Annotated in this window: 47 protein-coding genes, 15 tRNA genes, 3 pseudogenes, 1 riboswitch and 1 other annotated feature (1 of these 67 running past the window's edge); of the genes and pseudogenes, 19 read left to right on the top strand and 46 right to left on the bottom strand. The window is 38.0% G+C overall.

What is annotated here, in order from left to right; translation table 11 throughout:
- From leuS to ABH968_RS14740, 5 genes are all read right to left on the bottom strand, one after another.
- A protein-coding gene (gene leuS, locus ABH968_RS14760; RefSeq protein ID WP_370045052.1) for a leucine--tRNA ligase crosses the window boundary here: on the bottom strand, positions 1–1,087 show its 5' portion. The gene continues 1,328 nt to the left of window position 1, outside the view; only the first 1,087 of its 2,415 coding nucleotides appear in the window; it begins with the start codon at positions 1,085–1,087; its stop codon lies beyond the left edge, outside the window.
- Positions 1,088–1,177: 90 nt separating this feature from the next.
- Positions 1,178–1,390, bottom strand: a binding site (T-box leader).
- 101 nt (positions 1,391–1,491) lie between these two features.
- Positions 1,492–3,243: a dihydroxyacetone kinase subunit DhaK gene (dhaK, locus tag ABH968_RS14755; RefSeq protein WP_370045050.1), complete on the bottom strand. Its 1,752-nt coding sequence runs from the start codon at positions 3,241–3,243 to the stop codon at positions 1,492–1,494.
- Between the two features lie 610 nt (positions 3,244–3,853).
- Entirely contained in the window at positions 3,854–5,578 is a 1,725-nt protein-coding gene (locus tag ABH968_RS14750; protein WP_370045048.1) for a SulP family inorganic anion transporter, read from the bottom strand.
- Positions 5,579–5,643: 65 nt separating this feature from the next.
- Entirely contained in the window at positions 5,644–5,991 is a 348-nt protein-coding gene (locus tag ABH968_RS14745; protein WP_370045046.1) for an ArsR/SmtB family transcription factor, read from the bottom strand.
- Between the two features lie 169 nt (positions 5,992–6,160).
- Positions 6,161–7,339 (bottom strand): MDR family MFS transporter, encoded by a 1,179-nt coding sequence (locus ABH968_RS14740; RefSeq protein WP_370045045.1) that lies wholly within the window; start codon positions 7,337–7,339, stop codon positions 6,161–6,163.
- Positions 7,340–8,241: 902 nt separating this feature from the next.
- On the opposite strand from ABH968_RS14740, the pseudogene ABH968_RS14735 reads away from it, so the two are divergent.
- The 4 genes and pseudogenes from ABH968_RS14735 to mnmM all read left to right on the top strand — a co-directional run.
- Positions 8,242–8,316: pseudogene (locus ABH968_RS14735) on the top strand (IS607 family transposase); the annotation flags it as partial.
- Positions 8,315–8,671: pseudogene (locus ABH968_RS14730) on the top strand (RNA-guided endonuclease InsQ/TnpB family protein); the annotation flags it as partial. The pseudogenes ABH968_RS14735 and ABH968_RS14730, both read left to right, overlap by 2 nt.
- A 164-nt stretch (positions 8,672–8,835) precedes the next feature.
- The gene (gene mnmL, locus ABH968_RS14725) at positions 8,836–9,798 is read left to right on the top strand and encodes a tRNA modification radical SAM protein MnmL/YtqA (RefSeq protein ID WP_370045163.1); all 963 of its coding nucleotides are present in this window, start codon (positions 8,836–8,838) and stop codon (positions 9,796–9,798) included.
- Entirely contained in the window at positions 9,795–10,373 is a 579-nt protein-coding gene (gene mnmM / locus ABH968_RS14720; RefSeq protein ID WP_370045043.1) for a tRNA 5-(aminomethyl)-2-thiouridylate-methyltransferase MnmM, read from the top strand. Before mnmL ends, mnmM begins: the two co-directional genes overlap by 4 nt.
- Positions 10,374–10,804: 431 nt before the next feature.
- Here mnmM and ABH968_RS14715 read toward each other — a convergent pair whose 3' ends face one another.
- Positions 10,805–12,313, bottom strand: coding sequence for an alanine/glycine:cation symporter family protein (locus ABH968_RS14715; RefSeq protein ID WP_370045041.1), 1,509 nt, complete (start codon positions 12,311–12,313; stop codon positions 10,805–10,807).
- 127 nt (positions 12,314–12,440) lie between these two features.
- Entirely contained in the window at positions 12,441–13,247 is an 807-nt protein-coding gene (locus tag ABH968_RS14710) for an alpha/beta hydrolase (protein ID WP_370045040.1), read from the bottom strand.
- A gap of 135 nt (positions 13,248–13,382) precedes the next feature.
- Here ABH968_RS14710 and ABH968_RS14705 point away from each other — a divergent pair, with 135 nt between their 5' ends.
- Positions 13,383–13,904: a gamma carbonic anhydrase gene (locus ABH968_RS14705; protein WP_370045039.1), complete on the top strand. Its 522-nt coding sequence runs from the start codon at positions 13,383–13,385 to the stop codon at positions 13,902–13,904.
- Positions 13,905–14,075: 171 nt separating this feature from the next.
- Here ABH968_RS14705 and metK read toward each other — a convergent pair whose 3' ends face one another.
- On the bottom strand, positions 14,076–15,272 hold the full coding sequence (metK, locus tag ABH968_RS14700) for a methionine adenosyltransferase (protein ID WP_370045038.1): 1,197 nt from the start codon (positions 15,270–15,272) through the stop codon (positions 14,076–14,078).
- Positions 15,273–15,572: 300 nt separating this feature from the next.
- A riboswitch (SAM riboswitch) is annotated at positions 15,573–15,691 on the bottom strand.
- A gap of 547 nt (positions 15,692–16,238) precedes the next feature.
- Between metK and pckA the strand changes: the two genes are divergently transcribed.
- Together pckA and ABH968_RS14690 are read left to right on the top strand one after the other, a co-directional pair.
- Positions 16,239–17,825 carry a phosphoenolpyruvate carboxykinase (ATP) gene (pckA, locus tag ABH968_RS14695; RefSeq protein WP_370045036.1) on the top strand — a complete coding sequence of 529 codons (1,587 nt, stop codon included), beginning with the start codon at positions 16,239–16,241 and terminating at the stop codon, positions 17,823–17,825.
- 720 nt (positions 17,826–18,545) lie between these two features.
- Complete coding sequence (locus tag ABH968_RS14690) at positions 18,546–19,502, top strand: alpha/beta hydrolase (protein ID WP_370045034.1); 957 nt, start codon at positions 18,546–18,548, stop codon at positions 19,500–19,502.
- Positions 19,503–19,727: 225 nt separating this feature from the next.
- Here the strand turns inward: ABH968_RS14690 and ABH968_RS14685 are convergent, their stop codons facing one another.
- From ABH968_RS14685 to ABH968_RS14635, 11 genes are all read right to left on the bottom strand, one after another.
- Positions 19,728–20,681: an MBL fold metallo-hydrolase gene (locus ABH968_RS14685; RefSeq protein ID WP_370045161.1), complete on the bottom strand. Its 954-nt coding sequence runs from the start codon at positions 20,679–20,681 to the stop codon at positions 19,728–19,730.
- 82 nt (positions 20,682–20,763) lie between these two features.
- A complete protein-coding gene (locus ABH968_RS14680) occupies positions 20,764–21,540 on the bottom strand; it encodes an alpha/beta hydrolase family protein (protein WP_370045159.1) in 777 nt (258 codons plus the stop codon).
- Positions 21,524–21,988, bottom strand: coding sequence for an NUDIX domain-containing protein (locus ABH968_RS14675; protein ID WP_370045032.1), 465 nt, complete (start codon positions 21,986–21,988; stop codon positions 21,524–21,526). Before ABH968_RS14675 ends, ABH968_RS14680 begins: the two co-directional genes overlap by 17 nt.
- Positions 21,989–22,465: 477 nt before the next feature.
- Positions 22,466–23,389, bottom strand: a complete 924-nt coding sequence (locus ABH968_RS14670; protein ID WP_370045030.1) for an aminopeptidase — start codon at positions 23,387–23,389, stop codon at positions 22,466–22,468.
- Between the two features lie 11 nt (positions 23,390–23,400).
- A complete protein-coding gene (locus ABH968_RS14665; RefSeq protein ID WP_370045028.1) occupies positions 23,401–24,162 on the bottom strand; it encodes an IclR family transcriptional regulator in 762 nt (253 codons plus the stop codon).
- A 415-nt stretch (positions 24,163–24,577) separates the two neighbouring features.
- Positions 24,578–25,846: a M20 family metallopeptidase gene (locus ABH968_RS14660; RefSeq protein WP_370045026.1), complete on the bottom strand. Its 1,269-nt coding sequence runs from the start codon at positions 25,844–25,846 to the stop codon at positions 24,578–24,580.
- Entirely contained in the window at positions 25,839–26,792 is a 954-nt protein-coding gene (locus ABH968_RS14655) for a DUF1177 domain-containing protein (protein ID WP_370045025.1), read from the bottom strand. Before ABH968_RS14655 ends, ABH968_RS14660 begins: the two co-directional genes overlap by 8 nt.
- Before the next feature lie 223 nt (positions 26,793–27,015).
- The gene (locus ABH968_RS14650) at positions 27,016–28,023 is read right to left on the bottom strand and encodes an ABC transporter ATP-binding protein (RefSeq protein WP_370045023.1); all 1,008 of its coding nucleotides are present in this window, start codon (positions 28,021–28,023) and stop codon (positions 27,016–27,018) included.
- Positions 28,010–29,029: an ABC transporter ATP-binding protein gene (locus tag ABH968_RS14645; RefSeq protein WP_370045021.1), complete on the bottom strand. Its 1,020-nt coding sequence runs from the start codon at positions 29,027–29,029 to the stop codon at positions 28,010–28,012. The genes ABH968_RS14650 and ABH968_RS14645 overlap by 14 nt, the downstream gene beginning before the upstream one ends.
- A 19-nt stretch (positions 29,030–29,048) precedes the next feature.
- Positions 29,049–29,915: an ABC transporter permease gene (locus ABH968_RS14640; RefSeq protein WP_370045019.1), complete on the bottom strand. Its 867-nt coding sequence runs from the start codon at positions 29,913–29,915 to the stop codon at positions 29,049–29,051.
- Positions 29,916–29,917: 2 nt separating this feature from the next.
- Positions 29,918–30,880 carry an ABC transporter permease gene (locus ABH968_RS14635; protein WP_370045017.1) on the bottom strand — a complete coding sequence of 321 codons (963 nt, stop codon included), beginning with the start codon at positions 30,878–30,880 and terminating at the stop codon, positions 29,918–29,920.
- Between the two features lie 214 nt (positions 30,881–31,094).
- Between ABH968_RS14635 and ABH968_RS14630 the strand changes: the two genes are divergently transcribed.
- The 4 genes from ABH968_RS14630 to ABH968_RS14615 all read left to right on the top strand — a co-directional run bounded on the left by ABH968_RS14630 (position 31,095) and on the right by ABH968_RS14615 (position 35,639).
- Positions 31,095–32,699 carry an ABC transporter substrate-binding protein gene (locus ABH968_RS14630; protein ID WP_370045016.1) on the top strand — a complete coding sequence of 535 codons (1,605 nt, stop codon included), beginning with the start codon at positions 31,095–31,097 and terminating at the stop codon, positions 32,697–32,699.
- A gap of 61 nt (positions 32,700–32,760) precedes the next feature.
- Entirely contained in the window at positions 32,761–33,822 is a 1,062-nt protein-coding gene (locus ABH968_RS14625) for an amidohydrolase family protein (RefSeq protein ID WP_370045014.1), read from the top strand.
- The gene (locus tag ABH968_RS14620) at positions 33,819–34,961 is read left to right on the top strand and encodes an amidohydrolase (RefSeq protein WP_370045012.1); all 1,143 of its coding nucleotides are present in this window, start codon (positions 33,819–33,821) and stop codon (positions 34,959–34,961) included. The genes ABH968_RS14625 and ABH968_RS14620 overlap by 4 nt, the downstream gene beginning before the upstream one ends.
- A gap of 9 nt (positions 34,962–34,970) precedes the next feature.
- Positions 34,971–35,639, top strand: a complete 669-nt coding sequence (locus tag ABH968_RS14615; protein ID WP_370045157.1) for an AroM family protein — start codon at positions 34,971–34,973, stop codon at positions 35,637–35,639.
- 42 nt (positions 35,640–35,681) lie between these two features.
- On the opposite strand, the gene ABH968_RS14610 is transcribed toward ABH968_RS14615, so the two are convergent.
- Positions 35,682–35,999 (bottom strand): transposase, encoded by a 318-nt coding sequence (locus ABH968_RS14610; RefSeq protein WP_132364602.1) that lies wholly within the window; start codon positions 35,997–35,999, stop codon positions 35,682–35,684.
- Between the two features lie 138 nt (positions 36,000–36,137).
- Here ABH968_RS14610 and ytzI point away from each other — a divergent pair, with 138 nt between their 5' ends.
- The 4 genes from ytzI to ABH968_RS14590 all read left to right on the top strand — a co-directional run bounded on the left by ytzI (position 36,138) and on the right by ABH968_RS14590 (position 37,844).
- On the top strand, positions 36,138–36,284 hold the full coding sequence (ytzI, locus tag ABH968_RS14605; protein ID WP_370045010.1) for a YtzI protein: 147 nt from the start codon (positions 36,138–36,140) through the stop codon (positions 36,282–36,284).
- Between the two features lie 70 nt (positions 36,285–36,354).
- Positions 36,355–36,516: a hypothetical protein gene (locus ABH968_RS14600; RefSeq protein WP_370045009.1), complete on the top strand. Its 162-nt coding sequence runs from the start codon at positions 36,355–36,357 to the stop codon at positions 36,514–36,516.
- Positions 36,513–36,746, top strand: a complete 234-nt coding sequence (yidD, locus tag ABH968_RS14595) for a membrane protein insertion efficiency factor YidD (protein WP_370045008.1) — start codon at positions 36,513–36,515, stop codon at positions 36,744–36,746. Before ABH968_RS14600 ends, yidD begins: the two co-directional genes overlap by 4 nt.
- Before the next feature lie 108 nt (positions 36,747–36,854).
- Complete coding sequence (locus ABH968_RS14590) at positions 36,855–37,844, top strand: metal ABC transporter solute-binding protein, Zn/Mn family (RefSeq protein WP_370045006.1); 990 nt, start codon at positions 36,855–36,857, stop codon at positions 37,842–37,844.
- On the opposite strand, the gene ABH968_RS14585 is transcribed toward ABH968_RS14590, so the two are convergent.
- On the bottom strand, positions 37,807–39,009 hold the full coding sequence (locus tag ABH968_RS14585) for a transglutaminase domain-containing protein (protein WP_370045005.1): 1,203 nt from the start codon (positions 39,007–39,009) through the stop codon (positions 37,807–37,809). The two genes, ABH968_RS14590 and ABH968_RS14585, sit on opposite strands and share 38 nt — an antisense overlap.
- A gap of 799 nt (positions 39,010–39,808) precedes the next feature.
- On the opposite strand from ABH968_RS14585, the gene ABH968_RS14580 reads away from it, so the two are divergent.
- On the top strand, positions 39,809–40,111 hold the full coding sequence (locus ABH968_RS14580) for a 3-isopropylmalate dehydrogenase (protein WP_370045003.1): 303 nt from the start codon (positions 39,809–39,811) through the stop codon (positions 40,109–40,111).
- Between the two features lie 306 nt (positions 40,112–40,417).
- Here ABH968_RS14580 and ABH968_RS14575 read toward each other — a convergent pair whose 3' ends face one another.
- From ABH968_RS14575 to ABH968_RS14555, 5 genes are all read right to left on the bottom strand, one after another.
- On the bottom strand, positions 40,418–41,842 hold the full coding sequence (locus ABH968_RS14575; RefSeq protein ID WP_370045001.1) for an o-succinylbenzoate--CoA ligase: 1,425 nt from the start codon (positions 41,840–41,842) through the stop codon (positions 40,418–40,420).
- Between the two features lie 414 nt (positions 41,843–42,256).
- Positions 42,257–43,075 (bottom strand): 1,4-dihydroxy-2-naphthoyl-CoA synthase, encoded by an 819-nt coding sequence (gene menB, locus ABH968_RS14570; protein WP_049667407.1) that lies wholly within the window; start codon positions 43,073–43,075, stop codon positions 42,257–42,259.
- 64 nt (positions 43,076–43,139) lie between these two features.
- Complete coding sequence (menH, locus tag ABH968_RS14565; protein WP_370044999.1) at positions 43,140–43,949, bottom strand: 2-succinyl-6-hydroxy-2,4-cyclohexadiene-1-carboxylate synthase; 810 nt, start codon at positions 43,947–43,949, stop codon at positions 43,140–43,142.
- On the bottom strand, positions 43,937–45,661 hold the full coding sequence (menD, locus tag ABH968_RS14560) for a 2-succinyl-5-enolpyruvyl-6-hydroxy-3-cyclohexene-1-carboxylic-acid synthase (RefSeq protein WP_370044997.1): 1,725 nt from the start codon (positions 45,659–45,661) through the stop codon (positions 43,937–43,939). Before menD ends, menH begins: the two co-directional genes overlap by 13 nt.
- A complete protein-coding gene (locus ABH968_RS14555) occupies positions 45,654–47,039 on the bottom strand; it encodes an isochorismate synthase (protein WP_370044996.1) in 1,386 nt (461 codons plus the stop codon). Before ABH968_RS14555 ends, menD begins: the two co-directional genes overlap by 8 nt.
- A 425-nt stretch (positions 47,040–47,464) precedes the next feature.
- On the opposite strand from ABH968_RS14555, the gene ABH968_RS14550 reads away from it, so the two are divergent.
- Positions 47,465–48,385: a 1,4-dihydroxy-2-naphthoate polyprenyltransferase gene (locus ABH968_RS14550; RefSeq protein ID WP_370044994.1), complete on the top strand. Its 921-nt coding sequence runs from the start codon at positions 47,465–47,467 to the stop codon at positions 48,383–48,385.
- Between the two features lie 17 nt (positions 48,386–48,402).
- Here the strand turns inward: ABH968_RS14550 and ABH968_RS14545 are convergent, their stop codons facing one another.
- The 4 genes from ABH968_RS14545 to dpaL all read right to left on the bottom strand — a co-directional run bounded on the left by ABH968_RS14545 (position 48,403) and on the right by dpaL (position 52,004).
- The gene (locus ABH968_RS14545; RefSeq protein WP_370044993.1) at positions 48,403–49,329 is read right to left on the bottom strand and encodes a dipeptidase; all 927 of its coding nucleotides are present in this window, start codon (positions 49,327–49,329) and stop codon (positions 48,403–48,405) included.
- A gap of 48 nt (positions 49,330–49,377) precedes the next feature.
- Complete coding sequence (locus tag ABH968_RS14540) at positions 49,378–49,827, bottom strand: TraR/DksA C4-type zinc finger protein (RefSeq protein ID WP_370044991.1); 450 nt, start codon at positions 49,825–49,827, stop codon at positions 49,378–49,380.
- Positions 49,828–49,902: 75 nt separating this feature from the next.
- Entirely contained in the window at positions 49,903–50,661 is a 759-nt protein-coding gene (locus tag ABH968_RS14535) for a MerR family transcriptional regulator (RefSeq protein ID WP_370044989.1), read from the bottom strand.
- Between the two features lie 131 nt (positions 50,662–50,792).
- Positions 50,793–52,004, bottom strand: coding sequence for a diaminopropionate ammonia-lyase (gene dpaL / locus ABH968_RS14530; RefSeq protein ID WP_370044987.1), 1,212 nt, complete (start codon positions 52,002–52,004; stop codon positions 50,793–50,795).
- A 152-nt stretch (positions 52,005–52,156) separates the two neighbouring features.
- On the opposite strand from dpaL, the gene ABH968_RS14525 reads away from it, so the two are divergent.
- On the top strand, positions 52,157–52,795 hold the full coding sequence (locus ABH968_RS14525) for an NAD(P)H-binding protein (RefSeq protein ID WP_370044985.1): 639 nt from the start codon (positions 52,157–52,159) through the stop codon (positions 52,793–52,795).
- A gap of 109 nt (positions 52,796–52,904) precedes the next feature.
- On the opposite strand, the gene ABH968_RS14520 is transcribed toward ABH968_RS14525, so the two are convergent.
- Positions 52,905–55,676, bottom strand: a complete 2,772-nt coding sequence (locus ABH968_RS14520; protein ID WP_370044983.1) for an S-layer homology domain-containing protein — start codon at positions 55,674–55,676, stop codon at positions 52,905–52,907.
- A 347-nt stretch (positions 55,677–56,023) separates the two neighbouring features.
- On the opposite strand from ABH968_RS14520, the pseudogene ABH968_RS27855 reads away from it, so the two are divergent.
- Positions 56,024–56,148 (top strand): annotated as a pseudogene (locus ABH968_RS27855) (IS30 family transposase); the annotation flags it as partial.
- 172 nt (positions 56,149–56,320) lie between these two features.
- On the opposite strand, the gene ABH968_RS14515 reads toward ABH968_RS27855, so the two are convergent.
- From ABH968_RS14515 to ABH968_RS14445, 15 genes are all read right to left on the bottom strand, one after another.
- A tRNA-Glu gene (locus tag ABH968_RS14515) sits at positions 56,321–56,392 on the bottom strand.
- 2 nt (positions 56,393–56,394) lie between these two features.
- Positions 56,395–56,485: transfer RNA gene (locus ABH968_RS14510), tRNA-Ser, on the bottom strand.
- Positions 56,486–56,494: 9 nt separating this feature from the next.
- Positions 56,495–56,571, bottom strand: a tRNA-Asn gene (locus ABH968_RS14505).
- 4 nt (positions 56,572–56,575) lie between these two features.
- Positions 56,576–56,652: transfer RNA gene (locus ABH968_RS14500), tRNA-Ile, on the bottom strand.
- A 1-nt stretch (position 56,653) separates the two neighbouring features.
- Positions 56,654–56,727: transfer RNA gene (locus tag ABH968_RS14495), tRNA-Gly, on the bottom strand.
- Positions 56,728–56,730: 3 nt separating this feature from the next.
- A tRNA-Phe gene (locus ABH968_RS14490) sits at positions 56,731–56,806 on the bottom strand.
- A 16-nt stretch (positions 56,807–56,822) separates the two neighbouring features.
- Positions 56,823–56,898, bottom strand: a tRNA-Asp gene (locus ABH968_RS14485).
- A 4-nt stretch (positions 56,899–56,902) separates the two neighbouring features.
- A tRNA-Met gene (locus ABH968_RS14480) sits at positions 56,903–56,977 on the bottom strand.
- A gap of 49 nt (positions 56,978–57,026) precedes the next feature.
- A tRNA-Ser gene (locus ABH968_RS14475) sits at positions 57,027–57,119 on the bottom strand.
- 15 nt (positions 57,120–57,134) lie between these two features.
- Positions 57,135–57,211, bottom strand: a tRNA-Ile gene (locus tag ABH968_RS14470).
- 7 nt (positions 57,212–57,218) lie between these two features.
- A tRNA-Met gene (locus ABH968_RS14465) sits at positions 57,219–57,292 on the bottom strand.
- 26 nt (positions 57,293–57,318) lie between these two features.
- Positions 57,319–57,394, bottom strand: a tRNA-Ala gene (locus tag ABH968_RS14460).
- A gap of 6 nt (positions 57,395–57,400) precedes the next feature.
- Positions 57,401–57,477, bottom strand: a tRNA-Pro gene (locus ABH968_RS14455).
- Positions 57,478–57,490: 13 nt separating this feature from the next.
- A tRNA-Arg gene (locus tag ABH968_RS14450) sits at positions 57,491–57,567 on the bottom strand.
- A gap of 19 nt (positions 57,568–57,586) precedes the next feature.
- Positions 57,587–57,669: transfer RNA gene (locus ABH968_RS14445), tRNA-Leu, on the bottom strand.
- Between the last annotated feature and the right edge of the window lie 2 nt (positions 57,670–57,671).

Genomic DNA, 57,671 nt, shown 5'->3' with positions numbered 1-57,671 from the left:
CACCTTCAAGGACAGGAATAATTTCTAAACCAAATTCTGTTGCGAATTCATAGTCGCGCTCATCATGTGCTGGAACCGCCATGATAGCACCTGTACCATATGATATTAATACATAGTCCGCAACCCAAATCGGCATTTTTTTACCGTTAATCGGATTCACTGCATAGGCACCTGTGAATACGCCTGTTTTTTCTTTTGCTAAATCTGTGCGCTCTAAATCAGATTTCAATTTTACTTTATCTAAATAAGCTTCAACAGCTTGTCGTTGATCAGCAGTTGTAATTTGCTCCACTAATTTATGCTCAGGTGCAATAACACAGTATGTAGCACCAAATAACGTATCAGGACGAGTTGTAAACACTGTGAAGTTTTCATCTGTGCCATCTATACTAAATGTTACTTCTGCACCTTCCGAACGACCAATCCAGTTACGTTGCATATCTTTAATAGACTCTGGCCAATCAACTTCCTCTAAGTCATCGATTAAACGGTCAGCATAGGCAGTAATTTTAAGCATCCATTGCTTCATTGGACGACGTTCTACAGGGTGACCACCACGCTCTGACTTTCCATCAATAACTTCTTCGTTTGCCAGTACTGTTCCAAGTGCTGGACACCAGTTTACAGCTACTTCATCTACATAGGCTAAGCCTTTTTTATAAAGTTGGATAAAGATCCATTGTGTCCATTTATAATATTCTGGATCTGTTGTGTTAATTTCACGATCCCAATCATAGCTAAAGCCTAGCTCTTGAATTTGACGCTTGAATGTCGCAATATTTTTCGCTGTAAATTCTGCTGGGTCATTTCCTGTATCAAGTGCATATTGTTCAGCTGGTAGACCGAATGCATCCCAACCCATAGGATGTAGGACGTTATAGCCTTGCATGCGCTTGAAGCGTGAAAGGATGTCTGTTGCTGTGTAGCCCTCTGGATGTCCTACATGAAGGCCTGCACCAGATGGGTATGGGAACATATCTAACGCATAAAATTTTGGTTTTTCTGTTTCATTTTCAGTTTTGAAAGTTTTATTATCAGCCCAATATTGTTGCCACTTTTTTTCGATTTGTTGATGATTAAAACTCATTATTTTTCCTCCTTTAAATGTGTCATGCTTTTCACCTTAAGAATTGACAAAATATTTAAAAAACAAAAAAACTCGTCCCTTTCTTTGTCAGAAAGGGACGAGAGAATTCGTATCTCCCGCGGTACCACCCACATTAGTGATCACACTCGGCTCTAGCTTCCTTAACGCGGAAGGAACGGCACGCGCTATTTTCACGCGGGCAGACTCAGAAGGCGAGTTCAATTTGCTTTCCTACTAGCTCCCACCAACCGCTAGCTCTCTAAAAAGAACCACAAATTTACTATTCCTCATCATTGTCTTTACATGTATTGCATTTATTCTAATGGAAAGTACTGAAAAGCACAAGACTTTGTTTACATACTACCCATTTTTGAACAATTCAATCCCTATTTGTTAGACTGCATCTATTTTAAACTACGAGAAAGCTCCGTAAAAATAACCCCTAGCGCATAAGCACCAGCGTCCGGATAACCTAGGCTTCTTTCACCAACTGTACCAGCACGGCCCATTCGAGCAACGATTTCTTTTGTATATTCTGCTCCTTTAACAGAAGCCTCGGCTCCTTTTTCAAAAGCTGTTTTAAAATCCACACCAGCTGCAGCGCTTTCTGACCAAGCATTTACACAAGGTACAAGCGCATCTACAAGTGTTTTATCGCCTACCTCTGCCCCTCTTCCGAAAGAGCGTTCTCCGATAGATTGTATACCTTTAAGCGTAGCTTGTAACATTTCAGCGAACTCTCCGATTGTTAATTTCATTTTTCCTTCTACAGCTCTACCTGCAGCTCGGAAAGCCCCGCCCCAAATTGGACCAGAAGCTCCTCCGCAATGTTCCATAATTATCATAGAACACGCATCAAGGAAAGTCCCAATATTTAAATGTTCCTGACCTAGAATCGAGCTCCATTCTCGTTTTAATTGCTTGAAACCTTTAGCAACGCTCATTCCGAAATCACCATCACCTGCATGGGTATCCAATTCGCAGAAAGGCACTTCGTTCTTAATAATAATTCCGCTCATTTTATCTACAAGATAAATCATATTATTTAATGTGATTACCTCATTCTTGATGATAGCGTGTTCTTCCGCTGTTTCCGTCTCAAAGAAAACTTGCTTCTCTTCTACGTGGTCATTAATATCTACGTATTCTACACTCTCGACTGGTCCATCTACTTTAAATGCAGGTGTATTACATTCTTTCGATAGTAATGTTTTCAGCTCATCATCTAGTTTCATTACTGTTAGAGAAATCCCAGCCATATCAATACTTGTCATGTAATTGCCGACAAACGTTCTATTGATTCGTATATTTCTTTTACTCAACTCTCTAGTCACTGCATTGTTAAACAGATAAAGTTCTTGAAGCGGTGAACCGCCGAAACCATTTACTAAAACAGCAATTTCAGCATCTTCATCTAGTCCTAAATCTTTCATAAGGTCATTTGTCATACGGAAGGCTAATTCATCTGCAGTCATCATTTTTTCCCGTTTTCTTCCTGGCTCTCCATGAATACCGACGCCATATTCCATCTCATCTTCACCCAATTTGAAAGTTGGTGATCCACTAGCCGGAACCGTACAGGAAGTTAGTGCTAGACCAATTGTTCGAACATTTGTCGCTGCTTTTTCCGCTACAGCTTTGACCTGCAGCAAATCCATACCTTCTTCTGCTGCCGCACCAACGATTTTATGCACTAACACAACTCCCGCAACGCCGCGGCGTCCTACTGTATAAAGACTATCCTCCACTGCAATATCATCATCAACGCGGACATACTCTACTTGAATGCCATCCTCAGTAGCTAGGTGAGCACCATTTTTAAAGTTCATAATATCCCCACTGTAATTTTTAATAATGAGCAGTGTACCTTTTTTACTGGCTGTTGCTTTAATTGCTTGATATACCTGTATTTGTGAAGGAGAAGCAAAGACGTCACCGCACACCGCTGCATCCAGCATTCCTTTTCCTACTAACCCTGCATGTGCCGGTTCATGTCCACTACCGCCACCACTAATTAAAGTTACCTTATTTTCATTCATTTCTTTTTTCTTAATTACTTTATATTTTTTTAACAACTCAAGTTCCGGATGAGCCATAACCATCCCATTGCACATTTCCATAACGAGTGTTTCAGGTTGATTCATAATTTTTTTCATTTTTATTCCTCCCCCGTAAGTTCTGTTACATTATTCGCAGCCTATTCGTATTCACACTTTCATAACTATATTAATTCATAAGGAACATTTCTGCCATGATCATACCCCTCTGAAATATGCTATTTCAACGGATGTTTGGACACCCGCTGAAAGAAGTTAAAAGCGTATTCTTATTAACTATAGTAAAATGAAAGCGTTTTATGACAGAATGACGATTTGTCTAAAGACACTCATGTCACAATAACGAATAAAATTGTGGGGATGGTTATAATGATCTCTCAGACAGTGCATCTCCTACCTAACTTCTTTGCTTTCGCTAAAATTTTGAGGCGGGAGATTTGTACCTGACGCTTCGCTTTCGGTACAGATAACTTACTGCCCGTTAACGCGGGATCAAGTGAAACTTTAAGCAGTGGGGATTTTCTCCATCCCCCACTGCTTTATTAGTCTTCACCAATCGGGCGTTTACGGGCAGTTTATCTTCCAGATAACTTATTGCCCGTTAACGCGGGATAAAGTGAAACTTTAAGCAGTGGGGATTTTCTCCATCCCCACTGCTTATTAGTCTTCACCAATCGGGCGTTTACGGGCAGTTTATCTTCCAGATAACTTACTGCCCGTTAACGCGGGATAATTCCTGACATTCACGAAAAGCAAAATGCTGACATCCAATGCATTTATTTGTATCTAAATAGCTTAAAGCTTTATTAATCGCCTCTCCTGTATGCTGATAGAAATTCTCTTCACCAATTTCAGCATATAAGCCATTGTTTTGTAGTGCTAATTTCAATTCATCTTGCACACCTGTAACTAAAATGGTGCCACCCTGTGCTTCAAAATTCCGAATGATATTACCGAAATATGCCTCACCAGTTGAATCCATAAAAGGAACTTTACTCATGCGTAATATCAAAACTTTTTGTTGTTGATGAATAGAACTTACAATTGCCTGCTCAAAAGTTTGGGCTGCACCAAAGAAAAGTGGGCCCTCAATTGTATAAATACTAATTTGTGGACAGTCACGCTTCTGATGAACAACATGTGATTGCATCTTTCCGCTCTTTAACGAATGGTCTGGTAATACTTTTGTTACTACAAGCTTTTCGCTCATACGCTTCGCAAATAATACAACTGCTAATACAAGCCCTACCTCTACAGCTAATGTTAAACTTGTAAAAACAGTAAGAAGAAACGTAATGATTAAAACGAGGGAATCTCCTGATTTTAATTTAACGATGTGCGCAAAATGCTTTTGCTCACTCATATTCCAAGCTACAACCATTAAAACTGGAGCCATACTTGCTAATGGAATATGTGAAGCAAAGGGCGCCAATAATAATAAAGTGACTAATACAAATACACCGTGAATAATACCTGATATTGGTGATACTGCACCTGTTTTAATATTTGTCGCAGTACGAGCAATAGCCCCTGTTGCAGGGATCCCTCCAAAGAAAGGAGTGACGATATTAGCGATTCCTTGACCAACAAGTTCTCGATTACTATTATGTTTTGTATTTGTCATTCCATCTGCTACAACTGCAGATAGAAGTGATTCAATTCCACCAAGCATGGCAATCACAAACGCTGGTCCAATAAGTAGCTGAATTCGCTCTAAAGTGATATCTGGAATTGCAAATTTAGGTAATGTATTTGGAATTTGACCATAGGCCGTTGCGATTGTAGCAACTTGTCCAGAAAAAAAGAACGTTGCAACTAATGTAGAAACAACAATGCCTGCTAACGCCCCTGGAACTTTGGGTAAAACTTTCGGTGTTATTAAAATAATGATGAGACTAATGATTGCCGTTAAAATACTATAAAAGTTTGTCGTACCAATATGCAGAACAATTTCTTTTACATTGTCAATAAAATACTCATGTCTTTTTATATTAGTCAAACCTAAAAAATTGGCAATTTGGCCTGTAAAGATAATAACTGCAATTCCTGCTGTAAAACCTATTGTCACAGGACGTGGGATAAATTTTATTAATGAGCCAAGCTTAAACAAGCCCATTAAACACAAAATAATCCCGGCCATTAATCCAGCGATAAGTAAGTTTTCATAGCCATATGAAATGACTACCCCTAACAGAATTGGCACAAACGCACCTGTAGGTCCTCCGATTTGAAACTTCGAACCACCAAAAAGAGAAATAAGTATTCCAGCAATAAAAGCTGTATATATTCCATACTCAGGCTTAACACCTGACGCAATAGCAAAGGACATTGCCAGTGGTATTGCTACAATCCCGACAATAATCCCTGAGATTAAATCTTTCTTCAAATGATGAACAGAATATCCTTCATATCGCCCTGTAAACAGTGACTTCATCTATAAATCTTCCCTTCATAATAATAAGCAAGGTAAATGTTTCATAAGAACTCCGTTTACAAATTTTACATATCCTCTTCATTATTTTCGTTAATAGTCATTTCTTCTAATCTTGAAATTGTATTTATTAAGTGATTGTTGAAAATATCTTTTGCAACACCAAGTAATTCTCCAATCATCGGATCGCTTAAAGAATAGTAAACTTTTTTTCCCTCTTTCGTCCCATGCACAATATTTTTGCCTCGTAATACACTTAATTGCTGAGAAACAGCTGAGCCCTCTTTTTCTAAGCAGCTTTGAATTTCATTGACATTTTTTTTACCATCTACTAGTAATTCTAGAATTCTAATTCGTAATGGATGTGCTAAAGCTTTAAAAAAATCTGCCTTAAATTGCTGCAAGCCCTCTTCCACATAAATCCCTCCAAGTATCATATTCATATATTCAAACATTTGAATATGTATGATAGATTGTACGCTAATATATGTTAACTTTCAATATCAAACAAAAAAAAACGAGCAAAAAACGTGTTTCCCACACAGTTTTTGCTCGTTTTGAAAATATTTTTGTTAAATTCAACTATTAATCTGTCACTGTTTTATTCTTTCGTAAAGGATAATCATAGATAAGGCATGGAATAATCGCAAACAATACTATAATTACTAGGATTAATACGAGTACAATCATGCCAAACTGATCGACCATAATACCACCAAATAGAGGTCCAATCATACGACCAGTTGTTGCTGCACTATTAATAATTCCTTGATAAAAGCCCTGACGTCCTTTTGGTGCAAGCTGATTGGCGATGGTAGGTAAAGCAGGCGTATAAAACATTTCACCAAAAGTTAGCACAACCATCGCTGCTCCAAACATTTTAAAATCACTTGCAAATGCAATGATTCCAAAGGATATTGCGATAAGGATAACGCCAAATACTAATTGACGCTTCAATTTATTTTCCCAACGTTTTACTAGCGGCGCAATTAGCGGTTGCCCTAAAACAATAAGTAGACCATTAATAGTCCAAAGTAAGCTGTACTGTTTCAATCCTAATCCTAGATCTTGCGTATAGGAAGAAATAGTCGCACTCCATTGTGAATAAGCTAGCCAACATAGTACAGAGGAAGAACTTATAATTAATAATGCATAAAACGGCGCTTTATTTATAATTCGCTTACTTTCACCCACGACATTCTTCGGTGCAATGCTCCCCGCTTCTAATCGTTTAAAAGTAAAAAACGCTATAAAAAAGAACAAAATATACATAGCTAAGTTGACTTTAAAGACGTAGTCAAATTTATAATCAGCAACAACGCCGGCAAGTGCAGGACCAATTGCTACTCCTAAATTTTGAGCTAAATAAATTGCGTTAAAGGCCTTTCGTCCACCCTCAGGCCACGCAGTTCCAGCTAAAGCAAACATTCCTGGGAAAACAATACCTCCACTAAAGCCAAGAATCGTTAAAATCCACACATAATGTGGCCAGCCGTGCCAAATCGTTAAAGCAATTAATGAGGCAATCGTCAAAAGAATGCCCAACATTGTTGATTTATAGCCACCTATTCTATCAAATAAATAACCACCTAAGAGATTCCCTAATACGCCCGCAGCAGAATTCAACATCAACACAAAGCCCGCCATCGCAAGTGACTTCCCTAAATAATCGTGCATATAAATGGCGTTTAAAGGCCATAAAAACGAGTTGCCCGTCGTATTCACAAGCATTCCGATAATTAAAAACCAAACACTTTTTGGCATAGAATGTCCTCCATTATTTCGCTACTCTAAATAGTTAGTTTATGTTGAAAAATACAAAAGTACAAGAAAAATAAATTTACTCTTTTTACATAGGCTTTAGAATATTTTTTGTGTAGTTTTTTTCGGCCTTCCTCATGATTTACTCCGGTCGATGTACTTTTCGCTTGGCTTCCCTCATCATTCGCTCAGGTCATTCACATAATATTAAATTCTTCCCTCATGACGGAAGCACTAGCACGTGATAATATATAGTGTTAGAGGAGTGAAATAAATGACAGAAACAAACTTTCCTTTTCCTTCAGATGGGTAACTATACTGTTACAACAAATTTAGACAAACCTATACAAACCTGTATAGAAGCATAGATTTATAACAGAATACCCTTCGTATCAAGCGATTGGTGCGAACTCCACGTTAATTGCTTTTAACTCCTAAAGCCTTGTGACCAACGCGGAGCTGGAAACGGCAGACGTAACGGTGCGAAAGCAGAAAAAACAATAAGGATGGCATAAGCTGAAAAAAATTACTCAGTGTCCGTAAAGGATCATCGTGACAACGGAAAACGGTGGCGCTAAGTGCTTTGGCAATGGATGTTTAGCAGCGAAACTCCTAAATCTCTAATGAGACAAGGAAGACGTTCAACGACTATCTCCTTGAGGGAGAGTAAAACCGCAAGCGAATGGCGGAAGAAAAATGTGGCTCTTATTAGAAGATAAGATGAAGATATAGTCTGCGCTTATGTGAAAGCATAAGAGGTCTACTCGTGAGAGAAAGACTGCATGAAGGGTTGCGCCTTCGTGTGAACAAGAAAAATATATACAAATATAAAAATGTTAACAACCTCTCTAAATAGGGTAATGTGATTTTATCATAGTGAAAGAGAGGTGGTACGCATGGAATGAATGTCCGTTGGGAAATTTGCTAAACATGTTGGTGTAAATGTTGTAACGCTAAGAAGAATGGAAGCAAAAGGCGATTCGAACAAATCATTTACATCAGTGTTCTAATGAGATTGTGAAAACCAAGCCATCTCGTATTGTAATGGAACAAATTTAAATGTAAAAGGTATGATGAAAAATAAACATCTGGCGAAGGCGGTAGCCGGGCAAAAGCTATATGAATTCAAACGGCAAATTCAATACAAATATCAAAAATACGGAATTGAATTCGTTGAAGCCGACAGATGGTTTCCATCATCAAAATTTGTTCTTGTTGTGGACAAATCAAATCCGATACGAAACTGAAAGAGACAGATTATATATCTGCTCTTGCGGATTAAAGTTGGATAGAGCTTTGAACGCAAGCATTAACTTAGCAAATTACTCAATCTAAGGAATTTAACTGACACTAAACCTTAGATGTGTACGCAACGATACTGCGGAATTTAAGCCTTTGGAGAGTCATACTAAATGGCAGTAGCTTCGGCGAAACCAGGCTCGTAGAATAAGGAAGACACAAAACGAAAATCGAAAGATATAAGTTGTGTCACAGTGGAGATGTCTGCATTTTTCAAGAAATGTATATGTTTTTCGTATCGGAAAAGATATTATACATGGAATCGATATTTACGTGAGCAATTCGGTCATAAAGTTTTTAAGGTAGCACTAGACGCGGGCTTTGACTGCCCAAATCGTGATGGTACCGTTGCCTTTGGAGGTTGTACGTTTTGTAGTGCAGCAGGTTCAGGTGATTTTGCGGGCAACAAAGTTGATCCTATCGAGGTGCAATTTGCTGAAATACGTGACAAAATGCATCAAAAATGGAAGGACGGCAAATATATGGCCTACTTCCAGGCGTATACAAATACACATGCACCACTACCAGTATTAAAAGAAAAATTTGAAGCAGCCTTAGCCCAAGAGGGTGTTGTTGGATTATCCATCGCAACTCGCCCAGACTGTCTACCAGATGATGTAGTCGAATATTTAGCTGAATTAAACGAGCGCACCTATTTATGGATTGAGCTTGGGCTTCAAACTGTGCATGAAAAAACTGCAAATCTTATTAACCGTGCCCACGATTATGCAACCTATGTGGAAGGTGTTGAAAAACTACGAAAACATGGTATTCGAGTTTGTTCGCACATTATTAATGGTCTTCCTCTTGAAGATTATGACATGATGATGGAAACTGCTCGTGAAGTTGCAAAGCTTGATGTACAAGGTATTAAAATTCATTTACTGCACCTTTTAAAGGGTACACCAATGGTTAAGCAATATGAAAAAGGCATGTTAGAATTTTTAGATCAGGACGTTTATACAAAACTTGTAGCAGATCAACTTGAAATTCTACCACCAGATATGGTTATTCACCGTATCACAGGCGATGGACCCATTGATTTAATGATTGGCCCAATGTGGAGCGTTAATAAATGGGAAGTATTAAATGGAATTGATGCTGAGCTTGAACGCCGTGGAAGCTGGCAAGGGAAATTTTATAATGCTGAGGTTACGAAATGAAGCTACAACGCGTTTTACAATATGCACAACAGCTAATAGAGGATACAGTTGAAGTGGGCGACACTGTAGTGGATGCCACAGCAGGAAACGGCCACGACACATTGTTTTTAGCACAACTTGTCGGCGATGAAGGTCAAGTATACGCCTTTGATGTTCAAAAGAGCGCTGTTGATGCAACTCTCCATCGCCTTTTAGATAATGGCTTAGAGCATCGTGCACTTGTTTTACATAGAGGGCATGAAGAAGTAGCCAACTATGTCCACAAGCCAGTAACTGCTGCAATTTTTAATCTTGGTTATTTGCCTGGTAGTAATCACGACATCATTACACAGCCAAATACTACGTTACAAGCGATTGAAGATTTGCTAAAGCTGCTCAAAATCGGTGGTCTTATTGTCCTTGTCATTTATCACGGTCATCAGGGAGGTAAGGAAGAACGAGATGCTGTGATAGAATATGTCAGTCAACTTCCCCAAAAATATGTACATGTATTAAAATACGAGTTTCTTAATCAACAAAATGATCCACCATTTGTGATTGCTTTGGAAAAAATGAAAAATTATTCGTTAAGTTAGTTAGATAATATAGTAATTTATTTGAGGCATGATTCCGATAGAGCATTGGAGTCATGCCTTTTTATTTAGAAAAGAAAATATCCCCCGATGGCGCGGGGGATAGGGAGGAGTACTTAATCTTTACTTTCATGTCAAATTACCTTAATTAACTTAGCTTAGTTAGATTTTAAAAGTGTTTGTTGTTTCATTGCATCCACATATCGTTGATTGACCTTATCCCTAGGGCTCCAACTGATCATAATCATATGATAGTTTCGGTAAATGGAACACGGTCATTTTTTCACCCCCTCCCAAAAAGTTTCTCGAAGGAAAGATAATTTCCTTAAGACAAAATATACCTTCTTTTTCTATTGCCGTCAATAGAAATTTTTTATAAAACAAAAAAGCTATCTAATAGAATAAAAATCTATTAGTAGCTTTCTAGTTATAGTCTATTTATTTTTACGTTTTTCATTATAATCTACCCAGAAATCTGCACCTTTAATGCCTAGTTTACGAGGATCAAAAACAGGATCTTTTCCTTCTTTTTTCTGTTTCTCATAATCCTTTAATGCGACTATAGCAGGCTTCATAATAATTAAAATCGCTATAACGTTAATCCAAACCATTAAGCCCAATCCAACATCCCCCATAGCCCAAGCAAGATCGGATGTGCGGATAGTACCGTAAAACGAAGCAATTAAAATTGCAAATTTCGCCAGCCAAATGACGACTTTTTCTGTAGCTCCTGAGAATAAATAAGCCACGTTTGTTTCGGCAATGTAGTAGTATGCCATAATTGTCGTAAAAGCGAAGAAGAATAAGGCAATTGCTACGAATGGTCCGCCATAACCTGGTAGTGAAGAATCGACTGCATATTGTGTGAAGGCTGCACCTTCTTTAATACTTTTTGCAAATGTTATTTGTTCTTCTCCAGTCAATCCGCCTTTATTGAAATCACCAACATAAACATATGAATCAGCGCCATCTGCTGCTTTTTCATCGTGCACATTATACATACCAGTAAACAAAATCATAAATGCTGTAGCTGAACAGATTAATAATGTATCAATGTACACAGAAGCCGCTTGTACAATACCTTGTTTAGCAGGGTGAGATACTTCTGCTGCCGCTGCCGGATGCGCACCTGTCCCTTGACCTGCCTCATTTGAATAAATACCGCGTTTAACCCCCCATGCAATAGCGGAGCCAATAATACCACCAAAGATTTCATGTGCACCAAATGCGCTAGAAAAAATTAATGAAAATACAGCTGGTACTTCTTTAATATTCATTGCAATAATGATGATGGCCATCAGAATATATGCTAATGCCATAAACGGTACAATGATCTGTGCAGCATTGGCAATCCATTTAACCCCACCGATAATAATTGTACCTAATAATACGACAATAATAAGTCCTGTAATCCACGTCTTAACATCGAAAGCGTTTTCAACCGCTGTCGCAATTGCATTCGATTGAACACCCGGCATCAAAACTAACATGGCAACTAATGCGGCAACAGCAAAAATAACTGCAAACCACTTTTGCCCCATTCCTTTTTCTATGTAAAAAGCTGGCCCACCACGGTATTCTGTATCTTTCTCTTCTTTATATATTTGAGCCAATGTCGACTCAACGTAAGCAGTTGCCGCACCGATAAATGCGATTGCCCACATCCAAAAAACAGCACCAGGTCCCCCCATCCCGATTGCTGTAGCTGTACCGGCAATATTACCTGTACCTACTCGACCAGATAATGCGATAGACATCGCTTGGAAAGATGAAATCCCCTTTTCTGATTTTTCGCCTTTAAACATTAAAACAAACATATCTTTAATATGTCTTACTTGTAGGAACCGTGTAATAATCGAAAAAAAGAGCCCAATTAACAAAATGCCATAAATAAACCATGGTCCCCATAAAATCTCATTAATTTTCCCGACGATTGTTTCCATTTTACCCCTCCAATTAGAAAAATATTACTTTGAGTCATTATAGTATTACATTTTTCAGAAAATTACAATATTATATTCAAGTAACAGAAAATTAGTAATTTTTCCAGTTAATTGGAGAGGTAATTCACTATTCAATTATATAGCCAATTCTTCGAAGAGCATTATTAATAAAATCACGTATATAAACAAAAATCTCGTCACGCTCTACTTCATGAAATAGATTATGATAACAGTTTGCCCATTCTTTGAATTGAAACTCTGTAAATTCCATCTGATGTAGCCAGTTACGTGTTTGTTTAGTTTCAGTAATATTATCTTTTTCAGCTGTCATAACTAACATAGGCATATTAGGGAATTCAGCCTTAGGCAATAACACTAAATTGCGCATCATTTGCTGTAGTTCTCGATACCATTTCACTGAAACGACTGACGAAAAAGGAACCTCATCCTTCATCTCATCTCTACCTTCTAAACTACGCGTTAATGATTCTAATGTAATTTCATGGGTCAGCTTCACATTTGCAGTCAGGGCACTTAAACTAGTTAAAGCATTTGATAGTTTACCTGGCAATAGCTTTAAATGAAGCCAAGGTGAAGTTAAGATAATCCCTGCGCATTCATATTTTCGTTTTTGCATGGTATGTAGTAATAGTGTCGCACCAAGCCCATGTCCTATCAAAAAGACAGGTAAATTATACGAAAAAGCATTCTCCATTAAATGCCTTGTATATTTGTTGTATTCTTTAAAATCTTCATCGTGAACACGAGAAAATCCTGCATTTACTCCATGGTTAGGTAAATCCCCCATGACTATGTGGAAGCCTTCCAATCTAAGTTTTTCTATAAGCCATGCATACCATCGGTGATTTTCATATGCACCATGAAGAATAGCAACCACAGCCTTTGCTTGTCCATCAGCTTCCCATTTCCACATTTCACATAGTCCTCCTAAAAAATAATTACACAATGATTATATCGGAATATCTAGCTCATTTTAATTTTATATTTCCATCAAGTTGCGTATTTGATACGATAATATTACATCATAGAAAGAAAAGAGGCGATCCTTATGATCTATCCATTTAAAGGTAAAACACCCAATATCGATCCATCTGTTTTTATTGCCGATTATGCAACCGTTACTGGTGACGTTACAATAGGTGCTGAAACAACAATTTGGTTTAACACAGTTATTCGAGGGGATGTATCACCAACAATTATCGGAAAACGAGTTAGTATTCAAGACCTCTGTTGCTTACATCAAAGCCCTAAATATTCGCTCATTATTGAAGATGAAGTAACAGTCGGACATCAAGTAACTTTACATAGCTGTACGATTCGTAAAAAAGCCTTAATAGGTATGGGCTCTATAGTATTAGACGGAGCGGAGATTGGAGAGGGTGCATTCATTGGGGCGGGTAGTCTTGTACCTCCTGGCAAAGTCATTCCTCCAAATAGCTTAGCATTAGGGCGTCCTGCAAAGGTTGTAAGAGAATTAAATGATGAAGATAAAGAAGATATGGAACGCATCATACGTGAATATGTAGAAAAAGGACAATACTATAAATCTCTTCAAACAGAAAATAAATAGCTATTTCAACAGCTCCACGTTTGCTTGAACAACCGAGCCACACATAATTATGATTAGGAGCTTCTCTTTTTCGACAAAAACAGCGAAAGGGGCTATTAGAATGTTGAGCCCCTTTCTGTAATAGTATTTTAAAATATTTTTCCAGCTACTTTATTACTTTAGCTGAATAGCTTATAAGCCTGCTTTTTCTTTTAATGCGTCAGCTTTGTCTGTTTGTTCCCAAGGTACATTTAAGTCTGTACGACCGAAGTGACCATATGCTGCAGTTTGCTTATAAATAGGGCGACGAAGGTTAAGCATTTTAATAATCCCTGCTGGGCGTAGATCAAATAGCTCGCGTACCCATTTTACAATTTCACTTTCCGTAACTTTTCCTGTCCCAAATGTATCAACAGCAATAGATACAGGTTGAGCAACACCAATCGCATAAGCTAGTTGTACTTCAGCTCGTTCTGCTAAACCAGCTGCTACGATATTTTTTGCCACGTAGCGTGCTGCATATGCCGCTGAACGGTCTACCTTAGTTGCGTCCTTACCAGAGAAAGCACCTCCACCATGACGTGCATAGCCACCGTATGTATCAACGATGATTTTACGTCCAGTTAGACCAGCATCCCCTTTTGGACCACCAATTACGAATCGGCCAGTTGGGTTGATGAAATATTTAGTATTGGCATCTAGTAATTCACTTGGAACAACTGGAGCAATAACGAATTCTTTTAAGTCTGCTTGAATTTGCTCAAGTGTAGCTTCTTCGTCATGCTGTGTTGAAATTACAATCGTATCCACGCGCACTGGTACATTGTTTTCATCATATTCAATCGTTACTTGCGTTTTTCCGTCTGGACGTAAATATGCTAGTTCACCAGATTTACGTACTTCCGTTAAACGACGAGCCAATTTATGCGCTAAACTGATTGGTAATGGCATAAGCTCTGGCGTTTCGTTACATGCATAACCGAACATTAAGCCTTGGTCACCTGCACCAATTGCTTCAATGTCAGCATCTGTCATAGAGCCTTCACGCGCCTCTAATGCTTGGTCAACACCTTGAGCAATATCAGGTGATTGCTCACCAATAGCAACAAGTACTGCTAGGTTTTCAGCATCAAAGCCATATTTCCCACGTGTATAACCGATTTCTGCTACAGTATCACGAACGATACCTTTAATATCTACATAAGTAGAAGTAGTAATTTCTCCTGCTACTAAAACTAAGCCTGTTGTTACTGTTGTTTCACACGCTACACGTGCGTTTGGATCTTCTGCTAAAATAGCATCTAAAATGGCATCCGAAATTTGATCACAAATTTTGTCTGGATGTCCTTCTGTTACACTCTCTGATGTAAACAGTCGACGTTTTGTCATTTGGTTTCCTCCTATTACTTTTACAAATAGTATTTGCGAATTAATACGGTACTCATTACCCATGTCAAGTCCACCCCCTAAGGATTGAACTCTTAAGCCGTTGTTGCTGTCGCTACGTTTGCACTACGCTTTCGCACAATAAAACAGCTGTTGCTCTTAACACGAGGGTTTCGAAAGATCCGTCATTTTAATAAGGAAAGGACTATATACTTACCTTTATATTCGTTTTTAACAATAAAAAAATCCTTTTCTCACGTTTACTTAACATGAGGAAAGGAATAATGACTTCATAACCTTTCACTCTTATCGTTCAAGGGGTTTCCCCTTGCATCAGGTTGGCACCAGCGCATGTCGTGAAATAGTTCATGCAGGTTGCCGGGTTTCACAGGGCCTGACCCTCCACCAGCTCGGGATAAGAGTATCCGTTCAATATCTCATAATACGTAAAAGGTCGAACGTTGTCAAATATTTTTAATGTATTCTTTTAAAGAAAGTATGGGATTTATAATTTGGATTATGCTGTAATTTGAAACAAAATAATCCCTATTCTCCACCTCACATCATGTGTTAACATATGTGTGACCCCTTTACAGCACATTTTGTAGCTACAGAACATGTGGTGGATGAATATGATTGTAGCCTCTTTTCAGTTGACGACAAGTCCAACAGATAAAAAACCAGCTAAGACTTCACATCCTGTGCGAACCTCATGTTAGCCAAGAGCTTCCAAACGCAATTTTGCTGTGTCGAAAGTGATTGTGTGATCACTTATTATAAATAGGGTAAAAAGCATTATCAAAACGAATCAATTTACTTTTTGTCGTTTTCTTGAAAAGTAATAAAATCTGAAAAATAATTTCTGAATTAGTATAGATTATTTAAGCAATTGTGTTATACTATTTTTGAAATTAAGAAAATCTCCCTCAAACTCTAGGGAATACTATAAAAAAGGATGGTATTTAATCGATGAATTCAGTAGAAATTGCAAACGAACTGAAGGAATTATTAAGCGGCGGTAACATTAATGTTCAACTTTCAGTACCACAATTAGCTGAAAAGGCTACTTCTCGTGGTGAAGCTATGTTAACAGTAGATGGCGCAGTTCGTGCAGAAACTGGCAAATACACTGGTCGTTCACCTAAAGATAAATATACGGTAGAAGAAGATAGCACAAAAGATAAAATTGACTGGGGCAAAGTTAACCGACCAATTTCTTCTGAAGTGTTCGATAACTTATATGTAAAAGTAGTAAAATATTTAAAAGAACGTGACGAATTATTCGTATTCAAAGGCTTTGCTGGTGCTGACAAAGATTCGCAATTAAGCATCCAAGTAATCAATGAATATGCTTGGCACAATCTTTTCGCTCATCAATTATTTATCCGTCCAACTGCAGAAGAATTAGCTTCTCATGTTGCTGACTTCACTGTTATCTCAGCTCCTAACTTTAAAGCAGACCCTGCTGTTGATGGCACAGCCTCTGAAACTTTCATCATAGTATCACTTGAAAAGAAAATTATCCTAATCGGTGGTACTGAATACGCTGGTGAAATCAAAAAATCTATTTTCGGTATTATGAACTACTTATTACCACAACAAGGCATCCTTTCAATGCACTGCTCAGCAAACGTTGGTGAAACTGGTGATGTTGCATTATTCTTCGGTTTATCTGGTACTGGTAAAACTACTTTATCAGCTGACCCTGACCGTAAGCTTATCGGTGACGATGAACACGGTTGGTCTGATAATGGTGTATTCAACATTGAGGGCGGTTGCTATGCAAAAACAATTAACCTTTCTGCTGAAAAAGAACCAGAAATCTACAACGCAATCCGCTTCGGTTCTGTTCTAGAAAACGTAGCTGTTGATCCAGAAACTCGAGTTTGTAACTATGATGATGGTTCATTAACAGAAAATACACGTGTAGCTTATCCAATTCAATACATTGAAAATATTGTTGATCCATCTGTTGCAGGTCACCCAAAAACAATCATCTTCTTAACAGCTGATGCATTTGGTGTATTACCTCCAATCAGTAAATTAACAAAAGAGCAAGCAATGTACCACTTCCTAAGCGGTTTCACATCTAAACTTGCTGGTACAGAACGTGGTGTAACAGAGCCAGAACCAGTATTCTCAACTTGCTTCGGTTCTCCATTCCTTCCACTTCCAGCAACAGTTTATGCTGAAATGTTAGGTCAAAAAATTGACGAGCACGGTGCACAAGTATTCTTAGTGAACACTGGTTGGACTGGTGGCGAATATGGTACTGGTAGCCGTATGAAGCTTTCTTACACTCGTGCAATGGTACGTGCTGCAATTGATGGCAAATTAGCTAATGTTGAAACAATTCAAGATTCAGTATTCGGTTTAAACATTCCAACTTCTATTGAAGGTGTACCAACAGAAGTGCTTAATCCTCGTGATGCATGGGCAGACAAAGCTGCTTATGATAAAAAAGCTTCTGAACTTGCTGGTTTATTCACCGAAAACTTCAAGAAATTCTCAAATGTTTCTGAAGCTATCACTAAACTTGGCGGTCCATTAAAATAATTCATTAAGCAAAGGGAACGATTTCAGTCGTTCCCTTTTTTGTGTTGAAAGACAAAATGGTCCAGGAAATCTTTGAGAATGTTTTGGAGCTTTAATTGAGGGTGATTTCCATTCCATGTTACTCGCTTTCCTGTGAGCTAGCATCAGGCCGCTTCCTCCGCTTCGTTGTTGTTGCTGTCGCTTCGCTTCGCTTTCGCAAAAAAACTGTGGCTGAAGTTTTGTTTTATTACTATAAATTAGAGTGACATGCTAATGACTTGGTTGATTGGAGTGGAGACTGAGCGACTCCTTGGGGATTAGCAATAGTGGAACGAAGGCTAAGAGCATCACATCCTGTGATAACGCCTTCGTGACCAACATCGTGTTGGCCCGAGATCCTGGAGCGAACAGCGCGAGTGAAGCGGCTCATCGGACGCCCCCAGGAAGCTCTGCTCTGCGCGAAAGCGAAGCGTCAGCGGCAAATGTTTTTATCTGTGCGAAAGCGAAGCGTCAGCAACAAAGCGCTCAGTCGGAACGGAAATCAACCCCTCGTTTTGCCGAAGAGCCATACTTTATTTAATAAAACACCTTAATTCCATTGACATAATAGCATTTCAACAACATGCAAAGGAAACGATTAGAGTCGTTTCCCTTTTTTTATATTCCCCTATTTAGAGAATTCTACTTTTCATATTAGTAACTTTGTGTATAATTCATAATAGTAGTTTTAGGGGGAAATATATGAAAAGAAAGTATAAAGTGATTATTACCATTGTCAGTCTTCTATTAGTATTGTTTGTTGTGGCTGGATTTTTTGCAGGGAATTATTTCTATAACTTCGCTTTAAATCCTAATACTGATAAATCAGATGTGTTTAATTCTCCGCACAATTCTATTGCTGTTAGTCCTAAGAATGCTAAAGAAAAAGAAGAGAGTGAGAAGTGGTTTAAAGAGAATTACAAGGACTCTTATATACAGTCTTTCGATGATTTGAAATTACATGCCTATACGCTTAAAAATACAAACGAAACAAATAAATGGGCAATTGTTTTCCATGGATATTCATCTGATGGCTCACAAATGGCAAAGTACGCTAAGCATTTTTATGATACAGGCTACAATGTTATCATACCTGATGCAAGGGCTCATGGAAAAAGTGAGGGTGACTATATTGGTATGGGCTGGCATGATCGGCTTGATGTAGTCTCTTGGATTAATAATGTTATCAGTTCTGATAACAACGCTGAAATTGTTTTGTATGGTGTTTCCATGGGAGGTGCTACAGTGATGATGGCCTCAGGAGAGGATTTACCTGGCAATGTTAAGGCTATTATTGAGGATTGTGGTTATTCCTCAGTTTGGGATGAATTCTCCTATCAATTGCAAGCAATCTTTAATTTACCTGAATTTCCTATTATGTACTTTTCTTCAATTGTTACGAAGTTAAGAGCTGACTTTACACTTGGTGAAGCTGATACCGTCAAGCAAGTAGCAAAATCGAAAACACCGATGCTATTCATTCATGGAAGTAATGATACATTTGTTCCATCTGATATGCTAGATGAAGTATATGAGGCTGCCAATGTACCGAAGGAGAAATTTATAGTTGAAGGTGCTGGACATAGCGGTGCAGAAAGCGTTGCTGGAGACGCTTATTGGGAAACTATTAATAACTTTTTAGCAAAATATATAGATTAAATGTCTTTTTTTCTACCGTTCAGGAGCCTGCCATAAAGCACCTGAACGGTTTTTTAGGTCTACCCGAGTAGTTTTATACTTGCCCAGAGCAGTTTTTCACTTGGCCCGAGCGATTCTTCGGTCTACCTGAACGGTTTTTCGAACAAAAAACTCCTTTTTGAAAAAGAGTTAATCAAAATGGAGTAAACTCTCTAAATGAAGTTTGTATCAATTTCCCTGCAATTTTTAGAAATTAATGCTTTGGAAACCTTGAAGTATTTGTAAATCAATTTTATCTGCTTTTGTCCTCGTAATGATAAAATCTAATCCTTTTTTTGTGTTATCTGCAAATTTAGGCAATGCTTCAAGAGCATCTGTTAAAGGTTTGTTGAAGTTGTCCCAATGTATTGGAATAATAAGTTTCGGTTGTACTTTCCGCACAGTTTGCTCATAATACATGTTTTGAAAATCTTGATCTTGAGCACCTAATACTCCTATTCCTAAAAATAAAACATCAGCATGAATGTCATCTAATGCCCCTTCTATATAGTTAGCACTTGGTTTAACATAGAATGTTTTATTGTTATGCGTAATCAAGAAATCGTATGAAGAATCTTCATGATAATCTAGGGCTTTTGCTGGTTGTTTAAGCGGCTCTTTTATTTTTTCTCCTTCGTCAAAGGTTGGTGAATGTTTTGATTGAATGACAGTGACAGTAAAATTACCAAACTGCATTGCCTTATTTACTTCGTATACAGACATCTGTTTCATATTTATACCATTACCAAGTCCTATATTAATTGCTGATTCTGAACCGTATACATGCGTCCCAGTTTGTTTAGCGATATAAGCTAAATCTAACGCATGATCATAATGTGTATGAGCGATAAACAATCCCCGAAGTTTATTATTATCAATTCCTATTTTCTTAAAGGCTTTATTTACAGCATCTGCATCAGTTTTTACAGTACTGAAAGGCAACATTTTTAATAAGGGCAGCCTAGAAATAAAACCATCAATCATTAATTGTGTGTTGCCATCATCAAATAATAAAGATGATGTTCCTAAAAACGTGACCTTTATCTGACCTTGATTTAATGCTTTTTGCTTTGTTTTCGGAGCGTAATATTCCTTGTATTGTTGAATATCTGCTGAAGGTGTTAAAAACTTATAATAAACAAAAGTGGAAGCAATTATCATCAATACTAATCCTACAATAATAATCTTGCGCCTTTTACTTATTATGTATTTCAACAATACTCTCCTCTCTAAACATAATATTTTATTGGCGTTTCATCCACTCGCAAAGTGCATGTACTGTTTCTCTATTTTTGACCGGTGGATACTGATGAGCATAGCGAAGATCATACCATGTTTCAAATGTTTTATTGGCATCCTTCAAATAAAATTCTAACTGTCTTGCATGTTCAATATCTACATTTTCATCACGATAGCCATGAATAATAAGCACTGGAGCTGTAATGTGCTCTATCTCAAATAGAGGTGTTCGAGCATCATAAGCCTCTGGTACACGATTAGGTGTCCCTCCGATAACACGCTTCATCATCCGGCGCATATCTGTACGCTCCCAATATGTAGCTGTTGCATCAGATACTCCTGCCCATGTCACAACGGATGTAATATCTCTACGTAAGATTGCGGTCCAAAGTGCCATAATACCACCACGTGAAAAACCAAAGACATGAATATTATCATTACAGAACTGTTTTAGCACGTCTACTGCGTATACAGCATCATAACGATCAGCTCCTGCAAACTCATCTCGACCTTCTCCACCTCGATTACCACGGTAATATGGAGCAAAAACAATAAAGCCTTGAGCTGCAAACTGTGCGACACGCGAAGGTCTAACCATGCCAATGCTTTGCATGCCTCCCCGCAAATATAAAAAGCCATCATATGTACCTTCTGCCTTAGGCTCCGCTAGTAATCCTTTCACACGTATACCCTTTGACATATACGTGATTTCCGTTAAACGAATAGCTGGATTAGGCGAAGGATAAGGACGTTTTCCAACGATCTTACCATTGGTCATAATGCTTCAACTCCTCCAGCATTTTCTGCATACCTTCATCCTTCATATGAAAGCTTAAATTTGGATGATGAACAAATTCTTCATCCGTTAGCCAAGTCATCCCTGAAGTTTCTAAATCAAAATCAATGTCCTCCTGCCCAACAAACTGTGCAGTAAAGACCGTTTTACAAAATAAGATATCATCATGAACGGCGTATTCTGCAAACCATCTAAGGTTTTTTACATGAACACCAGTCTCCTCGAATACTTCCCTAATTGCTGCCTGCTCCAATGTTTCCCCAGGTTCTTGCTTACCACCTGGAACCTCGACACCACGGCGTTTATGAATTGTACATAACCACTTATTTTCATGCTTTAATAAAACAAGTACATGCTTAGGCTCAATGGCCAATTCGCCTTTATTAAAACTTAAATCCACTTGTAAACCATTTAAATCTGTAAATGTAAACAAGCTCCTCAACTCCTTTTTTCGTTCTTCAGCGTTACGATTATGATCTTTTATTTCACTATAGTGTAATCATGTAGCTACAATCAACAAATTAAATCACTAATATTCAACTCCTACATTTACAAATAATGTAATTACGAGCGATTTTCATGTTAATGGTCATATTCGCACTTTTACCGCTAGCTATGGTTTTGATTTAGTCTTTCTCCACTGCTAGCTGCTATTCCTAAAAATGCAAGCTCATCTCTTAAGACAATGGTTAATCCATCAAGAGTTGCTCTTAGCCGTTCAGTTTGCCAAATTAGTGACTGGAATAATAACCTTCAAAAAAATTGATTCTCGTAAGTATTGGCACTCTTTTAATTTTAATAATTAAATATGCGATAATAGTAGTTTTCTATATTAGCTTTCATTAACGGTATCGTCTCTTTAACAAAAAAAACGTGCTTCAAAATTATTGAAGTCACGCTCTGTTTTTGACTATATAACTTGTTTACCATCGAAATAAACGATTGGGTTTTTAACAACACAATCAATATGGACATCTGCCGCATTTGTACCACCAAAAGGCACATTACTGCCAAATGCAATATGAATGGTGCCATATACCTTTTCATCCTCAAGTACATTCCCACATAAAATAGCACTTTTGTTTGCACCGATACCAAACTCTGCAATAATACGACCGTTGTCCTCACCTAATAATTCAAGTAATCGTGGACCATCTGGACCTATTGCTTCTTCTAGTCGACCATTACGAACCTTTAACAATAATGGTTCCTTTAATACTCCTATGTTGGCAATTGAACCATCGACCAAAATTTCGCCATTTGCAGATGTCTCAATAGGAGCAATGTATGACTCTCCTGACGGAATATTACCATAGTCTCCTGGATTACGGACAATACCTGTTGAACGAATTCCTAAACGGTTTTCTATGCTAAACGTTAGCTCATGTCCATCTTTTACTATCCGTACATCTTTTGCAGGATCAAGTAAATTAACATATTCCTCCACAAGCACTTCTATTTCACGTGCATTAGCATGAAGTGCACCTTGTTCAAGCATTGCTAATGTAACTCCTGGCATTGTCGCAACTCGGCCACCTTTTTCACATGCTTTTTTACGAGCCATTGTATGTGTTAAGGAATGAGAGGTAATGCAAAGTGTCACATCTACATTAGACATTAGCGACGATATAGCGTTAATTGGCTCCTGTCCAGATTTCTTCAATAATGGCATCATGACTAAGATTGTGTTTTCCGTAATGTTTAACCCAGCTTCATGAAAAATTTTAGCGATATCTTGTTTATGAACATCTGTTAGAATAACAAGTGTTTCTGATGATTGAACTTTTAAATTACCTTTTAAGATATTCAGTGCAATCTCATGTAAATGTTGCATATAATTACTCCTTAATTAAAATTCAAATGATATCTACGAATAATATCTTCAATTTCTTGTTTTGCTTCTGTTAACGGTTCCAACACTTCTGAAATACGTTGCTCTGTAAAACGATACGTAGGGCCTGATACAGTGACAGATGCTACTACCTGTTCTTCACTATTAAATACAGGTATCGCAAGTGCGAGTACGTCCGCCGTATATTCACTTTTACTTACTGCATAACCACACTCTCTGATTTTTTCAAGCTCAGCTCGAATTTCACTCTTATCGGTCATCGTATTATTGGTATAAGCGATTAAAGGCTCGTCAATTACTTTTGATATTTGCTCTTCATTTAGGAAAGCAAGCATCGAACGATAGGAGGCACCTACATAAAGAGGTGTTCTACTTCCTCTCGAAACTGAAAATTTAACCTTATTTACAGGCTCTGCTTTCAGCAACGTCAACGCTTCTAGACCATTCAAAACTGTGAAAACAGCTGTTTCACCTGTCGTATCTTTTAATTTTTCAAGAATTGGTATGCACAGTTGGTCAATGTTTAATGAATCATACATATTCATTCCAATTTCCCATAAGGCAATTCCCAATGAGTATTTTTTGGTAATAGGATCTTTTGTAATAAATCCGTTATTCTCAAATGTCTCAAGTATTCGATATAAATTTGTATGATTCATATTCATTGCCGTTGCCAGCTCACGCCCACCCCATGAGGGCTTTTCCTTTGTAAACATCTTTAAAACAGCAATCGATAAATTTAAAGTTTTTAGCATCTCTCTCATCCTTTTGATCTATTTATCCCGCATTAACGGGCAGTAATTTATCTGTACCGAAAGCGAGGCGTCAGGTACAAGACTCCCACCTCAAAATTCAGCGAAAGCAAAGAAGTTAGTTGGGAGATTAACTGCTCGTAAAGGCCTGATTGGTGAAGACTAATAATCAGTGGGGATGTAGAAAAACCCCCACTGATTAAAGTTTCACTTTATCTCGTACAAAGGGTTGCATATTACTTTTACTTCAAAAAGGGGGAATAATTGAAGTAGTAAAATATTAAGCAACCGCAAGTACCAGATCCATTTAACTTTAATCAGTGGAGGATGAAGAGGAGGCTAAGAACACTGCCGTCCTGTGCGTCATCCCCCACCGATTAAAGTTTCACATAATCAAAAGCAAGAGAGTAGCATTCTCTTACTTTTGATATAGGAAATCAATTACAGCAGTAATATACACTTTTGCGCAGCGTACGATATCCTCAACACGTACTTTTTCATTATAGCCATGAATACTTGGTAAATAAGCTGGACCATATTGCAGCACAGGAATATCATATTGTCTGAAATGACGAGCGTCGCTACTTGCCCATTGCATAACGCCATACGCCTCTTTTCCCGTAACAAATGAAATATTATCAACAATTGATTTACATACTAGATTTTCCGCAGGGGTGTAGTTTGCCACACTTTTAAATCCAAAACGTTTTATCAAATAGTCAATATTCAATGCATCCAATTTATTTTTCAAAATTTCAGTTACTTCTTCTTGGGTAATACCAAATGGTAGACGACAATCTACCTGAACCTTACAATAATCTGGAATAACGTTGGACTTCGTACCTCCCTCAATTGTACCAATATTTACAGTAATTTTCTCTAGAACTTCTTGATATTTCAAGCGATCTTTTTCAACTTCACGCATATATTTTTTTGATACTTCAATAAGAGGCTGTACTTCTTCAGGAATATTAATGTTAAGATCCCATAATGTACGAATTTCATTGATAGCACGAATAGCATCTACAATGGCGTTTTTCCCGGCTAATGGTGACAAGCTTCCATGTCCTGGTTCTCCACGTACTTCTAGTTCAAACCAATATGAACCCTTTTGACCAATTGTCGGATTTAGGGGTGATGAAGGCTCTGCAATTAAACAGCCATCACCCTTTACTAAACCACGCTCTAAAAGCCAAGGAACTCCATACTCGCCACCTGTCTCTTCATCTGGCACGATCGCTAATGTTAGCTTTCCTGGCAATTCAATATTTAATTTTTTTAGCATTTTTGTTGCAAAAATAATACCTGCTAAGCCTGCCTTCATATCACTTGCACCACGGCCAAGCATCCAGCCATCCTTCACTTCCCCAGAAAACGGGTCAAAATCCCATTTCGAAAGATCCCCCACTGGGACAACATCTGTATGCCCACAATAGACTAACTCTTTACCTTCATCATTACCAATTGAAGCTACTAAGTTAAACATTTTATCGGCAGATTCATGTTTTTCATATGGAATGTTCACTTCATTTAAATAGTTTTCTATAAAATTTGTAATTTCTGTTGTATCTCCGGGCGGGTTGACACTTGGTATTTGAATTAATTTAGAACAAAATTCAATTAATTCATTCTTGTTATTTTCTACTTCATCGATTAATCGCAGTTTCAGCTCTTGTAAATCATTCATGTGCGTGTACCTCATTTCCTTTTGTTTGTAAATGATTCATGCTACCATATAACTTTTCAATGCGGGTGAATTGCTTTTCGTCATAGAATGAGCATTTATTGGCACCATAAGTTTTAGCTACTTCTAACACAAAACGAACTACATTCTCTACATCTGTAACATGAGTGGCACCTGTTGCACAGCCTGCAACTACTGATTCTGTAGTAATGGCAACACCTACCACTGGGCTTGATGTAGCAACTGCTGGTTGTAAAATACTATTTATATGGAATAAGCCATTTCCATATGGTGTAATATCCTGTGTTGTAATGGGCATTACTACTGGTGAAATTCCTGCTGATTGGGTGTAAACATGTAATAAATCATCACTAATTTTTAAAATATAGCCCTCTTTGACAGTAGGTGTAATAGCAAATCCTTTATGGTTACAAACTTGATTGCCCTTCGTTGTGTCGATAGATAAAATGGCATCCATTTCTGCATCTACCTCGTGCTCATTCATGACACTAATATCGACTGGTGAGTTCATGAACGGCACTGGCTTATGTGGTAAAGTTGGTGCTGTTGGACAAATATGCGTTGTGAAAATAACATCTCCCACAAATCGATCACCCTTTAATACCATAGCTATAGCTTTTGCTGCACTTGCCATACATGCTAACGCACCATCACCATCGGAAACAAAACCTGTCATTTCTGGACGTGCACCAATTCCACCTAAACGTCCGATAATGCCTAAAGTTGGTGCACACCCTCCGGATGATTTACCGTTCTTCCCTTTAACAAGAACTCTTACAAAATCGGTAGAACCACTTTTACCTGTAATCGTTTTTACAGTAACATCCGCTGACGGATCAATATTGTGTAAATAATCTTTGACAACTTCCCCATTCACATAAATACTATCCATTACCTCGTATAATTCAATAACATGTTTTAATGACATAATAATTGCGCTCCTTTTCTAATCAATAATACTTCGCTATCACAGGCATTCATTTTGATAGAGCTTAGTGAAAATCAAGTTATATGGACTTTTAACCTAAGCTTCAAAATGAATAACATTCCATCTGAGGCTTTTTTCAATGTAGTGTTGATCACTTAAGGCATTGCCAAAGTTGATTTCTCGTCTAACTGTAGTTATTGTTTATCCAGCTATTAGTCCTACGTTAAGTAGTTGAGACGTCATGCCGAGCTGAGTTAAATAAATGACATGATACTTGATGTGTTGCAGTAACCGAATCGAGTGTAGGCTGAACTTGTGCACATTTTTCCGTTGCAAATCGGCAACGTTTATGGAATGCGCAACCACTCGGTGGGTTAACTGGACTCGGAACGTCTCCAGATAAAATGATGCGTTCCTTCGTATCAAACGGATTTTCTTTAGGAATTGCTGATAATAGAGCTTGCGTATATGGATGCTGAGGATTCTCGTATATCTCTTCATACGTTCCAATCTCTACGATCTTCCCTAAATACATGACCGCAATACGATCACACATATAATTCACAACATTTAAATCGTGTGAAATGAAAATATATGTTAAGCCGAATTCCTTCTGTAAATCTTTCAATAAATTAATAACCTGAGCTTGAACAGATACATCTAGTGCTGAAACTGGTTCATCACATACAACAATATCTGGATTTAACGCAAGCGCACGAGCAATATTAATACGTTGTCTTTGTCCACCTGAAAATTCATGTGGATGGCGCTTTGTATGATAGGCGCTTAAGCCAACTGTTTCAAGTAAGTCTACGACACGTTTTTTGCGTGATGCATCATCTGCAATGCCGTGAATCACTAATGGCTCAGCAATTAAGTATTCGATCGTTTTTCGTGGATCAAGAGATGCATAAGGATTTTGAAATACCATTTGTATCGATTTACGCGCTGAGCGAATACCCTTTGTATTTAGACTTGCTAAATCGATTCCGTTAAACTCTACTTTTCCTTCTGTTGGTGTAATTAATTGGTTGATTAAACGCGCAACAGTCGATTTACCACATCCAGATTCACCAACAATGCCTAGTGTTTCACCTTTATATAATTCAAAGCTTACACCATCTACTGCTTTTACAAATTGTGTTGTCTTTTTAAAAGGAATAGAACTTTTAATAGGGAAATGCTTTTTTAAATTACTAACTTTTAGTACAAGTTCTTTATTGTGCTGCATTAAAAATTCCCTCCTTACGTTCTACAATTTGTTCTTTCGATTGCAAATGGCAAGCCACAAAATGATTGTCTTGAACCTCCACTAATTCGGGTACTTTACTACGGCAAATATCTGTTGCCAAAGGACAGCGAGAAGAGAAGTGGCAGCCACTATGCGGCATCGATAAATCTGGTGGACTTCCTGGAATTGCTGGTAACCTGTCATGCTCTTGAGTTCCCATCATAATTTGTGACTCAAGTAAACCCCATGTGTAAGGATGCAATGCATTTTCATAAAGCTGTCTTGTTGTAGTGGATTCTACAGTTCGTCCTGCATACATAACATTTACTTTGTCACAAAGCTCCCATACAACACCTAAATCATGTGTAATCATAATGATGGCAGTATCGTGCTCCTGCTGTAGTTTTTTCATTAAATCGAGAATTTGTGCTTGTACCGTTACATCCAGCGCTGTAGTAGGTTCATCTGCTATAAGCAGCTTTGGATTACATGCTAATGCAATTGCAATCATGACACGCTGTCTCATTCCACCTGAAAATTCGTGTGGATACATTTTCAAACGTTTTTCAGGCTCTGGAATACCTACCATTTTTAGCATGTCAACAGCTTTCACACTTGCTTCTTTCTTTGATAAATTTTCATGAGCACGTATAACTTCAATAATCTGATTACCTATTGTTAAGACTGGATTCAAACTTGTAATGGGGTCTTGGAAAATCATCGACATTTCATTACCTCGTACATTGCGCATTTCCTTTTCTGATATCCCTAGTAAGTCGCGCCCATAAAAATGAATTTTTCCATTTGTAATTTTTCCTGGCGGAGATGGGATTAAACGCATTAATGCTGTAGCTGTAACACTTTTCCCCGAACCCGATTCTCCTACGATTCCAAGTGTTTCCTTCTTATCTAATTGTAAATTCACACCATTTACAGCTTTCATCGTAGAACCGCTACTTTTAAATTCAACTGTTAAATTTTCTACATCTAGTAAACGTTCAGTCATGACTCCACCCCCTTTCATATCAAACTTTCATTTTCGGATCTAGTGCATCACGTAATCCATCGCCTAAAAGGTTAATGCCAAGTACGGTTAATAAAATACAAATTCCTGAGAATGTCGCCATTTGAGGATTCAACACTAGAAAATCTTTGCCATCTTTCAAAATACTTCCCCATGAAGCTGTAGGAGGTTGGATTCCTAATCCTAAAAAGCTCAGTGCTGCCTCAGATATAATTGCCCCAGCAGTACTCATCGTGCCGTAAACAATTAAAGGCGCCAGACAGTTCGGTAAAATATGACTAAAAATAATACGTGTATGTGTAGCGCCTAATGAATGCGTTACTTCAATAAACTCTTCCTCTTTCACACTTAATACTTGTCCTCGAACAAGTCGTGCAAATCCTGGTATATTGGCAATACCAATGGCCACAACTACATTCACTAAACCTTGACCTAGCACTGTCATTAATGTGATTGCTAATAAAATGAATGGGAAAGCAAACAGACCATCCATTGTGCGCATGATGATAGAGTCTAAACGGCCTCCAAAATAACCTGCAAATAATCCTAGTAATGTGCCAAATACTGCTCCAAACAGCACCGCAGCAATACCAACAACCATTGAAATTCGTGTACCATAAACTAAACGGCTAAACAAATCACGACCATAGTTATCTGTACCGAGTAAATGTCCATCTGTATTCATCGGTAAAAATGATTTTCCAACAGTCATTTCATTCGGTGGATGGGTTGCAATCAACGGAGCAAAAATGGCTACAATCATCATCATTGCAACAATTATTAAGCCGATTGTTGCCAATTTATTTTTTAACAACTTTCGTAGCAATGTATTTTTCTTTCTATTGTCATTTACAATTGCTTGAGCCATAATTACTTTTTCCCCCCATCCGATTCTAGATTTACTTTTGGATTTACCACTTTATATAAAACATCAACGACTAGGTTAATGAGTACAAAGATGAACGCAATAAAAATTACTGTCCCTTGTACAACTACAAAGTCACGTTTATCAATAGCATCTACGATAAGTCGTCCCATACCTGGCCAACTAAAAATAGTTTCAGTTAGTACGGCACCACCTAGTAAATTTGAAATTTGCATCCCTAGTACAGTTAAAATTGGTGTTAAAGCATTTTTAAATGCATGTTTACCAATCACTAAATATTCTTTAATTCCTTTCGAGCGTGCGGTTTTAATGTAATCTTGCGAAATAACCTCAAGCATACTTGAACGTGTAATACGTGCAAATGTCGCCATCGGAATAGTAGCTAAAGCACATGCTGGCAAGATTAAATGTTTAATAAATTCCCAAAGTCCATCATCTAAATTGCCCATACCCGTTGCTGGTAGCCACCCGAGATTGACACTAAAGAATAGAACTAACATAATCCCTAACCAAAAGATCGGCATGGAGACTCCAACTAAAGATACGAGCATTACTGCATAATCAATGATTGTATTTTGTTTTCTTGCTGCTAATATTCCAGCTGGAATCCCGATGACTACTGCAATTAATAGTGCTGCCAAAGCTAATAACACTGTATTAGGAAATCTTTCTACAATGAGCCCAATGACAGATTCACTATAAGAATAGGAATATCCCAAATTAAGCTGCGCTAAGTCTGCTACATAGGAAATAAATTGTGAAGGAATCGATTTATTTAAACCTAACTCTTCTCTTAAATTCTCTACATCTTCCACACTTGCTTGGGGTCCAAGCATTACAGATGCCGGATCACCAGGTATCATCCTAGTAATAATAAAGACAATGATTCCTACTACTAGGAGTGTGGGAATGAGGTTAAGTAACCTCTTTAAAATAAATGAGCCCATTATTCCAAGACCTCCTTTTCATTATTAGAAACAGTGATTCATATTGTGAATAACCAAATAGTACACCTCGCTAACTTTTTGTAAATACTTTTTTCTGAATTTTTATAATTTTATATTTACTTTCGCTTTACATTTGTGCTACTTTTATGTCGAACCTACTATTTTGAATCAATGGTTCATATTGTGAAACAAACTAATAAGGAGGCTGGCAAGTATGAAGCAAATAAATGCAAAAAAACCTTTACTACTATTGTTATTAACTTTAATGATTGGTGTTTTAGCTGCTTGCGGTGGCGGTAACTCAGATAAAGGGAGTTCAGCTGGAGAAAAAGATGGAGACGCAACATCTGGTGGGTTATTAAATGTCGGACTTTCGGCAAATGCAAAAACATTTGACCCTATAAAATACACAGGGGTTTATGAATCACAAGTAATGCGCCAAATGGCTGACACTTTAGTTGTTTACAACAAAGATTTATCGGATATCATTCCTTCATTAGCAACGGAATGGGAAGTATCTGATGATATGTTAGTCTATACATTTAAGTTACGTGAAGGCGTTAAATTCCAAAAAGGTCAATACCAAGATGGCCGTGAAATGACTGCTGAAGATGTGAAGTATTCATTAGAGCGTTCTGCAAAAGAATCTGCCATGAATCGTTTAAGCGGTGTAACAGAAGTAAAAATAATTTCCAATCATGAGGTTGAAATACATGTAGCCTCTCCAAATGCTGCATTACTAGCCATGCTGACTGATGCAGGTAATATCATTATTCCAAAAGAAGAAGTTGAAGGTTGGGGAGACAATTTCTCTGAACATTTCATAGGGACAGGACCATTCCAATTAACTGAATGGAAAAAAGACCAAGAAGTCAAACTAGTTCGTAATGAAAACTACTGGAGTGAAAAACCTCACATTGACAACTTAACAATGAAATTTATTTCTGATCAAAACATGATGACAAATGCATTACGTTCTGGCGATATCGACATCGCCATGGATGTAAAAGGTCAAAACCGTGAAATTATTAGCCAAGATAGCAATTTTGAGCTTTTAACGAATCCAGGTTTATCGATTGTCTATCTTGACCTGAACAATAAGGTAGGTCCAACAGCTGATAAGCGAGTGCGTGAGGCTATTTATAAAGCAACTAATGTTGAGGAAATTATCTCTGGTGTTAACCAATGGGGTGGCGGTGATGTTTCTTATTTACCTTTACCACCAGGCTCATGGGGGTATGAAAAATCTTTAACGGATTTAGTACCAAAATACAATCCTGAGGAAGCGAAGAAATTATTAGCTGAGGCTGGATATCCTGATGGTTTCAAAACTGAAATTTTTGTATCAGAGGCACGTGTACCTTATGCAACTATTTTCCAAAGTCAATTAAAGAAAAACTTAAACATTGACGTTGAAATTAAAGTTCTTGAGTGGGGAACTTATAGTGACACAGTAGCTAAAGGGAAAGCACCAATGAATATTGGTGGTTGGACTTGGTATCCTGATCCATACTTCTTCTTATATCAATTGTTCCACACAAATCAAATTGGCGCTTTAGGTAATGGTAAAGGCTACAGCAATCCAGAAGTAGATAAATTATTAGAACGCGCTGTTTCTGAAACAGTTGTTCAAGAAGAACGTGCAAAATTATATCAAGAAGCTTTAAAACTTATTTTAGCTGATGTTCCACGAATTGAATTAGAAGCAACACAAACAGTGGCTGGTGTTAACAAAAAGGTAAAAGGCTTTGAAGTTTCTGCAGATAACTCCGTACAAATCGTACATCCCAACGGCACAAACGTTTCAATTTTTAAATAACTTAGCAAGAAAAGTGGAGATGCAGATCTCCGCTTTTCTATTCATATGGAGGGAATTTTCGATGACTCGTTATATAAATGGACTCGTTTTCAATTCTAAGACTCGTAGTTTTGAAAAAAGCAATTTTCAAGTACATGGACAATATTTCAAACAATCGAATGCCGTTGAAACAAAAATCGATTTAGATGGTTATTACATCACTCCCGGCTTTATCGACAGCTGCTCACAAATTGGACTAGCTGAAATTGGCATTCGCTGGGAGGGTGATGATAGCTTTGAGTTTGAATCACATCTACAATATTCAGTCGTAGATGGAATATATCCATTTGATATCGCATTTAAAAAAGCAATTTCACACGGCATAACTGCATCTCATATTGTCCCCTCTCCCAAAAGCTTAATTGGTGCGAAAACAGCTATTATACACCACATTCATACAACGGTTGATGAGATGGTGATAAAAAAAGATGTCGCCTACTCCTTCTCAATTGGTCAAAATGCTAAAAGTACGTTTTTTGTCGAGAAGAAAAAGCCATTGACTCGTATGGGTATTGCAAAGATTATGAGAGAAACACTCCAACAAATTAAAGAGCAGGAGCCTCTAATTCGAAAAATTGTGGTACGAGCACATAAAGCTGTTGATATCGAATTAATTGCCCGCCTACAACAAGAATTCGAATTTGATTTCCATATCATCCATGGCACTGAAATCCCGCTTCTAGAGGATCCATTATTGAATACAGTCATTGCAGGCCCTACATTCCGTTATATTGAGCATAACGAAATGATGGCACTGTCACCTAAATTATACAAGCAGCTTGCAGCAAGTAAAATCCCATTTGTATTGTGCACAGATCATCCCGTAAGTAGTGCAACTCATCTAGCACTTGAAGGTTGTTTAGCAGTTCGGGAAGGATTATCACGTCAGGATATGGTTTATGCGTTAACGACTGGTGCGGCTACTTTCCTTGGAATAGAACATATAACAGGTTCCATTAAAGATAGTTTACTAGCTGATTTTGTTGTCTGGAATAAGCATCCTTTAGATTTAGATGCAAAAGTTGTTGCCACTTTTATTAAGGGTAAAAAAGTATACGCATGGGAAGAGGGACTGACAAAATGATTATTTATCATCATGCAAAATTTATAGCAGTAAATGAACAAAATGATCTCTTTGAACAGCTATGGATCGAAGATGGTCGTATTGTCTATGTAGGGCCTGCTAAAGAAATCCCTGACAATGCTGAAGTAGTTGATTTACATGGAGCATTTGTGACACCAGGTTTAATTGATATTCATGCACATGTTGGTACGTGGGCAGAGGTTACTGAGGATATAAATGATGCTAATGAATATAGTGAACCGTTCACCCCCCTCATGCACGCTTTGGACAGTGTAGATATTCGTCACTTTTCTTTTCAGCATGCTCTTGAAGGTGGCGTAACTACCGTTCAAACTGGGCCAGGAAGTGCCAATGTCATCGGCGGGATTTGGAGCATATTAAAAACTGCGGGTCCAACACTTTCTTCAAGAATACTAGTTGAGCGTAGTGGCTTAAAGGGCGCTTTAGGTGAAAACCCTAAAAATGTTTTTGGCAATCAATATAAGCGTAAACCCATGACACGTATGGCAATTGCTCAATTATTACGCGATGGCTTCCAACGTGCCACTCGTCTAAGTGAAGAAGAAAAAACAGAGCATGTAAAACATAATTTAGAGTTACGTCCATTTATCGAGGTGCTACAAGGCGAAATGCCACTGCGTCTTCACTGTCACCGAGCAGATGATATCATGACTGCGATTCGTATTGCAAAAGAATTTAATGTACAGCTACATTTAGAGCACTGTACGGAAGGACATATGATTGTTGATGCTGTGAAAGCTAGTGGATTTAATGCAACTGTAGGGCCCTATATGCTTACACCATCAAAGTATGAAACACGTAATTCAACACCAGCAATCGCAAAAATTTTTAAGGAACATAATATTCCATTCGCTATTATGACTGACCATCCATTTGTACCAATTCAATATTTAAAGTATTGCGCCTCTGAAGCAATTCGTTATGGATTAGATGAAGAAACCGCATTAAAAAGTATCACCATTAATGCGGCTAAGCTTGTACAGCTCGATCATCGAATCGGCTCTCTTGAAGAAGGCAAAGATGCAGATTTCGTAGTATGGTCTCATCCGATTTTTGAAACTGAAGCGAAAGTGCTACAAACCTATGTCAATGGTAAAAAAAATTACGAAGCGGGGTGAAGAAAATTGGTGAAATCAAAAATCGCAATCGTCACAATTGGTCAGGCACCTCGCAAAGACATGGCTGCTGATATTCAACAATTAAAAAATGCTGGTTTACATGTCACAGAATTCGGTGTACTTGATTTACTGACATCATCAGAAATTTCGGCACTTGCTCCAACTCGTGAAGATTCAGATGTTTTAGTAACTCTTCTCGCAAATGGTGAGCAGATAAAGCTAAGTAAAAAAAAGCTGATGCCTTTTATTCAGAAACGAATTTATGAACTTAAGGAATTTACTTGGGTTTTACTTATGTGCACAGGCGATTTCACAAACACCTTATCTGGTAAAAACCTATTACTTCCCGATCGAATGATGACCTATTTAGTAAGAGGCATGAATGCTGATTTAACGCTCGGTTTGATTGGACCTGAGCCTGAGCAGCAAATTAGCGTTGCTGAGAAATGGCAAAAGTCACGATTTAATGTAACATTTGAAGCTAGTTCTCCTTATCGTTTTAACGAACAAGATTTATTGGCAAAGGCTAAGTCATTAGAAATACATGGGGCAGAATTACTTATCCTAGATTGTATGGGTTACTCTACTGCCATGAAAAATACGATAAAAAACAAGCTTAGTATTCCTGTCGTAGTGCCACGAGAAGCAGTCTTTACTATTTTAAAAGCTATTTGTTAAAGCAAAGGAGGGTCACTGAATTTTTTCAGTGACCCTCTACTTTTAGACACGTTTGTTGAAGTAAGGAAGCTGTTCTACAAATGCCTTCGTATCTGCATCTCCATACTCATGAACGAGTGCATAGATTTTTTTTAATCGTAAATCAATTTCATCATTTTCTCTATCAAGATGATACTGTATATATGGCAATTGCGCACGCCATGCATTCGCAATTTCCAACATCTGCATTTGCTGAAAAATCTTTTCAAAGACATCCAATGCTTGGCGATCTATGTTGAGTTCAAAGTTCCACTGTCCTGCATATGGATTTGTATAATACGTTCTATTGGCAAGTGAAAAATATACACGCTGACGATCCATCTCTACAAAACACTCCTTTTACCATAGTATGGTGGTAAAAGGACTGTTTTATTCGCTGGAATGTCAAACTTCCTTCACAACTAAGTTAGATTATCTAATTTATAATAGGAAGTATGAATAAGGAACGGAGTGAATGCCATGAGTTTAATCACACTCTTAGTTGTAGCAGCAATCATCGTTATTTTAGTAACGGTCGCGACTATTTTAAGTGTCAATCGTGCGTATGCTTTTAAACATACAGTTGATGAAAAACCACAGAAAAGCTTTCATCAAGATGATGACTAGTTCAATTTCTACATTTTTTCAAGAGATTCTTTTATAATATTATTAACAAATAGAATTTGGAGTGAACGCAATGGGAGTACCATTACCAATAATTATTATGATCGCAATGATGATGCTTATGTTTGGCGTTTCTGTCATTGTCTTATTGAAGAAAAAAGGCAATTTCTTTACACAAACTATCGATGCTAAGCCTAAACAAATCAACGCTCAACAAAAGGATAAACAAATATGAAATATCCCTTTATATGGCTCATTAAGTTTTACAGAAAATTTATATCACCCATGACGCCACCATCTTGTCGCTTCCATCCTACTTGCTCCTCCTATGGACTTGAAGCTTTTCAAAAACACGGTGCCATTAAAGGATGCTATTTAACGATTAAACGTATATCAAAATGCCATCCATTCCATCCAGGTGGCTTTGATCCAGTACCTGAAAAATGGCCTTCGAAAAAGAATTAATTTTCGAGGGTCATTTTTTCTTGTACTTTTTTCTGATGTGCGTTATTATAGGAACTGTTCTAAAAAACAAATCGTAATGATTACTATTTGAAAGAGGTATGCTATAAGATGAAAAAAGTATGTTTGTTATTTTTAGTTGCAGTCCTTGCCCTATTTACTGCTGCCTGTGGGAATAAATCAACAACATCCAAACAGTCAGAGACAAAGGATAAATTAACAATTTACACAACTGTTTATCCATTAAGTTATTTTGCACAACGAATTGGTGGCGATTTTGTAGAGGTTTCTTCTATTTATCCTGCTGGCGCCAATGAGCACACATTTGAGCCAACACAAAAGGATATGATGAAATTAGCAGATGCTAATATATTTTTCTATATCGGCTTAGGTCTCGAAGGCTTTGTTGAAAATGCTAAAAAAACTCTAGCTAATGAAGATGTAACAATGGTGGCTACTGCAGATCAGGTTTCAGATGAAAAATTAGCTTTGAGCACAGGTCATACACATGATGATGAAGAGGAAGCACATCATGATCATGAAGACGGACACGATGATCATGATCACGGTAATGTAGATCCACATGTATGGCTATCACCAACTATCAGTCAAGACTTAGCACTTTCCATTAAAAACACTCTAGTTAAAAAAATGCCAGAACAAGAGGCTACATTTACAGCTAACTACGAGGCATTAGTAAAAGAACTTCAAGATTTAGATAGCGAATATAAAGCAATGGCTGATAAAGCGCAAGAGAAGACGTTCTTCGTATCACATGCAGCATTTGGCTATATCGCGGGACAATACGGCTTAAAGCAAGTTCCAATAGCCGGTTTAAACTCACAAAATGAGCCTTCTCAAAAAGAACTTACGGCGATTGTTGATAAAGCAAATGATTTGCATATTCACTACATTTTATTCGAGCAAAATGTCTCTTCTAAATTAGCCGAGGTTATCCAAAAAGAGGTTGGAGCAGAGTCTCTTGTCTTGCACAATTTAAGCGTTTTAACAACAGATGATGTCAAGAATAATGAGACTTACTTCACCCTTATGAAGAAAAATATTAAAACTTTAAATACTGCATTAAACGCTCACAAATAAAGTAAGGAGGTGCCCTGAACATCGTATGGGGCACCTCCTTTATTATGACATACTTTTCTTGTGGCATTCGTTTTTCCGCTCTATAAATACTAATTAGCCCTTTTTTCTTATCGACAGCATTTTGTATTATCTTTCGATTCGCCTTTACTTGGGCTGTATTACTTTCTAAAATGATTGGTTCCCATTCATTAAGATGTACCTGAACACTCTTATCGCTTTTATGACCTTTCAAAAGCACTGTAGGCTGTTCTATTAATGGCTTTACTATTTGTTTATTTTTACTTAAAACGGACAGCCCTTTATCAAAGGTAAACTGATTATCCATGATTGGTTTTGTAAGAACTTCAACCTTACTCGTTTTTTGTAAATCAATATAGGCTTCGCTTGTAGCGGCTGGGAAACTCGTATAGTCCCAAGAGTGATCCTGTGCTAATTGGCGATCAGAAACTAAAAAATAATTATAAAGTACCTCCCCCTTACGATCAGGCAATGGATCATCCCACGTAACATCGATATGATACCATGCATTATCAAGCTTCACTAAGACCCAGGCGTGTAGCTGTCCCCCTACTTTTCCTGGTACATATTGTACCTCAAAGCCTAGCATCTCTAGCATTCGATAAAGCACCAAAGCATATGCCTGACAAACTCCCTTGTTTTCCGTAAGCAATGTGTAGGGAGAATATTGACTTCCTTTCGTTTCCTTTGAATATTCAGCAGATAGAACGATAAAATCATGTGCAGCCTGTATTTTCTGCAATTCGCTTAATCCATGCATAGGTGCAATAATATTCGCCAAAGTTTGTTCTACAAATGCCTCCTCTTCCTGTGAAATATGATAGGTAAACTCAAATGTAATGACAATATTATTGGCATAACCATCATATTTCCATTTAAAACTAGAAATATTGGCGTAAATATATGGATCCTTAATAGCATGTTTAATTAGCTCAGATAGTTCATCTTTTATTTCGGATGTATTACCAGTATAACGAATGTCAAATTCAGTAGATAATTGCATGACTTGTTTTTGAATTAAATGTTGTAGTGTTTCTATTGAATTGGCAGTTGCAATATTCTTTTGTTCATAGTTTGCGAATACTTGCACATGACTCATTTGTAGAACAAATAATATAATGACAACATTATATATATATTTTCTCATATGAGCCATTCTCCTTTAATAACTAGTTTATGCCTGTCATTTCTTATTATGTTAATGAATGATTAATTTAATCCTAAAAGTTTACTAAAAATGATTCTTAAAACGAATAAAAGAGGCCTTCTACTCTGGAACATTAAAGATAAGTAATGATACAAGATAATTGATTACTATCAGTGGAGCCGTACGTAGCAGAAAATCAAAAACGATGGAAAGCCAACCAATATGAAGAGTTTCAATAAGACTACGGGTATTTAACAAAGATGATAATCAAGGTGTGCAATGTTGATTCGTGCCCGTTCAAATAACAAGCATATAGTGGTCATTCTTATACCAAAGGAGGTTTATGATGGAACTAAAAGAAAAAATAGCTTAGAGTTTGCAAAAAGCTATTCTGGCTAACCGTAAAGCATTGGAGCGTTTAGTTGACGATGGTCAGCTTAAAAAATCAGAGGATAACAAAAAATATCATAAAAAAACAGATAAATAATGATTGTATACTTATGGAGCTATTCTTATTCTGTCATGGTTTGACTCATTTCACACAAATGCAGGAATGAATAAGACGGCATCCATCATATAAGTGGATGCCGTCTTAATGTTTAGTAACATTAAAGTTGCTTAATTTACAATAAAGTCCTTTAAAACATAATAAAGTTGTTTAATTCTTATTGAACTAACTGCGCAGTTTAGCTCCATAACAACTGATGATAGTGTTCTTAGAAAAAACTGTATAATCTACAGCTTTAATTACATTTATTGTATATAATAGTTAAAGGTTGAATTGAAAAGAGGGAGTTAAATGAATAGTTTTTTCTTAATACTTATAGGCTTTTTTATCGTTATTGCAAATATTATTGGGTTTATATCCTACAAAAAAAAGAAAAATCTTTATTTTGCTGCTTTTACAATATTGCTATTGGCAGTTTCATTCGCGGGTATCGGCGGTGCATTAGCACTATTTATTATTCGTGATGCTTTTGCAATATTTTATGGTATGCAAGTAGGATACTATTTAATAATAAATAGTGTCATCGTTTTTTTAATTGCAATTTTAGCAACTGTAATTAAAAAATATAGAGCAACAGAAAAATGTAATTCATGATATATCCAACTAACAGGGGCTTTATTCCAATAAGAATTAAACAACTTTTTTAATGATTTTTGAATGCAAATGCCTTTAAATGTATAAAAATTATCGAGTGTCATGCCATAAGGTATATGCCAAGTGAAGTGGTTGATTGGAGTGGAGACTGGGCGACTCCTTGGGGATTAGCGTCACAGATGAGACCCTGGAGCGAGCCTATAGAGGAACGGAAATCAACCCTCGTTTTGCCGAAGAGCCTTACTTTGTAATGTTTTTCAACAACACGAAAAGAAGCCATCTTACAATGAAGGCTTCTTTTTGTTATTAGTCCATTAATTTTCGACGAAGTAGCTTGTTGGCACCGTTTCGAGGGAGCTCGTCCGTAACAATAATTTCTTTTGGTATTTTATATTTAGCAAGCTTCTTTTGACAAAATGCTTGTATTTGCTCTACCTGTACTTCTTCTTTTAATACAACAAAGGCGATTGGTACCTGCCCCCACGCATCGTCATCAATGCCGCATACTCCCGCTTCCTTAACAGCAGGATGTGTAAGTAGCACATTTTCGATTTCAGCAGGATAAATATTTTCGCCACCTGAAATAATTAAATCCGCCCGACGATCAATGACAAATAAATAACCTTCTTCATCTATATAACCAATATCCCCAGTATGAAGCCAGCCATCAATCGTTGCGCCTTTTTGGGCAAAACGACCAATGTACCCTGGTGTAACATGTGGGCCACGAATGCAAATTTCCCCTTCACCATTGTCATTCGGCTCAGCAATGCGAATTTGATTAAAAAATAGTGGTTTTCCCGCAGAACCAATTTTTTGCATCGCATCTTCATTTGCTAATGTTGCCGTTTGTGATGAAGTTTCTGTCATACCATACGTTTGAGCTATAGCTAAATTTAATGCATGAGCTCTCTTTAAATAATCTACTGGCACAGGTCCACCACCCGCTAGCATCATTTTAAATTTTGGTGAAGCTTGCGCGTTTTTCTGTTCAAGGGTATGTAGAATCCTTTCCAATGTGACAGCGACTACTGACATATGTGTAACCTCGCCATCCATTATTTTTTTGGAAATGGCTGCTGCATCAAACTGATCATATAAATGCACTTTATTACCGTACAATAGTGAGCGCACTAAAATAGAAAAGCCACTAATATGAAAAAGTGGTACAGCACATAACCAAGTATCCTCCGCATGCAAACCTATATTTAAAACGGAGGCCGTTGCACTTGCCTGGTGATTTCCAACTGTTTGACAAACGCCCTTTGGAAAACCAGTCGTACCAGATGTATACATAATCGATGTTGTTTGGTTTAAAGACCATTCTTTCGTAATATCAATAGCCACTTCTGTACTTTTTTCTATAGTAGAAAATAAATAATAAGACGTCTGTGATGGTAATTTTTCTATATCCTCATCTGCAATTAATACCGCCAAAGCCCCTGAATCCTCTAGCTGATAGGCAATTTCATCCTGTGTTAGCCTACGATTTAGCATGACCATTTCACATTGTAAATGCATACACGCGTACATCATAATGACCAAGGAAGGCTTACTCGGCCCCATTATGGCAATACGGTCCCCTTGCTTAATATCCAGTGCTGTAAGTTGACGAGCACGTTTTAACGATAAATCATTTAATTCTTGAAATGTCCAAGTCTGCCCATTATATGTTAAACCGTTTCGTAAAGGTGTTAAATACGCTCGCTGTAAAATCCAATTTAGATACATCTCGTTATTCCTCCAATCAGCCTTAATCTTACCGCTTTATCGCATCATCCGTCTATTTGTTAGTTTGACGAGATATGTCCATGAGGTAATCCGTTCTTTTGAAAAGTCTATTCGGTGCTCTGACATGGTTTTCTGCCGCTAAAGCATGGGGTTCCGACGCTAAAGCATAGGGCTCCGACGCTAAAGCATAGGGTTCCGACGCTAAAGCATAGGGCTCCGACGCTAAAGCATAGGGTTCCGACGCTAAAGCATAGGGTTCCGACGCTAAAGCATGGGGTTCCGACGCTAAAACATGGGCTTCCGCCGCTAAGCCGTAAATTTCCGTCGCTCTAGCAAGTCTATCCGTCTTGCCCCTTTAGATATACAAAAAGCTCGTATCTCATTAAGATACGAGCCGTTCAACGCTTCAGATAATCAAGGAAATCTTGGGAATTGACCGAAATCTGGTTGACGTTTTTCTTTGAATGCGTCACGACCTTCTTTAGCTTCATCTGTTGTGTAGTAAAGAAGAGTAGCGTCGCCAGCCATTTGTTGAAGACCAGCTAAACCGTCTGTATCTGCATTCATTGCTGCTTTTAAGAAGCGTAGAGCAGTTGGGGACATTTGTAGCATTTCTTCACACCATTGTACAGTTTCATCTTCTAATTGCTCATAAGGAACAACTGTGTTAACTAATCCCATATCAAGTGCTTGCTGTGCATCATATTGACGGCAAAGGAACCAAATTTCACGCGCCTTTTTATGACCGATAATACGTGCAAGATAGCCTGAGCCATAACCAGCATCGAATGAACCAACTTTTGGTCCAGTTTGTCCAAAGCGAGCGTTATCAGCAGCAATTGTTAAGTCACAGACAACGTGTAATACGTGTCCTCCACCGATTGCATAACCTGCAACCATCGCTACTACAGGTTTTGGAATAACACGGATTAAACGTTGTAAATCAAGAACGTTTAGACGTGGGATCTCATCTTCACCAACGTAGCCGCCATGGCCGCGTACTTTTTGGTCTCCACCTGAACAGAAGGCATGCTCACCTTCACCAGTTAAAATGATAGCTCCAACATTTTTATCATCACGTGCACGTGAAAAAGCATCGATCATTTCCATTACCGTTTTTGGTCGGAATGCGTTGCGCACTTCTGGACGGTTAATCGTAATTTTTGCGATACCGTTATAGAACTCATACTTAATGTCTTCATAAGTATGTAAACTAGTCCATTGACGTGTCATTGAATTGCCTCCTAATAATTAAATTCGTCTCGTTCAAAATCGAGGCGATAACGTAAAAATAACATTACGTTAAATACTCCTCTACTATTGTAGCAAACTCAGCGGGATTTTCCACATGAATTGCATGTCCAGTGTCATTTACTGTCGTATGCTTGGCATTTTTTAATAACGCTTTCATTTCTAGTGCGATTTTACAAAATTTCTCATCTAGTGAGCCTGTCATTAAAAGCACAGGAAATTCAAGCTTCTCCAATGCCATCCAATTCGATGGCTGACTTCCTGTACCAATGCCTCGTAAGCTACCTGCCAAGCCTTCTTCCTTCTGAGAAAGTCGTTCGAACCTAATCGCTTCTTGCACATTGTGTGATAAACACTTTTGAGATTCAAACAAAGGAATGTTTTCCCATGAATTGACAAATGATAACAATCCATTACTAATTATTTTTTCAGCAAGAGCGTTATCCCTCTCACAACGTTCAGAACGTTCCTTTGCAGTTCGTAAACCTGGCGAAGCACTTTCTAAAATTAGCTTTTCAATGCTTTCAGGGTAGGAGTTTGCATACGATAATGCAACTCTCCCACCCATTGAATAGCCTAGCAGCGTAAATTTCTTAAGCTCTAACTGGCAAAAAACTTCCTCTAAATCTTGGATTTGCTCTTGCATAGAAAAACGGCTAATTTGCTGAGGTATAGCGGTTTGACCATGTCCAATTAAATCAATGGCAATAACTCGTACACTAGGTAGAGCTTTCGCTAAATTCCGCCATGTAGCCGTACTACCTGTAAAACCATGCAATGCAACGAGCGTTTGCTCCGCTTCTTCATTCCAGATTTCCAAGTTCGTTACAAGCCCTCGAATCATTAGCTTTGCCATGCTTTTAACCCCGCATTAATGCGATTCCACAGTGCCCGATGCGCATACACATTTTCCTCTCGATTCGTGAAAATTTCAATTAAGCGCATTGGTCGTTTTTTCATCGTAGTGAACTTTACTGATAGCTCTGAAATATCATCTACTCGTATATAATCCATATCGTACATATTGGCAATATCATGGAATTTAAGGGCAGTTGGCGTACCAAATAAATCTTCATAATGTGCCTCAACTGTAGATTGTGGTAAATAAGAGAAAATACCGCCGCCATCATTATTCATAACGATTATTGTTAGGTTGCATTCCTGGTATCTTGAAGCAATTAGCCCGTTGACATCATGTAAAAAGGCTAAATCGCCAATAAGCAAGTAGGTTTCTCGGTTATTTCCTTGACTAAAGCCCATTGCAGTCGATACGACGCCATCAATACCATTCGTTCCACGATTCGCGACAATACGAAGATCCTTCTGTGTCGCCATTAAAAATGTATCAATATCACGCACTGGCATACTGCTACTAACAAAAATATCACTGCCATTAGGAATCATTTTAAGTAATCGACTTACCATTGCTCCCTCATCAATCGCACCATCAGAATAGTGTTCAATATACTCTAGTGCTATATCATTAGCATCTTGCCACTCAGCTAAATACGCTGCTTCTAATGCTGTTTCAGAGACTTCTAATTGCGTGAACCACTCACCAATACTTGCATGAACAAAATGAGTAGACACACCTGTAGCATCACGGAACATCGGATCTTCATCGACAACAATATAAGCATTTGGCTGAGATTTAGTAATAAATTGCATGATAAATTTAGAAACTGGCTGTGCTCCTAAACGTAGTACCGTATCTGGTTCAACTAATGCTTTAAAGTCTTCACTTTTCATAATTGCATCGTACGTCGTGATCATATAAGGTAGACAATCCTCAGGGACAGAAGACCGCATATTGGATAAACTCTCGACAATGACCGGCCATTTTAATTGGCGAATAAACTTCCATATAATAGTTAAATCCGTGCCGAGCGGTAGCTCACCAATAATAACAAAGCCTCTTTTAGTTGCACGTAAAATCTCCGATAGCTCTTGTTGAGTCGCCATTGAAGGTATTAACTGACCCATACTACTGTGCTTAAATGTCGCTTCTGGAAGTTCCTCTCGAAAATCAATCAACAAAGGTTCTCTAAACGGTACATTAATATGCACTGGTCCAAATGGTGCACTCATTGCAATCGCTACCGCACGTGCAATATGGCGCTCGATAAACGGCAATGTTGGTGCGGCACCATCTGCCAAAGGGAAATCCACGCTCCATTTGACATTTGTACCATATAAATTCGGCTGATTAATAGCCTGTGGTGCACCCACCTCTCGCAATTCATGTGGACGATCAGCTGTGATGACAATTAACGGTACACGAGCATAGCTTGCTTCAACAATGGCAGGAAAATAGTTTGCCGCAGCTGTTCCCGATGTGCATAAAAGAACAACAGGTTTTGCTGTAGCCTTTGCAATTCCTAGCGCAAAAAAGGCAGCCGATCGCTCATCAACCTGACGATACATATGGAGCTGTTTCGTTGAAGCAAATGCATAAGCTAAAGGTGTCGAACGTGAGCCAGGGCTGACTACAACGTTTTCAACACCAGCTTGCACTAGTGATGCTACCATTTTATAAACATAATCCGTTAACATTTCTCGTTCACTCATGTAATTTTCCTCCTAGCGCGCGAAGCATTGGACGGAATTTCACTAATGTTTCCTCATATTCAGATTGTGGCTCTGAATCTGCTACTATACCGCCACCAGCATATAAATAAGCTTTATCCTTAAGTAAAGCAGCCGAACGAATGGCCACTGCAAATTCCCCATTGCCTTCAGCATCTACCCAACCAATTGGAGCTGCGTAAAGTCCACGATTCATCGGCTCATACTTACGTATAGCTGCCATTGCCTCTTTTCTTGGCACACCACCTAAAGCTGGCGTTGGATGTAAAGACTTTGTCAGTTGTAATATGGTTGCCTCATTATTCAACTGACCTTCAACAGGTGTATATAAATGTTGTATATCTCTAATCTTTAGTAAGCGAGGACTATTTGGTACTTTCATCTCCACACAATTTTTACGGAATGTTTCCGCAATCATATCGACAACATATTGATGCTCGCCACCATTTTTCGAATCATTTAATAAGCTTTGTCCATAGGCTTCATCTTCCTCTGCTGTCTTACCACGTTTAATAGATCCTGCAACACAAGATGAAAAGGCGCGGCCCTTTTCTACTTTTACAAGACGTTCAGGGGACGCACCAAAGAACAATAATTCTTGACGTTCTAAACCAAATAAATAGCTCTCTGGCTGCTCATGAATAATTTGTGATAGTACCTGTGGTGAAGAAACTTCTTCTTTAAATTGCAATGCTAGCGAGCGTGCAATAACAACTTTATCTGCCTTCTTCTGCTTAATCAATGCTGTTACTTGGTCAATTGACGCTAAATATGGCTCCTTATATGGCTCAAAATAACTTGTGATTTCAGGCTTTGAATACGTTTTCACTTCTTTTACTTGAGCAGCATGAATTAAATGATCTCGCTCTTTACGTAACGCGTCAAACTGAGACTCTGCCTGTCCATTTTTTGAAATAAGATGGATACTTACAAACGCTTTGTCATCACGTATGACAAGCTGATATGTTGCGAGCGCAAAAAAAGCCTCTGGAAAGTCTGTCCACTCCCCAGCAACATTATTTTGTGGATCGAATGTAAATCCGCCAAACAAAATTGGCTGTAGCTCACTTTGTCCCTTAACACCGTTTTTCGTTAAGCTTTTCCATTCAGCTTCTATTGCATCGTAGCGATCATTTTTGGCGTTATTTTGAATCGTATAGGCATGTCCTAGCCCTATTAATGTCATTGTTTTTTCTCTATTTTGCCAATAAAATCGTTCACCTTTATAATGCTCCTCACCCGCTGCATAAAATGCGAGCGCCGATAAGCGACTTACTTCAATTGTTTCCATATAAAAATGAAGGCTTTGGCCCAAAGAGTCCACTTCTACCTCTGTGGCTTGGTACCACTTCTGTTGCATGAAAATTACCTCCGTTGTTGCAATGTACATAATGAATGACGCACGGTATGTTTTGTACACGTTCTACACTTTCAGTCATAAATATCAACTGCTTTGGCTTTTCTTTAACATAAATTGACCAAAACTTTGCATTATGAAGTGAGCGTTTGTACTTTTTCCACATCATATTTCTTTTGCTTTAACTTCTTTCAGCGGGTGTTTGGAAACCCCTGAAAGAAGTTAAAATAGCCGTCATTTTTTAATTGCTAGCCTATTTTTCGTACTGTTGCTATTATCTTAATTATTGTTTTCAGTTCATAAATGCATGTTCTATTGTATCATTTTTTTTACCTGAACTGTATGTAATAAGCTGTGAACCTACCCATTTTCTCATTCTTCGTATAAAATAAGAATAGTCTACAACATTTGAAGGAGAGAAAGACCTTATGACCAAAGTCATTGAAGCTGATAGGGGTTTTAAAGTTTGGTGGCATTTAACACGTCCACATACTTTAACCGCTTCATTCGTTCCAGTATTTTTAGGAACAGCGATTGCCTTAGCAATTGAAAAACAAACCATTGATTTCGGACTATTTTTTGCAATGCTCATTGCAAGTATGCTTATACAAGCGGCAACAAATATGTTCAATGAATATTACGATTACAAATTAGGATTAGACAATGAAAATTCTGTCGGTATCGGCGGTACGATTGTGCGTCACGGTGTTCAACCAAAAACAATTATGATGATTGCCTTAAGCTTTTATGCAATCGCTATGCTGCTTGGCATTTACATATGTGCCTCTACCTCTTGGTGGCTTGCTGCTGTCGGGCTTGTTTGTATGCTTGTTGGTTTTTTATATACTGGAGGACCTTACCCAATAGCCTATTCACCATTCGGAGAACTTGTATCTGGTGCTGTTATGGGAATGGGTATTGTCTTAATCGCCTTTTATATTCAAACACTTACAATAACATTTGATGCTGTTTTGCTTTCAGTACCAAGTATGATTTTAGTTGGGGCGATCATGCTGTCCAACAATATCCGTGATATCGTTGGCGATATAGAGGGTGGTCGAAGAACGCTTGCTATTTTAGTAGGCCGAGACAATGGCATTACTGTGCTATCTGGATTTTTTATCGTTTCGTACTTATGGGTAATCGCTCTTGTAGCAATTGATGGTATTACCTTTTGGGCTCTAATCATTTTCTTAAGCGTTCCAAAACCACTTCGTGCGATTCAAATTTTCCGCGACAAAAAAGAAGCGAAAGAAGTTATGCCTGCGATGAAATTTACAGCGCAAACAAATACATTCTTCGGCTTCCTCTTAGGAATCGGTTTATTAATTCAATATTTCTTGTATTAAATAAAAATGCAGCAGCCTTAACGGGCTGCTGCATTTTTAACATAACATCTAAAATTTTCACTCGCAATACCACGAACTTCTTCGATTGAAAAATGTTCACGTAATGCCTCTAACAAATTTTGTACCTCTCCTGCGTGTGCTAAACCTTTTACAGTAGCATCTATTCCATCGAAATCTGAACCTAGTCCAAGGTGCTCTATTCCTACTATATTCGCCAGATGCTTCACATGCGCTACTAAATCATCCATCGTAGCATTGTCATGGATAAAAGGCGGGTAGTAAACGACATGAATATGCCCTCCATGCTTGACTAGTGCTTTTGCCTGAGCATCCGTTAAATTTCTTGAATGATCACAAATTGCACGTGCATTACTATGGCTCGCAATGATATGTTTTGCTAGTGGCAAGACATCCCAGAAACTCTGTTCATTTAAATGGGAAACATCGATAATAATATCTCTCTCATTTAGCAAGTTTATAACCTCTTTACCAAATGGTTTTAAACCAAGGCTTGCATCCTGTTCAGCACCGTGAGCCACAGCATTTTCTTCATTCCACGTCAGGCCAACAAGCTTTACGCCTGCATCTAAGATTGCTGAAAGCTTTGCTAAATCTTCACCAATTGGACCACAGCCCTCTAAGCTTAAAATTGCACCAATTTCATGCGGAGCTAAAGTATCTAATTGCGGCCAATCCGTAATATGCACCATGCCCTCAGTTTGTAATACATGTGTATGGAAGGCTTCAATTTGCCGCACTGCCTCTAAAAATTGCATACTTTGCGGAATTTTAGGATTAATAAAAATAGCAAATACTTGTGCCTTAACCCGCCCTAATTGTAATCTCTGATGATTGGCTTGCAAACGTACATCATCTTCAAATTTTGCCGCTTCTAAAGTTGTTAATTTCAATAGAGCATCGCAGTGTAAATCAATTATGTCCATATTCTCACCCCATACAGCTATTATACTGCCTGTGAGCGAAAATGCTTACTAACTTTTATCTTGAGGTGTATCAGAAGAGCCAAATTCCTCAAGTTCTATGAAATCATCCGATCTTGGCGTAGAAGACAACACATCTTCCTCTACTGGCCTTAAATTATCCTCTTTGTGCTCTGCATGCTCAACACATGTCAATGCTTTTGGCATAGCTTCTAAGCGACCAATAGGAATCTCTTCACCACATACAGCACATTTACCATACGTACCGTCCTCCATCGCTTGTAGTGCAGCCTTTATTTCTTCAGCCTCGTCACCCCGGTGCTCATCAATCGCCATTTCCGTTAGCTGATCTGTTAAATCACTCGCATTGTCAGCTGGATGATTATCATAATTAGATAGCTCTGTCGCTTGTGGACGCTCTGATTCCTCAAGTTGTTGTTCTATTTCCTGTAGTTCCTGCTCTAATTGCTTTTTTAACTTTTCCATTACTTGTGGGTTCAAAAAAATCTCCTCCTCATGCCTTCATTTTTTCCTAAATTAATATTTCTAAAACATGAAAGCATGAGGAGTAATCACTTATTTTATATAATTAATGATGGCATCATGTAAAAATTGTGCTGCCCCTTTAGAAACACGCTCATCGTAATATGCTGAAAAACGTTCATCCGCTATATACATCTGAGCTATACCCGCATGTGCCTCTTTAGAATATTGTGACCATGTGAAGCTAAGCCAGCGCTTATGAAGCTCTGCTACCTCCATTGCCACATCATTGTTCGTATCGCCGATTTCCATCGCTTCTTTTAAACGATCAAATAATTGCTGTTCTAGCTGCTGCATTGCTTCATACTGTTCCTCTGTCATATTCATTAGCTTTGCATTTGATGCATCAACCGTTTTGTCACCATATTTTGCACGAATTTCTTGACCATATTGCTTTTCATTTTCCGCGATTAGTTTCTCTTTAAGTCCATTAAATTTCTCTTCATTTGCCATTGGTTGTTCCTCCTCAATAGATTGAATGGTTTTTTCCACTGTTTGTAATATCTTCTCCAGCTGCTCCTTGCGTGTCAGTAAAGCAGCACGATGGGTTTTGAGTGCCTCTGTATGTTGGAAATCAGGTGCTTGAATAATTTCCTTAATTGTTGCTAGCTTCATATCTAATGCTCTATAAAATAAGATTTGCTGGAGCATATCAACTTCAAATTGTCCGTAAAATCGATAGCCCGCCTCATTCGTTCTTGCAGGCTTCAGTAATCCAATTTCATCGTAATAACGCAGTGTTCTTGTGCTAACCCCGGATAATTGAGCAAGCTCTTGAATTGTATATTCCAAATTTTCCACCTCCACTAAAGCTACTGTAAATCTTTACGCAACGTTAAGGTCAAGAAAAAAATCAAAAAATTTGGCTCATAATGAAAAAGCAAACTAGAACATTTTAGCCGTTAGTTTGCTCTTTCCTTCAATTAAATTTTTGCATACTTGCCATGCCACACAATATTTCTGTAGTTATCTACATCTGTGTCACCTTCAGTATTAATAAACAAAACTCGAGAATTTTCATCTAATTGCAATGTATCCTTCAGCTTTGTATATTGCTCATTCGTCATCAATTCATAGAAACATCCAACTGGGGCAGCTCCCGATTCTCCAGCGATAATTCGTGCATCTGTTGCTAGCGGATTTCCTAGAATGCGCATACCTGTTGCAGCAACTTCCTCGTCACAGCAAATACTTACCTTCGTATAAGCCTTTAACAGGTCCCAAGCAAATGGATTCGGCTCACCACAAGCAAGGCCTGCCATAATTGTTTGCATCTCTCCACCAACCGTTACAAACTGCTCAGCACCTGCCTTAAAACTTTCATAATAGCAATTCGCTGCAAAAGGCTCAACTAAGACAAATGTAATTTTTTGCTCATAATATTGTTGTAAGAAAGCTACAACTGCACCTGCAAAAGATCCGACCCCGGCTTGTAAAAATACATGGGTAGGTGCTTTTTCTAACTGCTCAGCGACTTCTTTTATTAGTGTTGTATAGCCTTGCATAATCCATAAAGGAATTTCCTCATAGCCTTCCCACATCGTATCCTGAATAACGACCCATCCATTTTCTATTGCTAGTTGTGATGTATAACGAACTGTATCATCATAATTCATTGTCGTTATTTCAGCATACACACCTTCATTTTTAATATTTTGGAGGCGCTCCTCTGCACTACCAGCTGGCATATAAATGCGGGCTTTCAAACCAAGCTCTCTAGCAGCCCAAGCCACTCCACGACCATGATTGCCATCTGTCGTTGAAATAAACGTTAAGTCCCCAAGCTGCTCCTTTACTTCTGGTGATTTAAGCTCCTCAAACGATAGCTCATCAATATTCCTACCTAACTTTTTGGCAACGTACTGCCCAATTGCATAAACGCCACCTAATACTTTAAATGTATTTAAGCCAAATCGATAAGATTCATCTTTTACAAAAATACTTCGTACCCCAACTAATGATGCAAAAGCATTTAAGCTACGTAATGGAGTGCTTTCAAACTTCTCATATGTACGCTGAAATCTCCCAACACGATTTACTTGTTCCGGTGAAAAATGACGTAGAAAAGGTACTACTTGTTCTACGTTCTTCTGTAACAAATATTGCTGGTTGTTACTCCACAATAGTTTTCCCATCCATATCCCCCTAGCTTTTGTTCTATTTTCATCTTAGCTTATAGAATCACAAAACAAAACGATATTACATACTTTAGTAAAAAAAGAAAAATTTGAATCTTATTGATGAGTTTTATCGTATATCTACTAGTATATTTAATTGGAGGCATATAATGGAAAATTCCTATAAGATAGCGATAATTGGAGGAACAGGGAAAGTAGGAAGACATATAGCAACTCATGCAATACAAAAAGGCTATCATGTTCGGATGCTTGTTAGAAATCCTGAAAAGTTACTGTATAAAAATGATGCAATTGAAATAGTGAAAGGGCAAGTACAGGATATAGAAAACATCCAAGAACTTCTTAAAGATTGCCAAGTTGTTATTAATACATTTGGTCAACCAACTAAAGAGGAACCTATGTATAGCAAAGTTACAAATAATATTTTTAAGGTGATGAATGATTTAAACATTAGTCGTTATATAGGTGTTTCCGGTGGTTCTCTTACGATTAAAGAGGACAAAAAAAGCATAATGAATCGTTTTGGAGCAAAGTTATTTGAAGTTTTCTTTTCGAAAATGATGAAGGATAAAAAAACGGAATGGGAATTTTTATTAAATAATACACATATCAAATGGACATTAATTAGATTGCCTTTTGTAAAAGATAGCTTAACATCTAATCAGATAAAGGAAAACCTTACTGATATGCCTGGTACAAAAATTACGAATCAAGATATAGCCACTTTTATTATTGATCATATGGATAATGCAAAGTATGTGCACAAAGCACCGTTTATCTCCCATTAATGTGAGCAATAAAATGACATAGAAAAATAGCATGCTGAGTATATATCTAGCATGCTATTTTTTATTGTGTAAAGACAAATATTATGGGAATCTTGTTAATCTCTTTTATTTATCTTTGTACTGTAATTGTTTGGGAAGTGAAATCCAATTTATTTCCGTTGACATCCGTAATCGCATTACTTTGGGATGCTTGAATTGTAACGGTTCTACCGTTTTCAAATAAATTTCCATTCTGAGGTATTGTAATTTTCACTCTATCACTGCCCTGCCAAGAGGTATCTGCTGCTACCCAAGAACCATTCACTGTAATATCAAAATCCTTAGCTTTAACGTTCGATATTGGCTCATTGAAAGTAAGCTCTAATGTATTTACACTGCTAGCATAAGCATATACGAACTTTGGTGCAGTATTTTCTATAAGATCAACTGTTGCTCGCACCTCGTCGAATGATTCAATAGAGTTTGCTGCTCTTAAGCCTTTAATCGTGATAGTACGTAGGCCACTAAAAGAAGTCGAATCTTTTTTCAATGTGAGCTTAATCCGATTTAAATTGGAGCCCTCTACAATTGCACTCTCTACCTGAGCACTATCAATACTATAATTTTGAACGTTTTGAGCAAGTGCTGGATCAACAGGATAATTGAAATTTAAATAAACAATATTATTATCTTTTATAGATTTATCTGTTGCAGATGTTTGAATTGCATTGGTCGGTAATAATGCAAGTTTTTTATTATTTATACTTAAATCACCATTACGTGTAAACTTAACATTTTGCGCTTCAGTGACTGGCACTCCGTATAAATTTGTAACATTAGATAAATTTAATTTGCCTTCGTAAAGAGCTCCCTTTGTATCATGACCAAGTAGCAATCCTGCCATTTTAACACGCAATTTCGTAGGTTGATCTTTTACGATCTGAATCTCACTTTGAGATCCTATTGATACCTCATACAAAATGTAGTTATTCATATAACTTCCAGTAAATGATGCTCTTGCGTTAGCTCCTAACTGTACTGGTTTATCGAAAGTTAATTGTATATATTCTACACTATCCTCGTAAACAATTTCAGAATTCATTAGGGCAGGCGCTTTGTCATCTCTTATAAAGTTATACACTGTTGAGAATGTTGCCGTTTCACCTGATAAGTCGGTAATTACACGACCAGGGGCTGTCCCAATTGTTGTATTTCCTTGAAGCGAGCGATCTACCGTAACATTGAATAAACGACCATTTTTCGGATCTTTCTCTACAGTATTCACCGAAATTGAAGTCTGACCGCTTTTTATTGAAAGATCATCTCGATAAAGTGGTTGAATATCCTCTGAGAACAATAGCTGGAACGTATTTGGTCCAGTTTGTGTTACAGAAGATAGTGTCGGCGGAACTCCATCCTTATCTCCCTTTTTCACTGTTACGGTAGAAGAGTTTGGTGAAATTATGTTCCCTGCTAAATCTGCTGCCCCTACGAATGTAATTTGGATAGTTGTACTAGGAGCTAAATAAACACCATTTACTGTTGCAGCTGATAAATCAAAAGTCGCTTCAGTTGCGTTTTGCTCAATGCTCCCTACTATATTCGCTACCTTTGTACCATTTGGTAATGTAAATTGAATGCGTTCATTTGGGAATGCTGCCATTGGCTTAGAGAACTTTACTTTAACGATTGAAGTATTGTTTCCTTGCGTTGTTCCTAAAATCGTAGGCGATTGTGTATCTCCCGCAATAACAAAGTTCGCATCTACTTTTTGAAGCACTAAGCCCTTTTCAGATTTGATGTTATTAAACACATAACGATGTGTACCTTTTAATGGCTCATTCATTGTAAAGATAATTGATTTTCGATCTGCACTGATTTCTGTTTTCACTACAGGTAGTACTTTTAAAGTATCCACATTAGAGAAAGCTACAACATTATCCTGTAATTTCCCATCTGCTTTTAGCACAGACAGTGGGTCAATTGCTTGGTTGAAAACAACTTTAATCTGAGAGGCATTAATCCCCTCAATTGATTGTACATTTAGCTCATTGACTTCATATGTAACAACAGCGGAATATGGTTTGTCATTAATTTTAAAATCTACCTTCGTCTCCACATTTTCAGTAAGCGGCTTTGCTAATGTTACCTTATGGCTATTCCCATCTGTTAATGTTACCTGTAGTGTATTTGCATCTACAACTTTAACTGTTTGGATGGACACTACAGGACCTTTTACAATGTCACTGATATTCGTCATCGAACGATGTAAAAATGACGCAAATTGACCACGTGTTAGTGTGTTTTTCGGATTAAATGTTTTTACATTTGTAATTTTTGCATATTCTAATGCGATGATGGCTTCACGATTTTCTGTTGAAGCTACTTTTAAATCTGTAATAGAAGATTTAAAGTTTTCTTTTTTATACATCGCAATTAAATCGATATCGTAAACTTTTTCTATCGCACGTACTAAAATAGAAGCCATTTGTTCACGTGAGATATTCTCGGAAGGTAATAACTTATTGTTAGTCCCTTTGAAAATGCCAGTATCATTTATAAGCGCAGCATATTGTAGTAATTCTTTATCTTTTGAAGATGTAGGCAAATCTGTAAAACGTACTTTTTTATTGTAGTCTGCTGGCACTTGGAAGTGTTCTGATACAAGCCATTTTCCTAAAAATTTCGTTACATTGCCTTTCGTAAGTACCCCGTTTGGCTTAAACGAACCGTCTGGATATCCACCTACAATTTTTGCATCTGCTAGTGCCAAAATGGCATCTTTATGGTCACTTTTTGCAATATCTGTAAAGTTAGCAGCACTTGCAGTAGGAACAACAGCTGCAGCAACCAATGCAGCAGATGCTGTACTCATAATCCATTTACTCTTCTTTTTATTCACATTTATAACCTCCTACGAATTCTATTCATTCTCATTATAAAAGAAAGATAGATTTATTCCAAAGGATATACCAATATTATAGTGATTTTCCATGGATTATTTGTCCAACAAATAGAGAGCACAAAGCAAATATTAATTATATTTAGTTTTTTCTTGAATTGCATAATTTTATTGACTTATTTTTGATAGAGACGAGGATCTTAAGGTATGGTTTTTAGCTGCTTTTTGAGATAGTTTAGAGCCAAGGTTAAATGAGGGTTATACACGATTGTCTCTAAACGTGATAAGCAAAAGAATGTTGTCACATTTATCGAATGAATGACACGTATGAATTAGCAAAATCGATGGAACGGGCTATTCTATCTGCAACAGCAGATCGACGGAAAGGAATTTTCGCTGTTATCAAGTGTCAGAGGAAGAATTGAAAAATGATTTCTATTTTGCAGATGCCTATTCTTCCTGGCAGCGTGGAGGGTAATGAGAATAGGAAAAGCATATACAATTTTATAAGTTATTAGAGGAAAAATGAATCGAAGCCTAACACTAATTTAATAATGCCTTGTTAGATTAAAGGGCAAATTTTGACAAAGTATCATAAAAAAAATGCAGTAGATGTAAGTTACATCTACTGCATCATTTTAGTATGACCCGTACGGGATTCGAACCCGTGTTACCGCCGTGAAAGGGCGGTGTCTTAACCACTTGACCAACGGGCCAATGGCGGAGAAGGAGGGATTTGAACCCTCGCGCCGGTTACCCGACCTACACCCTTAGCAGGGGCGCCTCTTCAGCCTCTTGAGTACTTCCCCACAAAAAAATGGCTCCGAAGGCAGGACTCGAACCTGCGACAACCTGATTAACAGTCAGGTGCTACTACCAACTGAGCTACTTCGGAATAATGGTGGGCCTAAATGGACTCGAACCATCGACCTCACGCTTATCAGGCGTGCGCTCTAACCAGCTGAGCTATAGGCCCTTGGAGCGGGTGATGAGAATCGAACTCACGACATCAGCTTGGAAGGCTGAGGTTTTACCATTAAACTACACCCGCATATGGTGGGTCAGGACGGAATCGAACCGCCGACACTTAGAGCTTCAATCTAATGCTCTACCAACTGAGCTACTGACCCATATTTTTTAAAAAAATGGCGGTCCCGACCGGGATCGAACCGGCGATCTCCTGCGTGACAGGCAGGCATGTTAACCGCTACACCACGGGACCATTTTGGTTGCGGGGGCCGGATTTGAACCAACGACCTTCGGGTTATGAGCCCGACGAGCTACCACTGCTCCACCCCGCGTTAATAATATATTCTTTTCGAGTTTTTCAAGCACCATTTAAATATAAACTGGAGGAGGTAGAGGGATTCGAACCCCCGCGCGGTGTTACCCGCCTGTCGGTTTTCAAGACCGATCCCTTCAGCCAGACTTGGGTATACCTCCGTAATATTATATAAATGGTGGACCTTGCAGGACTCGAACCTGCGACCGGACGGTTATGAGCCGTCTGCTCTAACCAACTGAGCTAAAGGTCCTTTAAGATGGCGGCAGAGGGGATCGAACCCCCGACCTTACGGGTATGAACCGTACGCTCTAGCCAGCTGAGCTACGCCGCCAGGATCTTTATACTGGTTATCTTTTATGGTGGAGCCTAGCGGGATCGAACCGCTGACCTCCTGCGTGCAAGGCAGGCGCTCTCCCAGCTGAGCTAAGGCCCCATAAAATGGTCGGAATGACAGGATTCGAACCTACGACCCCTTGGTCCCAAACCAAGTGCTCTACCAAGCTGAGCTACATTCCGATAAATATTAATTTGGCGCGCCCGGCAGGAGTCGAACCCACAACCTTCTGATCCGTAGTCAGACGCTCTATCCAATTGAGCTACGGGCGCTAATTATTGAAATAAAAAATGGTGCCGAGGGCCGGAATCGAACCGGCACGGTAGTCACCTACCGCAGGATTTTAAGTCCTGTGCGTCTGCCAGTTCCGCCACCC

It is taken from the genome of Lysinibacillus sp. RC79 (assembly GCF_041262405.1).
In the GTDB taxonomy this organism is placed as follows: domain Bacteria; phylum Bacillota; class Bacilli; order Bacillales_A; family Planococcaceae; genus Lysinibacillus.
Note: the sequence above shows the minus strand (reverse complement) of the source record. Positions and strands in the feature narration are given on the sequence as shown.

Excerpts from the sequence above, each read along its gene's own strand:
- mnmM (WP_370045043.1), top strand. The coding sequence starts at position 9,795 with ATGAAGCTACAACGCGTTTTACAATATGCACAACAGCTAATAGAGGAT.
- ABH968_RS14660 (WP_370045026.1), bottom strand. The coding sequence starts at position 25,846 with ATGAATGATTTACAAGAGCTGAAACTGCGATTAATCGATGAAGTAGAA.
- mnmL (WP_370045163.1), top strand. The coding sequence starts at position 8,836 with ATGTCTGCATTTTTCAAGAAATGTATATGTTTTTCGTATCGGAAAAGA.
- ABH968_RS14665 (WP_370045028.1), bottom strand. The coding sequence starts at position 24,162 with ATGCTAAAAACTTTAAATTTATCGATTGCTGTTTTAAAGATGTTTACA.
- ABH968_RS14630 (WP_370045016.1), top strand. The coding sequence starts at position 31,095 with ATGAAGCAAATAAATGCAAAAAAACCTTTACTACTATTGTTATTAACT.
- ABH968_RS14585 (WP_370045005.1), bottom strand. The coding sequence starts at position 39,009 with ATGAGAAAATATATATATAATGTTGTCATTATATTATTTGTTCTACAA.
- dpaL (WP_370044987.1), bottom strand. The coding sequence starts at position 52,004 with ATGGGAAAACTATTGTGGAGTAACAACCAGCAATATTTGTTACAGAAG.
- ABH968_RS14600 (WP_370045009.1), top strand. The coding sequence starts at position 36,355 with ATGGGAGTACCATTACCAATAATTATTATGATCGCAATGATGATGCTT.
- ABH968_RS14655 (WP_370045025.1), bottom strand. The coding sequence starts at position 26,792 with ATGTCATTAAAACATGTTATTGAATTATACGAGGTAATGGATAGTATT.
- ABH968_RS14690 (WP_370045034.1), top strand. The coding sequence starts at position 18,546 with ATGAAAAGAAAGTATAAAGTGATTATTACCATTGTCAGTCTTCTATTA.
- ABH968_RS14580 (WP_370045003.1), top strand. The coding sequence starts at position 39,809 with ATGAATAGTTTTTTCTTAATACTTATAGGCTTTTTTATCGTTATTGCA.
- ABH968_RS14685 (WP_370045161.1), bottom strand. The coding sequence starts at position 20,681 with ATGATAATTGCTTCCACTTTTGTTTATTATAAGTTTTTAACACCTTCA.
- pckA (WP_370045036.1), top strand. The coding sequence starts at position 16,239 with ATGAATTCAGTAGAAATTGCAAACGAACTGAAGGAATTATTAAGCGGC.
- ABH968_RS14635 (WP_370045017.1), bottom strand. The coding sequence starts at position 30,880 with ATGGGCTCATTTATTTTAAAGAGGTTACTTAACCTCATTCCCACACTC.
- ABH968_RS14670 (WP_370045030.1), bottom strand. The coding sequence starts at position 23,389 with ATGCAACATTTACATGAGATTGCACTGAATATCTTAAAAGGTAATTTA.
- yidD (WP_370045008.1), top strand. The coding sequence starts at position 36,513 with ATGAAATATCCCTTTATATGGCTCATTAAGTTTTACAGAAAATTTATA.
- ABH968_RS14590 (WP_370045006.1), top strand. The coding sequence starts at position 36,855 with ATGAAAAAAGTATGTTTGTTATTTTTAGTTGCAGTCCTTGCCCTATTT.
- ABH968_RS14715 (WP_370045041.1), bottom strand. The coding sequence starts at position 12,313 with ATGGAAACAATCGTCGGGAAAATTAATGAGATTTTATGGGGACCATGG.
- ABH968_RS14650 (WP_370045023.1), bottom strand. The coding sequence starts at position 28,023 with ATGCAGCACAATAAAGAACTTGTACTAAAAGTTAGTAATTTAAAAAAG.
- ABH968_RS14575 (WP_370045001.1), bottom strand. The coding sequence starts at position 41,842 with ATGTATCTAAATTGGATTTTACAGCGAGCGTATTTAACACCTTTACGA.
- ABH968_RS14620 (WP_370045012.1), top strand. The coding sequence starts at position 33,819 with ATGATTATTTATCATCATGCAAAATTTATAGCAGTAAATGAACAAAAT.
- ABH968_RS14625 (WP_370045014.1), top strand. The coding sequence starts at position 32,761 with ATGACTCGTTATATAAATGGACTCGTTTTCAATTCTAAGACTCGTAGT.
- ABH968_RS14705 (WP_370045039.1), top strand. The coding sequence starts at position 13,383 with ATGATCTATCCATTTAAAGGTAAAACACCCAATATCGATCCATCTGTT.
- ABH968_RS14710 (WP_370045040.1), bottom strand. The coding sequence starts at position 13,247 with ATGTGGAAATGGGAAGCTGATGGACAAGCAAAGGCTGTGGTTGCTATT.
- ytzI (WP_370045010.1), top strand. The coding sequence starts at position 36,138 with ATGAGTTTAATCACACTCTTAGTTGTAGCAGCAATCATCGTTATTTTA.
- menD (WP_370044997.1), bottom strand. The coding sequence starts at position 45,661 with ATGAGTGAACGAGAAATGTTAACGGATTATGTTTATAAAATGGTAGCA.
- ABH968_RS14555 (WP_370044996.1), bottom strand. The coding sequence starts at position 47,039 with ATGCAACAGAAGTGGTACCAAGCCACAGAGGTAGAAGTGGACTCTTTG.
- ABH968_RS14525 (WP_370044985.1), top strand. The coding sequence starts at position 52,157 with ATGGAAAATTCCTATAAGATAGCGATAATTGGAGGAACAGGGAAAGTA.
- ABH968_RS14750 (WP_370045048.1), bottom strand. The coding sequence starts at position 5,578 with ATGAAGTCACTGTTTACAGGGCGATATGAAGGATATTCTGTTCATCAT.
- menH (WP_370044999.1), bottom strand. The coding sequence starts at position 43,949 with ATGGCAAAGCTAATGATTCGAGGGCTTGTAACGAACTTGGAAATCTGG.
- ABH968_RS14610 (WP_132364602.1), bottom strand. The coding sequence starts at position 35,999 with ATGGATCGTCAGCGTGTATATTTTTCACTTGCCAATAGAACGTATTAT.
- menB (WP_049667407.1), bottom strand. The coding sequence starts at position 43,075 with ATGACACGTCAATGGACTAGTTTACATACTTATGAAGACATTAAGTAT.
- ABH968_RS14640 (WP_370045019.1), bottom strand. The coding sequence starts at position 29,915 with ATGGCTCAAGCAATTGTAAATGACAATAGAAAGAAAAATACATTGCTA.
- dhaK (WP_370045050.1), bottom strand. The coding sequence starts at position 3,243 with ATGAAAAAAATTATGAATCAACCTGAAACACTCGTTATGGAAATGTGC.
- ABH968_RS14550 (WP_370044994.1), top strand. The coding sequence starts at position 47,465 with ATGACCAAAGTCATTGAAGCTGATAGGGGTTTTAAAGTTTGGTGGCAT.
- metK (WP_370045038.1), bottom strand. The coding sequence starts at position 15,272 with ATGACAAAACGTCGACTGTTTACATCAGAGAGTGTAACAGAAGGACAT.
- ABH968_RS14545 (WP_370044993.1), bottom strand. The coding sequence starts at position 49,329 with ATGGACATAATTGATTTACACTGCGATGCTCTATTGAAATTAACAACT.
- ABH968_RS14740 (WP_370045045.1), bottom strand. The coding sequence starts at position 7,339 with ATGCCAAAAAGTGTTTGGTTTTTAATTATCGGAATGCTTGTGAATACG.
- ABH968_RS14645 (WP_370045021.1), bottom strand. The coding sequence starts at position 29,029 with ATGACTGAACGTTTACTAGATGTAGAAAATTTAACAGTTGAATTTAAA.